Here is a 44,912-nt window from a genome sequence, read left to right as displayed (position 1 = left end):
TTACCGTGTTGTCTGATGGCGCGGAGATTATGAAGCGGCTACCTCGCAATTTGCCGCGTCCGACCAGGAATATCGTTGATTGGTTCCACATCGCTATGAAAATCCAGCCCCTATAGCAAGTCGCCGATCATATCGTTCGCTGGCGCGACGAATGGACAAATGAAACCGTCGTTCTCGATGAGGAGATCCGCGCCTTGAAGTGGAAGCTGTGGCATGGACAGGTCGATCGAGCGATAGAACACCTCGGGGAAATCATCGCAGACATGTCGATGTTACGCGAGCAAGGCGACCTGGGCGCCGCCCGCATATGGCAATTGGCGCAACCGCTTCTGACTTACATCCGTCAAAACAAGTCTGCGATCGTCGATTACGGAGCTCGATATCGGTCGGGACGACGGATCGCCACTGCGCTGGCCGAATCCGCAGTGAATTCGCTGACCGCACGCCGCATGGTCAAAAAACAACAGATGCGATGGTCAAAGCGCGGCGCTCATCTGATGCTGCAGGTGCGCGCCGCGGTCATGAACGGAAACTTGCATGAGCAGTTGTCCTACGAACCGCCAGTCTTCAAATCGCGTTTGAACTGGCTGTTTCAGCCGACGCCGCCACTCCTCAGAGCAGCGTAGCACCCCAGTTAATTTAACGGTCCCGCCGCCGTTCAAATCGAATCCCTCTTCGTGCGAAATGTTGCCTACGCACAAGCATTCGCGGACAGACTCGATTCTCAACTTCGGTGAAGCTCGCTTCGAGGATCAGCATCCATTTCGTACTAGGCAATCGACGACAGCCTGTTGCGCCGCCAGTACTTGTTCGTAGAGACGCGCTAGCTGGAATTGCTGCTGTTTAATCGCATCGGGGTCGTTATCGTTGGCGGGCATGCTGTCCAGCAAGTCATTGATTTGTTGCTGCAAATCCTTCAAGCTGTTTATCTCGTCCGCACACAACTCCGCGCACTGCGTGCCACCCAAAAGGTCTTCGATTGTGTCAATAATGTCCTGAACGGCATCTCGAATCTTTTGCGACAGCAGTCGTGAGCGGTCCTTGAGGCCTTGCACCATCTGCTTGGCGGCCCGCTGCCATAGAGGGCTGGACGTGATGATGATGAGCAGCGCCAGAATCATCAGGAAGATGATGACTACGGGTATCACTTGCACCGCCCCTAGGAGTGGGCCGCCGGCGTTGACAGCACCGAGCTGGGCATTGAAGCTCGGAATTGGAGTCGGGAACTGGTCGGCGCCACCAACTGGCTCGTTCGGTGAAATAGAGGAAAAGTCGCTCCGAATGTCCTCGAGCTGGGAAACTAAGGAATCCGGCGCCCCGAGAGGCGTCGGCTCCGTCAAAACTGGTGAACCCTGTTCCTGTGCAATGGCAGCGTAGAGATCGGCGCAGACTTCATCAAGACGGATGAACGTCGATCCTTCGGGGTCCATCGTGCCGTCGGCCGGTAGGTCAGGGTTTTGTTGCTGAAAATCGAGGATCGCATTTACGGTGTCGGCACTAACGACCCCGTCGACATCGGCAGGAGCGGTTCCTGCTGCGATCTGGAGATCGCCGAGAAGGCGCTGTACTGCTTTGACGTCATCCGGAAGGTTTGATCCGTCTTGTCCAACACTTGCGCTTAGCATGTCACCTACAAGAAAAGTGGCTAATACACAATCTCACCTACACAATCTCACCACGGAAGAGAGGCCTTGGCAAGGATCGCCAATTTTGTTCCCCAAAGTTTTGAACTCAAGAGGAGACCGGAAAGAAGTTGGGGGTCGATAGGAAATTGCCTGAGGGAGTTCTCGATGAAATGGACCGTGATGTTGGAGCGCATTGAGAGTCGGACTCAAAATTAACATCTTGATTGTGGTGTTCTAGCGATGCGTCGGGAGAGCTGCCTGATGGAGGCGATGAGCAACCATGTTTCGGATGAGGCGATAGAGGCTTCCCGATCCTTGGCGAGCCGTCTGCAGCGATTGAGCCAGGCGAGTGTTCGTTCGACGACCCAACGCCGTGCGACGAGGACGAAGCCCTTTGCGCCGTCCGGGCATTTGACGATTTTGACGACGGGGCCGTTCATCTTCGCCAGAGCGGCTACGAGTTTCTCGCCGGCGTAGCCGCTGTCGGCGAAGACATGCGTGACGGTCGGGAAACTTTCGCAGGCGAAGCTGATGACGCGCGGCGCGCCGTCCCTGTCCTGAATGCTCGCTTCATGTACGATCCCGGTGAGCATATGGCCTTGCGTGTCCGTCACGATGTGGCGCTTGCGGCCCTTGATCTTCTTGCCGGCGTCGAAGCCGCGCAGGCCGCCGGCCTCCGTGGTCTTGACGCTTTGGCTATCGAAAGCGGCTGGAGGACGGCGAGTTCCGCTGGCCGAAGATCGAAGATGGCGTGATGCGTTTGTCGGCGGCGCAATTGTCGGCGCTGCTCGAAGAACTCGATTGGCGGCGCGTGCGCGCGGCGAAAGACACGTCGGCGCCTGCGTTGCCAGGATGAGCTGCGACACAGTGAATCAAGGCCTCGAAGAGCGTCGAAAGACGGCAGAAAATATGGTGTTCTGCGGCTATGACGCAGGGCCACGAGGTTACCAACCGGTGAAAAGCACGAACACTGAGGCAGACCCAATCAAGGGGATATTGCGAGGCATGGTGGCTTCGGTTAATTCATTGATTTTTTTTTGACAGCGCATTGTCGGGCCAAAATGGCTCCCGACACCGGATGGCTACTGTTAAGGGGTCTGCTGAGAGGCCGTCAGCCGTCGTAGCCTGCCTTGCGCAGTAGATTGATCAGCGCGGGTTGGCTATGCACGCCGGTCTTCTGGAAGATATGCACCAGATGCGTGCGCGCCGTGGCGAAGCTCGCGCCCGATCGCGCTGCCGCCGACTTAAGTGGCAGCCCGCTCAGCAACGCCGCTGCCAGACCCGCTTCCGCCCTTGTCAGCTCAAACTGCGCGCCCAAGAGACTGAGATCGGGTGGACGAATAGTCCGCCGGACTGGATCGTTGACGAAGATGACCGCGAGTTGGTCTTTCCCCTTGAAACGTGCGCCAGCGAGCGGCGCGACGAGGAGAGTTAAGGGTGCCTTGCCGTCGCGCGAAGCGATGAGCATTCCGCCCGCGTCGACGGTTTCTCGCAACGCAGCTGAGTGTACGAGGACACGAAGCGCCGCCGTCTGTTCGGGCCGGCGGATGGCGAGCGGGCCGTTGGGCGAGGCGATAAGCTCGCCGTCGCGAAATAATGTATCGGCTAAACTATTGGCATAGAGGATGTTGGCGCTGCGGTCGACGAGAATCGTCGGCTTGTCGAGGACATCCATGAGCGCCTGAATGTCAAACGGCCCGCGCGTCCCGCGAGGCATTTGATCCCGCAACTGCACTGCGCGCTGGAGGTGCGGCAGCAGCGCGCGAAAGCGGGCAATCTCGTGACCGTCAAATTCCGGCCGCGAGGCGGGCCGATAGATCGTCAGCACCGTGCTTCGCGTGCCGTCCATGATCAGATTCGCGCCGAGCGCGATGTCCATTCCTTGGGGGCCAAACCATTCGTTGTACAGCGCCGATCTATAAAACTTATCGCGCGGGCCGGCGACATCGAAGGAGAAGAGCTGGCCGACCGGTAATGACGCGCTCGCCCGCCACAGGAAATTTCTCGCCGCCCAATATTCAAAGTACGAGCGCGTGAAAACGGGATCAATCGGCAGATTCAGCGTTTCGTGGAAGTTCTTGGCGGCGTCGAATGTCCCAACAGCGAGATCCTTCACCTGAAGAAAATTCGCTAATGCTTTCAGCGCATCCGGCCATACCTCGTCGTCGATCGCGCTGTCGTAGATCAGCGTAATGATGTTCGAAATATCGGACATCTCGGACAAGCGTTCGCTCCCACGACGGCTGAGATCTCATTTCAGCAATGATTTCAGACCCTGAGTTCGCATCGAAGATTAGTCTGCCGCCTACATCATATGAGGGATGTCTGACTACGCGGGCGGGCTCAAACTGCCATTGAACCAATCAGCGGGCAAGTCGCGACCCGGGTGGCGCTCTCGCAAAACGCCAACATCATCGGGGGCTACAATTTCGCTACTACTGGCGAACTCTCGCTTACAAATCCTTTTGCTAAAGCCTTTAGCCCAAGCACCTGCCGCCCTTGGTTCTGGTAAAAATAGATTCAACATCGTTGTCTCCTTGACTCGGCCTTGCTTTGATCAGGGCGGTCATTCCAACGCGCGAACCGTTGGGCATTAGGTCAGCTATCTTAACTGTCATTAGTCAAACAGCAACCGAAAGGGGATAAGCTTATGAGTCAGACCATATTAGTCCCATTTAATGATCAACAAATTGGTCAAGGGTTCAACTTCGACTCGCGAGAAAGCGTTGGATCTGGACTGTCCGTTGAGAAGATCTCTGACGATCCAAACGCTAATGGGCAAATCGTTCGCACTTCGTTTAAAAGTGTTTCTACGCAAGATAGTCTCATGGAATCGTTAGGTATTTCTGTTTCTGCGGATGCGAGATATGGTTTGTTCTCGGGCGGAGCGAAGTTCGATTTCGCTCAAAGCCATGCCGTAAATTCCTTTTCGTCATTCATAGTTGGCCGGTGTGAGGTACACAATGCCACGCAACATGGGAATGGATTTCAATTGACCCCGACTGCGCAGGAGTTGGTGGCTGCCGGCAACACCAAAGATTTCAAAACAGCGTTCGGGGACATGTTCGTTCGATCATTGAAAACCGGTGGAGAGTTTTGCGTTGTCGCCCAAATTACTTCGGTCAGTGAAGCACATCAAAGCAAGATGGCAGCGAGCCTCCACGCTGAATGTAACGGATTAGTCGCAAGCGGATCCCTTAAGGCTTCGTTCGATACCGCAATGGCAGAAACGAGCGGCCGCTCGGAAATTACCGTCTTCATGAGCCAGGCCGGGGGCGTCGGTGGGCAGGTGTCCTTCACCGGTCCTGACGCTACGAAAATACTCGAACGGCTCAGCATGTTTCCACAATCGGCCCACGATCACCCGGTCGGCTACGAAGTCGAACTGGCGACATACGATACGATACCGATCACAGTGGCCTCTCCAGAAGAGCGAGAAGACCGGAATATTGTTTTGACCGACTGCCTTACGCAAAAAAATAAACTGCTCCAAGCTCTGGCTGATCTGAATTTACTTACTAGCCCTAATGCCGATCTGTTTTTTGATAACCTTCCGCCCTCTACAGACCTTGCTAAACTCGTGGAACAATATCGCTCTACGTTAAACGCTCTAATGGCGCATGCTATTAAAGTAGCAAAAGGGAAGATAGACCCTCCGCAGCTCTTCGTGCCGGCCGCCCTTCCCCCTTTGAATTTCAAGAAAAGGTCCGTCACAGCCGACGAGAAAGTGAATTTTGGAAACGCTGGAGCGGCAATAATCCGGACCGATCCACTAGCGGCGGCGTTTCGAAGCCTCCAGGGGAATGAATTGCGCCGGATGGGGTTTGATATTGGGATAGGAGCTACAAGCGGACAGACATCATGGGGATCCGGAAAGCAAAATTTGTTGGAATCGCTCGATTTCGAACAACAGATAGGCTTTCGGCAGGCCTCAACTTTTGCAATGATCCGAAACAATGAACCTGTTCTTGCTTCGAAAGGCGCGGATATTGCGCAGGCTGACCCACAAATTGAAATTGCTCGAAAAAGTCGAGCGTCCGGACTGTTTTGGCTTGGGTTTGATATCGCCACTGGATTGTACGGCGATCCGACGTTGGCCGGATTGGGGCAAACCGCTAAGGGGCCGGGCAAAAATAAGATTCGATTTAAGCTCGATGAGTTGGAGCATATTCTCCTTCCGAGTAGTGAAGCATCGAGAGGCTTCGTTACATCGGAAGAGTTCCATTTGGGGCGCAAGAAACAGCTATAAGCTGGACGCCTGGGGTCGATAGCGCGCCACGCGCGGACCGACGTCTTGGGTATGTCCCGTTCGCTGTTAGCGCAAAGCGGCCGTTGCGTGACGAATCTTATGTGGCCTCGGCGGTGTGAATGCCGTCGATCTGGATCGCCAGCAGATCGAGATCATCAAGCCTGCTTTCCATCGACGCTTTCATGCGCGAAGCCAACAGCGCGACGAAACGACGTCGCCGACGGGGGTAAGAGAAAGCTGGGGGTCATCCGGGTCGTGTAAGCTCGATTTTTTTTGAGCGAGGAGGCAGGCCTGTGACGGGAATTATCGAGATGAAGATATTTGCCGAGTTTGTTGGGACCGACGGCGTCTTGGCACGGCGCGAAGTTTTCGTTGTCCGACGCAACGTGGACCAGCCTCATCTCAAAGATTTCGGCCTAACCCTGGAAGAAGGCAAGGCCATATTGCAGCGGGTGCAAGCCGAACAAACGCAATTTCAGGTCGAGCAATGCGGCATGCGTGACCGGGAATGCACAGGCTGCGAGCGGCGGCGTGCCATCCATGATTATAGGAAACGTTCCATTCACACATTGTTTGGGGCCTGTCAGGTTCGCGCGCCTCGATTTCGACCCTGTAGCTGTTTGGCGCCGCACGATACGGTGCCTGCAAGGCGATTGATGGCGTTGATGGCGGGGCGAACAACCCCCGAGCTTGAGCGCGTACAAGCGGAATTGGGCGCACGGCTTTCATTTCGCGAAGCGAGCCGGGTTCTTGATCTTTTCGTGCCCGCCGCCCGCCCTCACAATCACAAAAGCGTTCGAAATCGCCTCGCGCGGGTTGCAGATCAGATCGAGACGAAAGACCTGTCGAGTCCACATCGCATGAGCCGCGTCGGACCAGGCCCGATGTCCGTTTTCATTGATGGCGCCTACATACGCGCCGTTCCGGGATTTCAGACTCGACATTTCGAGATCATCATGGGACGCGTCGATACCGATGGACGCGTGGCGCGCCTTTTTGCATCCGCGCCAAATATTTCGACGAGCAAGGTCGATACTATTCGAGCTGCGTTACGCGCCCAGGGTAGGATTTCCCGTAGAGACATCACAGTCTTCAGCGACGGCGATCCCGCGCTCAGAGGCGCTGTCGTCAGCGCGGCAAGACAGCAAGTCACGCATATTCTCGACTGGTTCGCGTACGTCACATTGAGCAGGCTTTCGAAGGCATCTTTCAGTTCGAGCCAGAATTGAAGTCTTGGCTCCTGACATCGGCCTATTGCGACGTGCCGCGCCTACGTCATCTCCTATGGAGAGGCTGCGTTGACGAGACCCGCGACGCGCTCAGGTTGATGAGCTATTCGGTTCGCAGCGCCGAGATGCACTGGTCGCCGCGTGGCGCGCAGCGCGTGGTTCAAGCAAGAGCGGTTGTGATCGATGGCCGGCGGAAGACTGGCGCGCTCAATCTTGCGTCATGACTCTCAGGTTTTTCCCACTCCCGCTGACTGCTGGACGGATACAAAAAAGGCTTTACATTTTCTATACTCCGAGGAGTCCACTACGATGAATATTACGGTGACGCAAAAAAACCCGCTATCCTTGACGCTGCCTCACGCTGTCACGAACCTTGTGATCAAGCCCGTAATGCAAGGCATACTCCTGGAGGAAATGCCGCTGACAACGACGATTCACGAACTGCTGTTCAAGGTCATCAAGGACGGCACTGTGTTCTGGGTCGGTGCCGCAGTGCCGTTCGGGACGACCGATTTCACGAGGATTCAGGTATTCTTCCATCCGACAGTCGTCCAGGCCGGTGTCATTCACGCCAGTGATGCTGACTATTCCGCATTCATTGGTGGCTGGTCCAGCTCTTTGCAGCGGTACATCGCCCTTGAAGGTGGGCAATTGGCAGCCTCCCGGGTTCTGCCCATGCTGGTCCCTTTCACCACCATGGCCGCACTTCAGCGCGGTGCAGACAACATGTTCACTGCCGATCCGGTTACAACCCTCAGCCACATCACCTACGCGATACAGACCACGTTCATTCCTGTTGGCCTCCCACCACCGCAGCTTACGGCGGTGGGCGTGGCCAGCTTCAGCTCCGGGATCACTGCAATGAGGATGTTCATCAACGCGATGAAACCTTCCGGACTGGTGCGAGAGGTTATCGACTTCGACAGCCCCTTCATCGTCAGTGAACCTGCCGCACTTACGCTCTCTCCCGGAGCGGTATCGAGCTGCTACACACAAAAATTCCTCGCCAATCCACCGCAAGGATACAAAATCCTGCCGGCTAGCAGCTTCGCGAACTTGACGAGCTACAACCACGATCCGCACTCCTGCATCGGCTGGATGATGTATCACACGGCAATGATCACCAGCGTCATCGTGTAACGGTAGAAGTTGCGTTCGGGCGCGAAGCGGCTGATCGAGCACGCGGTGGAGGCAGGCGCTTGGCAAGGAAATGCGGGACGAGCAAAAAGGAAAAGCCGCGAAGCGAAAGCAAGCGGCGCGCGCGAGGAACCCAGGGTCGAAGTCCCAGCAGAGGCGCCGCGCGCGCAGACGCTGGGGCGCGACCAGAGCGGCGTATATGTCAACGCGCCGGCGACAAACTCCGCTTTTTCGCCAAGCTTCGTCATGCGCGGCTTTCCGGCGGGGGTGACGCTTTTCGACGGCGCGTCGCATGGCTTCACCGCCCAGGACGTCGATCTCTCCACCGTCGATCACGTGGAATTCTTCAAAGGACCGGGCGCTATGCTGTTCGGCAAGGCGCTCGGGGGCTATGGCGGCGCGGCGAACTACATCAGAAAGGCCCCGACGGAGGAAACCTTCGCGCGCACCGTTTCGACTCTTGGCAGCTTCGCCGTGCGGCGCCTCACCGTCGACGTCAATACGCCGCTCAACGACGAAAAAAGCCTCTTATTGCGTTTGACCGGCTCGGCGCAGAGCCTGGGCAGCTTCGTCGATTTCGTGGGCTCGCGCAGTTTCGACGTCGCGCCGATGATCGCCTTCACCGCCGACAATGGCGATCGCGCCAGCTTACGCGCCGAGCATAACGGCCGACGGCTCGTCTGGCGCGACGGCATTCCGGCCGATCCGATCTTCCAGCATATTCCGTGCGAATTCTATGCTGGCCTTCCCGCCAATGAGCATGAGACGCCCTTTTTCGACGATCTCACCTTCACCTATGAGCACGCCTTCAACAAGGATTGGAAGCTTACGACGGTTGTCGATTATTTTCTTTCCGCCAGCCGCTGGGGCTGGTTCACCGGCTGGGGCTATGACGGCCTCCAATCCATCGTCTTCGGCAATCCCGTGCGGACCCGCGCCGCCGATCGTAGTTTCGACGCGCAATTGCGCCTCAACGGTCGCTTCGAGACCGGCTTTCTCTCCCATACGGTTTTTCTTGGCCTCGAGCACTGGGACTATTTTTTCGGCTACAACAACGACATCGCGCCCTATGTCGCGGCGCCGCTCAATATTTTCTTCCCCGTCTATTCGCCCGGCGTCAATTACGCCGGCGCCTATTGGTCGAACGGCGTGGCGCGTGCCTTGAGTCGGTCGGTCTATGGCCAGGACCTCATTGATCTGAACGAGAACTGGCGCATTCTGATCGGCGGGCGTTACGATCTCCTCTCTCAGCGCGAGCGCGTCTTCGATCCCCTTGGCGCGCTGGCGGGAGAGCCGACATCGAGTCTCAGCAAAGGTATCAAGGGCTATTTTTCGCCGCGCGCCGGCATACTCTATCGGCCGAACGAAGAGACGCAGCTCTTCGCCGCTTACGGCAAATCGCTCGTCCCCAATACCGGCGTGCGGATTCAAAGCGGCGAAGCGCCGCCGCCACGGCAGGACACCCAATATGAGATCGGCTTCCGGCGCGAGTTTCTCGACCGCAAGATGAGCTTCGAAGTCGGTCTCTTCGACATCACCCGCGACAATGTGGCCATTCCCAATCCGGCCAATCCCAGCGGCTTCTATTCGGTCGTGACCGGCCAGCAGCACAGCCATGGCATCGAGGTCAATCTCGGCGGCGAGATCCTGCCGAACCTCAAAATCAACGCCGTCGCCACCTTCCTGCACGCGCTGGTCTCGAAAGACGACAACATCCCCTCGCAGGAGGGCAGCGATCTTCTGGGCGCACCAAGGCGCGTCTATAGTTTCAACGCCAGCTACACGTTCGACACAGGCGACCTCAAAGGCCTCGAACTCGGCGCAAGCTACTATTACGCCAGCCGCCTCGAGGCGACGCTGCCCAACACTTACGGCTTTACGCTGGCACCCCAGCAGATGCTCGGCGCCTCGCTCGCCTATAGCTTCAACGACAATCTCAAGCTCGAACTCAATGCAGCAAATCTGACAAACCAATCCAACTGGACATCAAACGGCGCCCTCTACCACGGAGAGCCAACGACCGTCGCCGCCAGCCTTACTTACAAATATTGACGCGACGCCATGGCTCGACATTCGAATCGCCCACGGCGCATCCGCCAACCGAATGAAACATCGGGACGATCGACACGAGAGAACAAGGCCGTGGATTTCGTTTCGATTTCGCAAGCGCTTCTCGTCGCCGACCATGCAAGTGTCAGTCACGCCGCCCGGGCGCTCGGGGTGCGCCAATCCGCCGTTAGCCGCCGCGTTCAGGCGCTCGAAAACGAGCTGGGCGTATCTCTGTTCGAACGACAATTAAGCGGCGTCAGACCTACGGTCGCCGGCAAACGTTTCTTCGATCGGACGCGGGCCGCATTCGCCGAAATCGACCATGCGGTGGCGAACGCTAAGGCTGCAGGACGCGGCGTGGAAGGCGTGATCCGCATCGGAATCCTCCCTTCCATTATCAACGGTTGCCTGAGCGAGCTGCTGTACGATCATCGGGCGGCGCATCCCGCCGTCGCCATGGAATTCTACGAAGGTCCGGCTCCGGATCAGATCGCGCGAATTATGGAGCGTCGTCTCGACGTCGCTTTTCTGGTCGATGGAACGCCAGCGCCTGGCTGCGATCTCGAAAGATATTGGAATGCCGGCGTCTGCGTCGCCTTGCCTGACCAACATCCGCTCGCCGGTTGCGACATCGTCGATTGGGACTTGCTGAAGGACGAGCATTTTATTCTGGGCCGCGAGGCGATTGACGCGGGGCTCGACAGAGTTGCTGCCGATCACATTGCGGGGTTCGGCGACCGAATGTCGCTCGAAACCCATGACATTTCACAAGAGGCCGTGATGAAACTCGTTGTGCTGGGATTTGGCCTCGGCCTTATGAACGATTCAAATGTTTCGATTTGCTATCCCGGCGTCTCTTTTCGACAGCTCCCGCGCGACGATAGCCATCTCGGCTTTTGCGCCGTTTGGCTGCCGGGCAACGACAATCCGGCGTTGCGTCGCTTTCTCAGCCTTGCGCGGACGATGGCGAAGAAAGGCTGAAGGGCGATTTTGACGGCGTCGGCGCGGCGGGCTTCTTTGTGGAATTGCGGGATTGCGCAAAGCCTCGATCGCTCGCGATAAATTTTTCAACCATCGGCGCGATGAGTTTGGCTGGTTCGACGGACTTGCCCGTTTCGTTCGCGAGAATCTCCGCATAGGCGACCAGATTTCGGTGAAGCGCGGCTGACAGTGTGACGGTGAGCTTCACCGGTTTGTCGTCATCGATCCCGGCGAGTTTCAGTTTGGTCATGGATCATCCCGCTGCGCAGCGATGGTTGCTCTCTCTCGGTATGGCGCGAGCACAAGATCGCGCGTGACGATGACGCGCACGGGAAAACCCGGCCTGATGGTCAGCGTCGGCTGAATATTGAGATTGCGTCCGACGATTTGTTGGCCGGTTTGATTGAGGCTCTGGGCGCCGCCGCGGCGCAGCGCCTGGATGAGCGCATTCTCCTCGCCTGTCGTCCCAAGCTGCGTGCCGACGCCGAGAATGGTGGAGAGCGCGGCAGCTCCCGCCAGTCGTAGCCAGTGATGATCGACCTCATCTTCGAGCCCTGAAAAACCGGCAGCGTCGGCGCCGGGCAGGCGCTCCAGCACGATGGATTGGCCGTCCGGAAGGATGAGCCGATTCCACACGAGCAGCACGCGGGACTGGCCGAAGGCTATTCCCGAGTCATAGACGCCGATCAGCTTCGCGCCCTGCGGAATAAGGAGGAAGCGGCCGGTTGGGCTGTCATAGATGTTCTCGGTGACCTGCGCGGTGATCTGGCCGGGAAGGTCGGAACGAATGCCAGTGACGAGCGCCGCCGGAATAACGGCGCCTGCCTGCAACACGTAACGAGAAGCGGGCTGCGTGAGACGATCGGAACTCACAGTGCGGCGATCGGCGGGCGCGTTGACGAAAGCGAGTTTGCGATCCTGCATATTTTGAATGGCGCCAGGATCGATCGGCGGCGGTTCTCCGAATTCGACGCCCGGCGATGTAGAGGCGTTTGCCGACAGTGGCGACGTAGGCGCAATAGGGGCGTTCGTTAGACGCTCATGTACATTCGTCGATGCGAAGAGCTTCGCGGTGCGCGCCGCTTCGCGCTCCTGACCGATGCGTTGTTGTTCTGGATCGACACTTGTTTGCGGCGCTTGTCCTTGCGCGGCGAGGATCGGACGGCCGAGATCGCCAGGTAGGGGCGGGCCGAGTTTCGGCACATTTTTGGGAAGGCCCGTATAGTCCCGCGGCAGCGCCGTGAGGCCGTCGGCGGTCGTCTTCGCTTCCGTATTGTAGAGCTCCGGCGCGGCGCCGGAGCGCCCACGCTGCTGCAAGGCGAAGACGGTCAGCCCCAGAATGGCGGCGGCGGAGACGCCGGAAAGCGCGATGAGCACGCGCCGCGAGAGCCGCGTCACCGGCGGACGCTCGGGTCGAAGCCGCAATTCCTCAGTGAGCCTCTTCTCGTTCTCCGGCGCGCTCATATCGCCGGCCTCCCGTCGCTGCGCACGATGCGCACGACTTGCTGCGAGTCGGCGCCAAAGCGCAGTTCCGCGGCGGCGAACAGCCGATCGATGATCATGTGATTGCCGCGCACGCGGTAATTGACGAGCTGACTGTCGCCCGCGGCGCCGATGATAAAGAGCGGCGGCATCTCGCCCTGCGAGATCCCGCGCGGAAATTCCACATAGACCTTACGGCCATCGTCGAAGGCGCGCAGCGGGCGCCAGGGCGCGGCGTCGCCCTCGATCGCGTAGCGAAAATTGAGTCTTGAGAGGTCGAGACCGACGTCGATGGGCGCGGCAGCCTCGGCGGCGACATTCTGACGGCGCAGCGCGATGAGTTCGTCCTGCGGATATTGCCAGGACACGGAGGCCATATAGGTTTTTTCGGTCGAGCGCAGTTCGAGATGATAGGTGCGCCGATCCGTGTTGATGACAAGATTGGTCATGAGATCGGCGCGCGTCGGCTTGACCATGATGTGGGTTTTTCGCGCGCTCCCTGCGCCGCTTTCGGTATCGCCGATGATCCAGCGCACCGTGTCGCCGGCGGCGACGGGACCGGAGCCGACAAGCTGCTCGCCGTCCTGCAGGGCGATGTCGGTGATCTCACCCGGGGAAGCATAGACTTGATAGAGCGCGCCGTCGGAAAACGGATAAACCTGGACGGCGTTGATATAGCCGGCGCGCCTTGGTTGGATCCGCGCGGCGGCGTTGGCCTGTTCGACTCGTATCTTCGGATCGCTCGGCTCATCAGGTTCGCTCTTGCCGCGCGGCAAGATTTTGAGCTGGCCCGGCAGCGGCAGAAGTTTGGGGATTTCGACGATTCTCACCGGGTTCGGCGGCTCGCTCTGCAAAGTGGCGGGAGCGGGAAGATCGTCATAGGCGATCTCCGGCGGCTTGAAGGTCGAGCAACCGGCAAGCGCCGTGGATCCGAGAAGCAGAACGATCGAAGCACGAAGCGAAAGCAGCGTCATTGTCCGAGTTCCTTCGACCAGTTGACGGCGTGGATGAAAACGCCAAGCGGATTTTTGCGCAGGCGCTCGGCGTCGCGCGGCGGCTGAACGATAATGGTGAGGATGGCGGTCCAGCGCTCGGTCGATGCGAGACTGGCGTTCTCATAACGGCGCTCGGTCCAGGCGACGCGAAAGGAATCATCCGAGGCGCGAATGACGCTGGCGACCTCGATCGCGATCTGAACCTGTCCGATCTTGGCGAAGGGATCGTTGACGCGGGCGTAATCGTTTAAGGCCAGCGCGCCCTTGTCGGTGACGAAATCATACGCCTTCAGCCAGTTCTGGCGGACGATGATGGGGTCGGATGGGATCGCGCGCACATTCTCGACGAAGCGCGCGAGATGCCAGGCGATCTGCGGGTCGGTTGGCTTGTAGTCGGCGATTGCCGGCGCGATCGCCTGTGCTTCGCCGATCTTGTCGATCTGCACCACCCAGGGAACGATCGATCCACGCGCGCCCTGCCAGACGAGCGCGGCGGCGAGGCCGCCGGCAAGAAAGAGATTGCCAAAGGCGATAAGTCGCCAGTTCTTCGCCTGGACGCGCGCCGAGCCGATGCGCTCGTCCCAGACCTGCGCCGCTCTCTGGTAAGGCGTTTCGGGTTCGGGCGTGCGCCCGTAGCGAACGGAAGAGCGTTTGAACATCAGCGCGCCTCGGAGAGAGTGATGGAAGCGCCGGCGCCATGGGCGTCGCCGGCGCGAATGGAATGAGCGGCGAGAGAGAGAGGCCGTGACTGACGGTCTGGGCGCGCTTCAAGCGTTTTGCCCAAGCGGGTTCGCCGCCGCCAGGAGCCGCTGAGGCGTTTGGCGTCACCGAAGGATCGGCGCCGCCGCTTGCGGCTGACGCTGCGCCGCTTGTTGAAGCGGCGGACTGCCCGCGCGCCGCGCCTATTCCTCCTCCCGGCCCGCCAGCTGGCCCGGAAGGAGGCGGGGCGCCCATTGACGGCGGCGCGCTCGGCGATCCCGGTCCGCTCCCCGGCGGGATCATCGTCGCGGCAGCGGTGTCGCGGTTACCGCCAAGCGAAGCGATGGCGGCGCCGGCGTATCGCGCCGCGCCATAGCCAGCGGCCGCGCCGCCAGCGACAATGAGACCGGTTCCAACGGCAGCGCCGGCGCCAAGCTGTGGGCCGCCGGAGACAATGCCATTGGCGATGCCGGAACCAAACACGCCAAGGCCGAGAAGCGTCAGCGCCGCGAGCACCAATGTCATGGCGTCGTCGATCGTGGGCTGCGCGCCGCCGGCTCCTTGCGTGAATTGTGCAAACAGCGTCGAGCCGATGCCGATGATGACGGCGAGAACCAGCACTTTGACGCCGGAGGAGACGACATTGCCGAGCACGCGTTCGGTAAGAAAAGCGGTCTTGCCGAAGAGACCGAAGGGGATGAGGACGAAACCGGCGAGCGTCGTCAGCTTGAACTCGATTAGCGTGACGAAGAGCTGGATGGCGAGGATGAAGAAGCTGAGGAGAACGATCAGCCAGGCGAAGAGCAGGACGGCGATCTGGATGAAGTTCTCAAAAAACGAGACATAGCGCATGAGGCCGGAGATTGCCTCAAGGATCGGCCGGCCGGCGTCGATGCCGACCTGCGCGACGCGACCGGGACGCAGAAAATCGGCTGCAGCCAGATTGCTTCCGGCGGCTTTGAGGCCAAGGCCGGAAAAGCTCTCGAAGACGATGCGGGCGAGATGGTTCCAGTTGCCGATGAGATAGGCGAAGACGCCGACGAACAGCGTTTTCTTGACGAGACGGGCGATGATTTCTTCGTCCGGCGCGAGGCTCCAGAACAGCGCGGCGAGAACGATGTCGATGACGACCAGCGTCGACGCCAGAAAGCCGACCTCGCCGCCGAGGAGACCGAAGCCGGAATCGATATAGGAGGTGAAGACCTCGAGAAAGCGATCGATGACGCCGGTCCCGCCCATGACGTCACTCGCTCTTGGGCATTCGCGAAGGCTTTGGCGCGGGCGAAGCTTTGGGCGCAATCGTCGGCGCGGGCTTTTCGAGCGCGCGCGGCGCCGAGGGGAACATGTCGAGCGGCTTTGCGGCTTCTTCGGCGGGCTCGGCTGGCGGCCCGAAGAATTTTCGCCGCTGCTCGGCCCAAAGCGCGCGGCATTTGGGATCATCGGCCTGTTCGATCGGGAGCGTCGCGCAGCGTAGCAGCTCTTCGTCGATCCGAGGCGCTCCGACTGGCTGGCCCGTAAGCAAATTCGACGACGATTGCGCTCTCGCCGCCACGTCGGCGTCGCAGGCCGCCTCGACGCCGACAAGAGCGATGGCGCCGATCACGACGCCGAGCGCGATGAGGCCGATATTTTCGGGAGCGATCCAATCTTCGATTTTCATCTCGACGCGCCTCAATCAACGGAACATGGATACATTGCCAGGCTGATAGCCCTGTCCGGGCGCGATGAAGCGGCGCATCTGTTCGCGCGCCTGTTCCTGCGCTTCGGCGCTGCGGGCCATCTCCAGAGACTGAGCGCGGCCTTGGGACGCGAGCAGAGCCGTGACGTCGGCGAGCTGCTTGCTTTGCAGCGCCAGGAGCTGATTGCCGGCCTGCGAGGCCTGCAGTGCGCCGACGGCCGATTGGCTGGAAGAGATCAGCGCGCTTGCTTCGGAGCGGGCAGTCTCGATGCCCTGCACGATGCCGGCCTGAACGCGCAGCGCGTCCTGGAATCCGGAAAGAGAGTTCTGCCAGCGCTGCCGGGCGCCATCGATGAGCGATGCGCTGCTCACCGAAACGTTCGCCGCGCCATAATGCGTCGAGAAAGCCTGATCGATCTGCTGGACGTCATAAGCGATGCGCTGAGCCTGATGCAGAAGCTGCTGCGTTTGCGCGATCGATTGCTGGATGGTCTGCAGCGACGAGTAAGGAAGATTTGCGAGGTTGCGCGCCTGATTCACGATCATCCGCGCCTCGTTCTGGAGGCTGGTGATCTGATTGTTGATCTGCTGCAGCGTATTCGCCGCCGTCATGACGTTCTGCGCGTAATTGGTGGGGTCGAACACGATCTGCGCATCGCTCGCGTCAAGCGGCGCCAAGGACAGCGCCAGAACGAGGGCAAGGCTGCTTACCGAGATTGGGAAACGACTGCGATTCATGACGCGGCCTCCAGTTCGTTCTGCTGGGAGAGAAGATCGGCGGCCCAGACGAGGCCGCGACTGACGAGCCAGGCGCGCGCAAAGCCGTCCCGGCCATATTCGGCGACGAGCCCGGAGATGAGTTTTTGATCGGTCTTCGAGGACGCCGCGCAGAGCGACAGCGCCAGCGGACCAAGGCCAAGTTCGAACAGCCGGTTGCCGCGGCGCGACTGGCAGTAATAGTCGCGCTTTGGCGTCGCCCGTGCGACGATCTCGATCTGGCGGTCGTTCAAGCCAAAGCGGCGATAGATGGCGGCGATCTGCGGCTCGAAGGCGCGTTCATTGAGCAGGAACAGCCGCGTTGGGCAGCTCTCGACGATCGCCGGCGCAATCGGGCTCGTTTCGATATCGGCGAGCGACTGGGTGGCGAAGACGACGGAGGCGTTCTTCTTGCGCAGCGTTTTTAGCCATTCGCGCAATTGGCCGGCAAAACCCTTGTCGTCGAGGGCGAGCCAGCCTTCGTCGATAATGATGAGGCTGGGCGAGCCATCGAGTTGGCCTTCGATACGATGAAAGAGGTAGGCAAGAACGGCGGGCGCTGCCGATGAGCCGATCAGGCCTTCGGTTTCAAAAGTCTGGATGTCGGCGGAACCAAGAAATTCGGCCTCTGCATCAAGAAGCCGTCCATGCGGTCCGCCAAGGCAGAAAGGTTTTAGCGCGCGCTTGAGGGCGTTCGACTGTAACAGGACCGAAAGGCCGGTGAGCGTGCGCTCAGGGGCCGGCGCCGACGCAAGCGAGCCGAGCGCCGTCCAGAGATGTTCTCTGACCTCCGGGGTGACGCTGACATTTTCACGGGCGAGGATTGCGGCGATCCATTCGGCCGCCCAGGCGCGTTCCGCGACCTCATCGATCCGCGCGAGCGGCTGCAGGGAGACGGGATCGATGGCGTCGTCGTTGAGCGCGCCGCCAAGATCGTTCCAGTCGCCGCCCATGGCGAGCGTCGCGGCCCGCGCCGATCCGCCGAAATCGAAGATGAAAATTTGAGAATCTGCGTAACGGCGAAACTGTAGCGCCATCAGCGCCAGCAGCACGCTCTTGCCAGCGCCGGTCGGACCGACAATCAGCGTATGGCCGACATCGCCGACATGGAGCGAGAAGCGAAACGGCGTCGATCCTTCCGTGCGTGCGAAGAACAGCGGCGGCGCGTGAAGATGCGCATCCTGCAGCGGACCCGCCCAGACCGCCGAGAGCGGAATCATATGGGCAAGGTTCAGCGTCGAGACCGGCGGCTGGCGGACATTGGCGTAAACTTGTCCGGGAAGCGAGCCAAGCCATGCCTCGATGGCGTTGACAGTCTCGCCCATGCAGGTGAAGTCGCGGCCCTGGATCACCTTCTCGGCGAGACGAAGCTTTTCGTCGGCGAGGCGCGGATCATCGTCCCAGACGGTCAGCGTCGCCGTCACATAGGCTTCGCCGATCAGATCGGAGCCGAGATCCTGCAGGGCTGCGTCGGCATCTAACGCCTTGTTATGGGCGTCGGTGTCGAGCAGCACCGGGGCTTCATTGGTCATCACTTCCTTGAGGATCGATAGAATCGATTTGCGCTTGGCGAACCATTGCCGGCGGATGCGGGTCAGAACTTTCGTGGCGTCGCTTTTGTCGAGGGTGAGCGCCCGCGTCGACCAGCGATAGGGAAAGGCGAGCCGATTGAGTTCGTCGAGGACGCCGGGATAGGTCGCCGAGGGAAAGCCCATGATGGTGAGGGTGCGCAGATGCGCACTTCCGAGCCGCGGCTCCAACCCGCCGGTCAGCGGCTCGTCGACGAGGATCGCGTCGAGATGCATCGGCGTCTCGGGAACGCGCACATTGTGACGTTTGGTCGAGACGCAGGAATGAAGATAGGTCAGGGTCTCGGCGTCGGAGAGCCATTTGGATTCCGGCGCGAAGCCTTCGATCAGCTGCAACAGGCGATCGGTGCGGTCGACAAAACTGGCGAGCGTCGCGCGTGACGAGTCGCCAGAGGCGCGCCCTTCATAGAGCCAGCTCTCGGCGCCCGCCGCGTCGTCCTCGGCCGGCAGATAGACAAGCGTGAGAAAATAGCCGCTCTCGAAATGCGCGCCTTCCTCTTCGAACTGCGCCTTGCGCTCTTCGTCGACCAGCGCCGAGACGGGATCGGGAAAGACACTCGCCGGATAATGCAGCGCGGGATTGCGCTGCGCCTCGACGAAGATCGCCCAGCCGGAGCCGAGGCGTCGCAGCGCGTTGTTCAAGCGCGCCGTCGCGCCGATGAGTTCCGCTTGCGTCGCGCTATCGAGGTCTGGTCCGCGAAAGCGCGCGGTCCGCTGGAACGAGCCGTCCTTATTCAAGACGACGCCCGGCGCGACCAAGGCCGCCCAGGGCAGGAAATCGGCGAGACTTTGCGGCTTCCTGCGATATTCGGCGAGGTTCAGCATCTACGCCTCTCCTCAAACGCCAAGATGCGCTGGGTAGCGAAGATGCCGGCGCACGACCTCGACGAAATCGGGATCGCGCTTTGCCGCCCAGACGGCGGCAAATTGCGCCACGACCCAGAAGGCGAGTCCGGCGATCCAGAGACGCAGACCGAGTCCGAGCGCCGCGGCGAGTGTGCCGTTGAGAATGGCGACGGCGCGCGGCGCGCCGCCGAGCAGGATCGGTTCGGTCAGTGCGCGGTGGACGGGAACGCGAAAGCCCGCGACCGAGCCGCCATTTTGAATGGATGCGTTCTCCATCAGATCAGCGCTCCGCCGCCGAAGGAGAAGAAGGAGAGGAAGAAGCTCGATGCGGCGAAGGCGATGGAAAGACCGAAGACGATCTGCACCAGCCGCCGAAATCCGCCCGAGGTGTCGCCGAAGGCGAGCGTCAGGCCCGTTGTGATGATGATGATCACCGCGACGATCTTGGCGACCGGGCCCTCGATCGATTGCAGGATCTGCTGGAGCGGCTGCTCCCAGGGCATGTTGGAGCCGGCGGCGAAGGCTGGCGTCGCGAGGACGGCGACGCCAATAATGAGAACAGCGGCGCCAAAGCGTTCGCGAACAAAAATCCTATTCATGATCGTCTCCGAATTTGAGATGCGTAAGGTCGGCGAGCGCGTAGTCGCCGGAGTCGGTCAGGCCCTGAACAGCGGCGAGTTCGATGAGCCGGCGGCTGTTGCCGCGACCCGCCAGCACAGCGATGATCTGGATCGTCTCGGCGATCATCGCGCGCGGCACAGTGACGACGGCTTCCTGGATGAGCTGTTCGAGCCGGCGAAGCGCGCCGAGCGCGGAACCGGCATGGATCGTGCCGACGCCGCCGGGATGTCCGGTTCCCCACGCCTTAAGGAGATCGAGGGCTTCGCTGCCGCGCACTTCGCCGATCGGAATGCGGTCGGGTCGCAGGCGCAGCGATGAGCGGACAAGCTCGGAGAGGGTCGCGACGCCTTCCTTGGTGCGCAGCGCCAAAAGGTTCGGCGCGGCGCATTGCAGCTCGCGCGTGTCCTCGATCAGAACAACGCGATCATTCGTCCTGGCGACTTCCGCGAGCAACGCGGTGACGAGCGTCGTCTTGCCGGTCGAGGTGCCGCCCGCGACCAGAATATTGCTTCGTTCGACAACAGCGGCGCGCAGGATCGCCGCCTGCCACGGCCCCATGACGCCGGCGGCGATGTAATCATCAAGTGCGAAAACAGCGACTGCCGGCTTGCGGATGGCGAAGGCCGGCGCCGCGACGACGGGCGGCAGCAATCCCTCGAAACGCTCGCCTGTCTCGGGCAGCTCCGCCTAGACGCGCGGCGCGCCTGCGTGAACCTCGGCGCCGACATGGTGCGCGACCAGCCGGATGATGCGCTCGCCGTCTTCGGGCGAGAGGCGCGCGCCCGCATCTTCCAATCCGCTCGTCAGCCGATCGAGCCAGAGTCTCCCGTCGGGATTGAGCATGATTTCGACGACGCTGTCGTCGTCGAGCCATTCGGCGATCTGGGCTCCCAGCGCCGTGCGCAACGTGCGCGCGCCACGCGAGAACGCTTCTGCGTGTTGAGTGTGTGCCGCCACTGCTGTCCCCGGTCCTCGTCGAATCGCGCGTCGGCGGCTCGAAACCGGGGTCGATTAAGAAAGGCCGAAGCCGAGCGAACGCAACAAGCCCGTCAGGGGCGTAGGGCTCTGGCGTGCAAAGACAGGGAAGAGGGATGGTCGGTGAAGTAGCTCGAAACAACCACGTAAACCACTCTCCATGCCGATAGGCTGGCGTTAGCCGTCGCCTCGGAGCGCCAAGCGAGTCGTCCGAGCGTTTGACCCTCCCATGGTGTCTATGACGACACTCGCTTGGCATGCATCATCGGCACGAGTTTGATAAAGTAAGACAGATCCCTGCGGGTTCGGCGCTACTCAGTTGAGCAAGCAGCGACAACATGAAACACTTGCTTGGCGGTGTCATTTTTGGCGCTTGTATCTATCGAAGGACCTGGATCTTTGTATAGTTAACCCGAATATTGGTGTTTCTCTTTTCGGAGGCAAACAGCATGTCTGGTGGTGGTGGTGGTGGAAGTTCGCGGCCGGACCCGGTAACGCCGATCATTCCACGCAAGGACCGCGACGGGACCGGCGGTGCTGGGAGCGGCGTTGATCCGTGTGTCTTAGTGGAGGAGACAACACTGAATTCGCCGGTGCCGGCCACGATCGGTAATTTGAAGGCGGGCGATGTTCTAAGCGTCAGTCTTGAACGAGGCCCACCGTTGCGGGTCGTGGTCCGGACGGCGTCAGGGCTTACGGCTGGTTCAATCACGGGAGCGAAGCTCCCGCAGATCATCGCATGTCTTGAAGCGGGCGTGAGTTACAAAGCCGAGGTCGTTGCGGTGAAGGCCGCAGCAGTCCGTGTCAGAGTGTCTAACGTATGAAAGCGCCGCTTCATATCGTAGGCGGCGTCTATCGTGAGCGCTGTCAGTGGCCGATGCCGGAGACAGATAATGTCTTTGGTTCAGCGGGACGCGCAGCCGCCGCGCTCCAGGGAACTGGCATTGAGCGAATTCTACACACCTACATTGGGCCCGACCTCCAAGACACCATCGATCTAATCCTTGGCGGATTTGAGTTTCAAATCGAAAAGCACTTGCGCCCAGTCGATCCCGTTTTTGAGTATGTCCATTGTCTGGCAGTGCCGACAATTTCCCCCGACCTGGTTACTGTTCCGAAAATGGCGCCTATTCACGTTAAAGGCGACATGGTGATACGTTTCGGTATGCTGGAAGGAGACGCTGTCGTCGACGCAGGAATGTGCGTCTACGACCCGCAATCAGCATACCAGCCAGTAGGGTTTCGAGCCAACGGCAGTCGAGCAAGAAGGTTGGCGCTGGTCGCAAATTCTGGCGAGGCGAAGGCGCTCACGAAAACAGCGGATTTGACGGTGGCTGCTGAAAGGCTGCTGACTTCTGAACATGCCGACGTTGTGGTCATAAAGTGCGGACTCGATGGCGCCATTGTTGCCTCCGCGGATGGCGTCGCACGGGTTCCCGCATTCGCGGTCGATGTCGCCCAGACGATCGGCTCGGGAGATGTTTTCGTGGCGGTATTCGCCAAGGGCTGGATGTATGACGGTCTTGCCCCTGTCGACGCGGCATTAGTCGCCTCCAAGGTGACGGCAAACTACATCGAGAGCTCAATCCTTCCGGTCGAACTGGATCAACGGAGCCGCAGTGAAATCAGGAGAGCAACCGGCAAAGTGTATCTGGCGGGGCCATTTTTTTCGATTGGGCAGCGCTGGCTCGTTGACGAGGTTCGCCGTGTATTGCTCGCGCTTGATGTAAAAGTGTTCTCCCCTGTTTACGAAGTTGGGCGCGGTAGCGCGAAGGATATCGCGCCAAAAGATATCTCCGCCATTCACGAATGCGATGCAATGTTTGCAATCATCGACGGCATTGACAGCGGGACCATTTTTGAAATCGGCTATGCGCGCGCGCTCGGTAAGCCAGTCTTCGGGTTGGCCCAGTCTGTGCCTGAAGAAGATCTCAAGATGATAGTTGGGTCTGGCTGTATCGTAAGTGCTGATTTTGCATCGTTGCTGTTGCAGGTGGCGCAGCGATCATGAAGACCGCCCTGCTTCTTTCGGGCGGAATGGACTCTGTGGCGATCGCTTGGTGGAAGCGGCCAGATATTGCGATCACGATCGACTACGGACATCAGCCCGCTTTAGCAGAGATACGCGCGGCAGGCGCGGTTGCCGCTGCGCTTGAAATCGAACATCATATCGTCCGTTGCGACCTCGCGGCGCTTGGCTCAGGCGACATGGCAGGGCGCACGCCATTAGTTATGGCGCCGGTTCCGGAATGGTGGCCATTTCGTAACCAGATGCTATTGACGGTGGCGGCCATGAAGGCGGTTTCGTTAGGCGTCGAGCGGCTTCTGATTGGATGCCTTTCCACTGACCGGCAGCATGGTGATGGCACAGAGGCGTTCATTTCGGCTATGAACAGCTTGTTCGCGGTCCAAGAAGGTGGGCTCATGGTGGAAGCGCCCGCGATTGCGCTGACCGCGGAAGAGTTGATCCAGCAATCCAGCATTCCGTTCGAAGTGCTCGCTTGGGCGCACTCTTGCCACCGGGCGAATGAAGCCTGCGGCAATTGCAGAGGCTGCCTAAAACACTATAGCACGATGCAAGCGCTCGGACATGACCCTTACTAAGGAGCCTCATCCGCGACGCGAACCGGCGCCTTGGCAGCCGATTGATTGGCCTGTTCGACGCACCGTCGCGCTCCGTTCGCTGCCGCCGACTCCCTCAGCACGTTTTTCCGAAGTGATGGCGTATCGCCGAAGCGAACGACGCATGACAGCGCTGCCTCTTGGGCAAGTGCTAGATGTCCTGCGGTTTTCTTCGGCACTGCGGAGCGGCTGGATCTATAAGGGTATCGATCGGCACAAAGCGCCGGCGATTTCGGGAGGTGGGTTGCATGGCATTCACCTTGTCATTGCCCCTTACGCAATGCACGCTCGACTCTTCCGTTACGACCGTGCCGGCGATCAGCTGGAGGCGCTAAATGTCGCGCGACCGGAGAGAATCATCAATTTGTTTGGTCAGGCATGTGCCTGCCTACCAGAAGCGAACGGAACAATCGTCGGTCTGATTGCCGACCACGCGAAGTATATTGCAGCGTATGAAGAAGGCGAGAGCCTAATTTGGCGCGACAGCGGTGCCTTGTTGCAGGTAATTGCGATGTCGGCTTTCGCATTCGGCTTCGCATGCTGTCCGTTGGGACTTCACGGTGTTGAGATCGTCGAATCGCTTAACGTTCGCGCAGATCGGCTACTGGCTTGCGGCCTTCTACAAATTGGGCGGTATGCAGGGGCCGAGGTCTGACAGGTCCGACCTGCAAGCCTAATTCACTTTGTATAATGAACCCGGCATTAGGTGCCCGATTGACCGCATCACCTGCCACATGGCTGAATCAAGATCAGCTGCCCGCACGCTAAGCGCCCGTGCGAGAGCGATGAAGCGTGTCTCCATCGCTTTATAGTGACGCGTCGGATTCATTGTCGGTGCGAAAAGCCCAATGTAGCGTCCGGCACGAATTATATGGACGTCGAGAACCGCGACGTGATTTGAATGGCGACGGTTTCGCACGATCCACGAAGCGGTCTTTAGGCCGATGCCCGGCAAAGTGGCAAGCTCGTCCCGGAAAGCGAGATCGCAGGCATGTTCCTGCAATCTCGGTAGTCGTTCCAGTGAGGCGGAGAGAAACCTCGCCTTCTGGTGCGGGAAACGATATCTCCGTCCCTTCAGTCGTCCACCGAACGGTGCCGACAGGGCCGCTTCGAGTATGTCGATGGGCACGCCTGGATATAGAAGTTCGCGCTCTTTGAGCCTGTCGAAGGCTGCAAGCCCCATTTCGGCTGGCATTCCATAGCCGCCCAATAAGCAAGCGGCAATTTCTTCTGCGAGATCCTCCCCGAGCCGGATATCGCCGAAATCTCCGCGCTCTGCAGCGCGGGCCATCTCGCGCCAGAATGCGGGACTGAAAACTTCGTCCGTGCGCCCAAGAGGAACACCGGGAACGATCTCAGACCACGGCATTTTATGGAGAGGCATATTATGTTTGCGCCTGATCGGGATTCGATGGACCAACGCAATACGGGTCGAAAGCAGCACTTGCGGTTACGATCAACCATCCGCAGTTTCGTGCTTGCATCGTTAACATTTGGTTGCCTTCCTCAGACCTGCTGCGCTGCTGGATGAAATATTGCCGTTCAGAGGTGCCTGCGGGATGACAAGCAACTTGACGTGATTGGTGTGAGTAGTCGCCGCGCTCAATAAGGGCCAAATGCACCGGTATTTTCATCGGTTACAGGAAGGTCTTTGGAGACCTCACGTTGGACTCGCTCGCCGTTGGCTAGTCGGCGCCCTAATACTTCTATAAAACTCTCATAACGCTCGCGCCCTTTGGCCTTTGCTGCGGCTTGTGCACCATCTGGCAGTGGCGGTGTCGCGGTTAGCCAGGCGCGGATATATAGCGCCAGCGCCTCGACCGAGAATTCGAGGTCGCGTTCCATGCGGTCGACCGAACGCGTTAGCCGATCGATCCGGCGTGTGACCGCAGCCTCCCAGCGATCGGCGTCGTCGGCAGTCAAGAATGAAATGATCGCCGCTTCCCCTATCGCCGATTTGGCGGTGTGCTCCTTGGCGGCGAGCTTTTCGAGCCGCGCCATCATCTCGGCGTCGAGATAGACGGAGAGGCGTTGCTTTACCGGCATGGGCGGCTCACAGGGCTATTCCGTCGTCGGGATCCATCGAAGCTTGGCGCGCGACGGTGCGGCTGCGGAACGCGCGGGCGCGGAGGGCCTCCTCGTCGTCGGGTTCTTCGAGCGGCGCATCGTCCAGCGACTGAGTGGAAGTCGCCGTCTCGGGGGCGATGGCCTCGTGTTCCGGAATCTCGGGTTCGCGACGAATTCCGCCATTAGCCGAACCCTTATCGTCCGATCGTTTCGTGACGAATTGTCCCGGATCTGCCGTCGCCTTGTTGGGTAGGGCCAGACTGCTCCAATCGTCTTTCAGATCAGGCGGTGATACTTCGTCCTTCAATCTGTTCCGTTCTGCTCGATCGATATCCGGCGGTGGCAGGATTCGGCCGGCCAGTCGTCGGTCGTCGAAATAGCGCGCCTTATTCGCTCGAATCGGCGCAAGCCCGGAGACGAGCACCAGTTCGTCCGAAGGTGGAAGTTGCATCACTTCGCCCGGCGTGAGCAGCGGTCGCGCCGTTTCTTGGCGCGACACCATGAGATGGCCGAGCCACGGCGACAGCCGATGGCCCGCATAGTTGCGCGCGTCGCGAATTTCCGTCGCGGTTCCCAGCGCGTCGGACACGCGCTTGGCTGTGCGTTCGTCATTGGTGGCGAATGAAACGCGCACATGACAATTGTCGAGGATCGCATTGTTCGGCCCATAGGCCTTCTCAATTTGATTGAGTGATTGCGCGATGAGAAAACTTCTCAACCCATAACCGGCCATGAAGGCGAGGGCCGACTCGAAAAAATCTAGTCGCCCGAGCGCCGGGAATTCGTCGAGCATCAAGAGGACGCGATGGCGCGGTGTTTTTGCATCCAGCTCCTCGGTCAGGCGGCGGCCGATTTGGTTCAGTACTAAACGCACCAGCGGCTTGGTGCGAGAAATATCCGAGGGCGGTACGACGAGGTAGAGCGTCGCTGCTCTCTTGGCCGATACGAGATCGTCGATCCGCCAGTCGCAGCGTCGCGTGACCTGCGCCACGACGGGATCGCGATAGAGGCCGAGGAACGACATGGCGGTGGAGAGCACGCCGGAGCGCTCGTTTTCGGACTTGTTCAAGAGCTCGCGGGCGGTCGAGGCGACCACGGGATGCGGTCCGGCCTCGCCCAGATGTGCTGTCGTCATCATGGCGCGCAGCGTCGTCTCGATCGGTCGCTTCGGGTCGGACAGGAAATTTGCGACGCCGGCGAGCGTCTTGTCGGCTTCCGCATAGAGGACATGCAAAATGGCGCCGACGAGCAGCGAGTGGCTGGTTTTCTCCCAGTGATTTCGCCTTTCCAACGCACCTTCGGGATCGACGAGAATATCGGCGACGTTTTGAACATCGCGCACCTCGGCTGCCCCACGCCGCACCTCCAGCAACGGATTGTAGGGGCATGAATTCTCATTGGTCGGATCGAACAGCAGGACGCGCCCGAAGCGCGCGCGCCAGCCGGCCGTCAAATTCCAGTTCTCGCCCTTGATGTCGTGAACGATCGCCGATCCCGGCCACGTGAGCAGGGTCGGGACGACAAGGCCTACGCCCTTGCCGGATCGGGTCGGCGCGAAGCACAAGACGTGCTCCGGTCCGTCATGACGCAAATAGTCGTCATCGAAGCGCCCAAGTACGACGCCATCTGGGCCGAGCAAGTTCGCGGCGCGCACCTCCTCCGGCTTCGCCCAACGCGCCGAACCATAGGTGACGACATTCTTAGCTTCGCGCGCTCGATGCACCGACATGCCGATGGCGACGGCGATCGAGGCGAACCCACCTGACGCGGCGATGACGGCCCCTTCGACAAAAATGGTCGGCGCGTAGGCGTCAAAATGATACCACCACCAGAAGAATGCAGGCGGCGGATACATCGGCCACGAAGCGAGGCGGAACCACACCGGACCCAATTCTGGTTGAAGCGCCAGCCGCCACGCCGTCCATTGTGTCGCGCCCCATGTGGTCGCGAGCACGATCGCGAAGACAACGAGGATCTGACCCCAGAGGATGCGGGTGGCGGACATGAGCGCCAACCTCGGAGACCAGCGCCCTGGCGCGCAAGAGGAATTGCGAGGTGGTCGAAAGCTGTCGCGCCATAGCGTGCAAAGACCGGGTGCGTTGGTACCCGCCCTGGCGATGCCCACAGGGTTGGCGGCCCGGATGCCCCTTGAATAGCCTGCCAATTGGCAGTATATAGTCTGTCATGTGACAAGAAACCTGTGAGGCCGTCATGAGCTTTGCAAGCGCCGCCGGCCCAGCCATGGATGGCGGGCTTCCCCCGACGCCGCCTAATCTTGCGGATGCGGCGACGCGTGAGCGTCTGACGCCTGCCGCCGTCGACGGCATTGTGCGCCTCTCGGAAATCTGGCGGCTGACTAGCGCGGAAATCTGTGCGCTGCTCGGCGGCGTATCCGAGCGGACATGGTTTCGCATGAAGAAGGGCGAATGGCCGGGAGCGCTGTCGCAGGACACGCTGACCAGGGTCAGCGCGCTCATTGGCGTCTTCAAGGGTCTGCGGTTGCTGTTCTCGGAGCCGCTCTCCGACGAATGGGTGCGACTGCCGAACAAGGGTCCGCTCTACGGCGGCCGTCGGCCGCTCGACGCGATGATCGAGGGCGGCATTCCCAAAATGTTGGAGGTTCGTCGTTACATCGACGCGTTGCGCGGCGGTCTGTAAGTGCCGCCGCCGCCGACGGTCGAACTTGCCCAGCGCGATACGGTGAGGTTGATTTCGACGGGTCGCCTCAAGCCGCCGGTCCTTTCGCCGCTCGCCGCCAATTTCGGCGCGCTCGAAGACCTCGCCGGCTTGGAGAGCGTGACGAACGGCCGATTGCAGGCGCAGGAGACGGGCCTTCCAGGTCTCGATCCGCGTGAGCTCGTCTTCGGTCGCCCCGGCTACACCTTCATCAACGCCGCCTTCACGCACACGCGACCTGGCGGCAATCGCTTCAACGGCGAGGATCGCGGGGCATGGTATTGCGCCTTCGAGGTCGAAGCGTCGCTTGGCGAAGTGTCCTACCATTTGACGCGCGAGCTCGAAGCGATTGGTCGGTTCGACAACGTCACCGACTACGCCGAGTTGCTCGCCGATTTCTTCGGGCCGTTTCACGATCTTCGCGGCGCCGACCCCGAAAGTGAGCCCGCCCTTCACGAAGACCCCGGAGCCGCCTATCCGGCTGGCCAAGCGCTCGCCCGGCGTCTGCGGACCGAGGCGGCGAGCAACGGCGTGGTCTACCCGTCGGTTCGCCTTGCGGGCGGCGTGTGCCTCGTCGCCTTCCGGCCTGATCTGGTTCAGAACCTGCGGCAAGGCGGCATCTGGCGGCTCGAATGGCAAGGCGCGCCGACGCCGGCGATGACAAGGCTGAGCTGATCGGCGTCACGACGCCGTGAGAATTTGAAAAATGGCACAGTCCAGGAATCGTCTAAGGCTGAAACGCGCTCCACAACTGGCGTGCAGCGGGTCGGACTGAATTTCCCGTTTGCGCCTCATTTGCGGTCACTCGGCCACGCCGACGAGTGGACGCTGGTGGCAAAAACTTGCGGTGAACCTTGATACGACCTTCGCTGGCTTTGTTACCCAACGTCATGCGTCTTAAGCGGCGAAAAGTAGGGCCGTCTCTTCCTTGAACGAGAACCGCTTCGAGATGCAAACGCTGTCCCTGCGTGGGCCGCGCGACAGCTCAAGGGTTAGCAGGCTGTCCTGCGGAAAGGCTGGGCTAAGCTCAAGTCTGAGATACTCGAACAGCTGGCGATCATGGACCGCAATCATCACCTGGCGGCTATGTTCTTTAGACAACGTCCTGAGCAGCGCCGCGAAATGGGCGATATGAACGTCGTCCATCGACTGCACCGGATCATCGAGGATCAACCAAGGTAGTTCCTTGGGCACCGAGAGATGCAGCGCGATGAACAAGGTCAGTGCCGCGGTATTGAGATTGCCGGCGCTCAGCATGGCGCCCGGCGTTCCGCCAGCGTCGCCACCGTCCCGATGCTCCGTGATAAGCTTGGGCTGGAGCCTCTGTGTAGACGATTCCGGGATCCGAAATGCGGGCACAAACGGCTCACCCGGCGCCAAGCGCACGAAAAGATCGCGCCACAGGCAATTGAGGCGGTCGTTAAACTCCCGGCGAATGATGGCAGAGCGAACCCTGTCGACGGCGCTCCGGATCGCGTTGCCCTGATCGCGCAAAGCCTGCGCGCGCTCGAGGGCCTGCTCGGCGCGCTGCCAGGACGCAAAGTCTGCCGAAATCCGTGCGTCGGCTTCCTGTCGACGCGTGACTGCCGCGCGGATCGTAGCGATATGGTCGGTGCCCTTACGCCGCATGGAAAGCCGCTCCTCGAAGCGGGTCGCCTGGGCCGCCAGAAGCGCATACAGCCGCGGCGCGGCTGCATCGAAGGACTCGCCCTCCTCGAGTGCAGGCGCTCCGATTGAAAGCGCAAATTCGCTCAAAGTGTCGCGCGCGGCGGCAAGCGACACATGACGTGACTGGGCTTCGCTTACTGCACGCCGCGCAGCGACGTCAGCCGCGCGCAATCGCCCGCCTTCGCGAAGCGCCTCGATCACGGCCTCGAGCTCGTTGATCAATGCCTCGATGGAGGCCAGCGATCGGTCGAGTTCGGCCAGCGCTTCCTCTTCGAGTCTGCGCGCGGCGATCGACTCGATCTCGCGGTCCAGCCGCTCGAGAGTGACCTGCACTTCGCTCCGGGTGCGTCCGAGGATCAGCAACCGCTCCGCTGATGCAGACAAGGTCCGCACCTTACCATGGACATGTTCGTGGAGCGGGACTTTGCTCACTTCAGTGAAATCTCGATCGCAGACTGGGCAAATTTCGTCGGTGATGAACGATGTCAGCTCCGCCAATGCCGACCCGAGACTGCCCGCAGTGCTAGACAAGCGGGCGACTTCTTGATCGATCGTGCCACGCTGGCGCTGCGCCACATCGCGCTCATCCTGCGCCACCGCGTGACGCGCGATATCGGCCCGCGCCTGTGACGCGCGGTCGGAAAACTGCTTCTGCTCGGTGCGGAGCCGCGTCAGAGCTGCTTCCGCGAACTGCTCAAGATCACTCGGCAGCGAGACATCGGGCAGCAGGCCTTCAACACGGCTGCGGAGCGCGCTGACGCGCTCTCCATATTCCGCTTCCCAGAGCGCAAACACCCTGCTGGGTTCGTCCGAGCCGGCCGGCGCGAGGCCGGCATTGGAAACCGCCGCGCTTCGCGCCGCGTCGATTTCACGCCGGATCGAGGCCAACCTCCGCTGCTGGTCCGTCAGCCGTGCGAAGGCTTCAGAGTCACTGCTCTCCGAAAGTGCTGCCGCGACTTCATCCAGCGTCTCCTCCCGCACCCCGACGGACGGCGCGAGCGCAGTGCAAAGCATCGCGAGTTCGCTGAGAGCGCTCCGAACCTGCTCATTCAAGGCGTCGCGCGTCTTGCGCTGGTCAGAGAGCCGCAAGTCGACGCGCGACTTCTCATTTTCGGCCGCCAGCCAGCCGTCCACATTCTTGCGGACGTTGCGCACATCCGCGAGGGGCTTCAGTCCAGCTTCAAGGGCGTCCAGCTGATCAAGCCCCAAGAGGTTGCCCACAAACTGTGCGAGGGGGGATGCCGCATCGTGCCCTGCATCCTGATAGATCTGGAGTAGCTGGCCGAGCAGAGATTGCGGTAAGAATGCCCGTTCCCGGAAGAAGGTGGCGCGGTGTTCGTCCAGCGCGGCGATCGACTGCGCACCGACTGCATTCAGCACCGCCTCAAAGCGTTGTTCCGATGTCCCGGCGAAGGCCTTCAGCAAAATGCTCCCCTCGGTCGCCGAGCGGTGCAGCAATTGCTTCTCATAGCCTGGGTCAGCGCGTTCCAACGACTGAACACGACCGGTAAGTGCCAGCTCGATGGCAGACAGCAAGCTCGTCTTTCCCGCGCCATTCTCGCCATGGACAATTACTACCTTGGCGTCGAGTGGCGCATAGACTTGGCCGCGGATGCTGCGGAAGTTCTTGATGTCGAGGCTCTTGAGGATGAGGTCGCTCACGACTACTCACCTCCCGGTTCGGACTGAAACGCACCATTGATCACCAGCGCCGCAGCATCCGTCACCGCCAGCTCTCCGGCACTTGATGCGGCAATCACCGCATTGACAAGGGACTTGTTCGTGCCAGCGGGAAGGGCGTGAACGAGCTGTTCAATGGCCGACCCGCTGCCGTCCTGAGCATCTGCGATCGGAACGGGAAGCCTGAGCGGCATTAGCACGCGGATACGATCGTCGAGCTGGCGTTCCGCCGTCTCGTCCGCCGGCTTGTCTTGGTCATCGAGCGCGATGCTTTCGACCAGCAACACGCGGCAGGTCTCGGACAGCGCTTCGACGCCTTCCGCCAGCACTGCGCCTGCGAGGATCACCGTCACGAGATAGCGTGAGCCGGTGACGTCTAGAGCGCGGCTCAACGCTTCCACCCGTTGTCGGACGCGCCCGCCGTCGCGATCGCCAAAGTCTCCCGTTGTGGTGTCGACCAGGAGAACGAGATCCAGCGCCCGCCCGTCGCGACCATGCATCGCCCCGGTGAACGCGAACTCGACGCCCGCCACCTTGAAAGGCGTCGGGAGGTCGCTGTAGCCGGCACCGCGGAGGCGGTCCTGGATCGCATGTACGAGGGGCGAACTCAAAGCATCATCTCCGTGACAAATTCCTTTTGAAGCGTCGCGGCATCGCTGCAACGCGAAAGCAAGTCGCCAAGACTGACATGCGTCTCGCCGACATGTCCGGTCCGCCCCGGCGCGGCGCGCACGCGCCGAGCGCTAGCGCCGCCTCCCGCCATCTGATGCCAAGTGTCGTCAGCATGGACGACGATCGCATTGTCATTGGCGAAGGCCCCGTTGCTTTTGAGGGCGATCGCGTCCGTGGCGGACTTGACGATGAAGAGCGGGCGATCCACCCCGTCCGGACGCGATGCGCGAGCGGTTATCGCCCCTGACGTCACGGCGTTCGCGATCGGTTGACGCAGCTCCCAGAGACCGGCTGTGCGTCCAAATTGGAGGAGCGACAAAGCGACCCCAAGGCGTCCGAGGCACATGGCTTGGGCGTTCTGGTCGGCCGCAATGAGGTGGGGCGTCGAGTTGCTCAACGTCTCATAGGCAGCCGGATTTCCGGGCAGGCTGCCGCTTCGGAACACCGAAAGCATCCGCGACCATAACGCGATGGCCTGGTTCACGAAGTCGGCCCGGTTCTGCGCCCCGAGAGTGGGGACCGCGAGATCCGATATGTCGTCCCTCAATGCCTTCAGCAAGGGTTCGAGCGCGTCGGCGATCGGTCGTTTCCCAACGGCAGTGAGACCAAGCTCCATCAACCGGGTGAGTTTGTCCGCAAGAAGCTTCAGGACGAGCGCGATCAGCACCTTCTCCCCCCAGGCGCGCAGCAGCGTGGCGTCATGAATGGCGGCGGGATTGTCATTGTATGCATCGCCATAGGAGAGGCGTAACACATCGCGCTGACCTTGCCGGATATTGTCCTCGCAGAAGATATGCGCCGGGGCAGCCGGCGTGCAGGGCCACGGCCAGGCATGCGTTGCCTTGGCGCGCGCGAAGAGCGTCTGGAGATTGTTGTCTTGGATCGACAGCCCAAGCACGAGCGTCTTCTGAGCCGTCGCAAGCCCGACGACCGCATTGCGCATCGCTGCGAACTCAGCCTTCTCCGGCCAGTCCATGATCTGAGTGTAGCTTCCGGTCAGGAATCGCCGAAAGACTAGCGGTTCGCGCGTGGCATGCACGATGCACCCATGGAACTTCAGCAACCGCGCCCTACCGGCGGGTCCCCGTAGCTGATCGGGATCGACAACGACCTGCAGGACGGCCGGCACGCCGTTGCTCAGCCGCTCAACGGCCGCTTCGATGAAGCCATCCCAATTTGCCGACGCAACGGACTGTATCGCGCCTTCGAGTATGAGGATCGCAATACATAGATGCTCCGCGGCGGGCGGCTCGGCATGTTCGAAGGCCTGCCTGATGTCGATCGCATCCCACAGAATGAAATCTGCGGCCGTTCCGGCGATACGGATGTCGAGGACGCGGGAGTATTTGGTCCACAGGCGGTCGATGATCGCGTCGTGCTCTGGCCAGACCGCGAAAGGCTGTCCATATTGTGCCTCGACACTTTCCGGTTCGACCTCTGCAAGCACGAGCGCTTCCTTGAGTGCTGGCATATAGGCAGCTGCCGTAATGGGATCGATTGCTCGCTCGCGGATATAGTCGACGGCCCGTTCGATGAGGTTGCCGAGATTGGGTGCCTGCCTTGAAATTCCCGAGCCGACCCAAAGAGCAAACTCGCCATTCTCGACCGCATCGGCAACAGGGGCGAACTCGGCTTCCAATTTCGCAAGCACCTCTCGCACTGTAATCTCATTGGCTGTGGGTGCCGGCGCCATGACTCTTTCCCCGCTCACGGCACCGTCAGGCGCCCTTCCGGCAACGACACTATTCCACCGCGCCAGCTTGTCTAGCTACAGGTTAATTAAGCTCATCCACGACAGATGATATGCTCCGATAGAAAAAGAAAAAATTGGCCTAAGCTAGCCTGCAACCTGCCGAAAAGCAGACCTTCCAAAGGACCAGCCTTGGATCACAAGCGGAAGTTCACACGGTCCCATTCGCGAAAGCCGCTCATTGACAGAAAAGACACCTATCGCCCGATTCCACGTTTGCGCCCAAAGCTCCAATCCACTCCGCCGCCCGGCGACATGACGCCAGAAACCTGCTTGCCGATTTCCTTCTCCAGCGACGGCGCCCAGGGCACGAGCTGGAAGCCGAGCCCGTCGTCAATCATAGCGAAGCGACCGGAGGCGAGCGTGAGGCGACTGCGATAGACGCCGGCGACGGTTTCTCCCTCAGCGACGGCGTGGCGCGGGAGGCCGGTTTCGGCAGCGATGCGCCCACCGGCTGCATCGAGTTCCCGGCTTCGCAGCGTATCGAGCAAGTCGCGGGCGAAGACGATGCGCTGACCTTGTCGGTTTGCGAGTCCTTCTGAGACAAGATGCTCTGTGCGAGCCTCCAGCGCGTCGCGCACGTCGCGGCCGAAACCGTTCTCGGAAAGTGGCATCGGCTCCCTGTCGAGCAGGCGCCGATCGAGCCATGTCGCGCCCGGCGCGTGAACTTGATCAGCGAGCGCGAGATCGGAGCGCACGGCGAGGTCGAGGCGCGACGATTCACCATCGCGCGACGCAATGCGCCTTGCCTCGACGATGGCGCCTAGAGCGGCGTCGCTGGTCGCGTCGAGATCTTTGAGCCGGACATGGTGGGTGCGGCCGTCCACGCCGTCGATGATCGCGAAGGCAGAACCCTTCAGCTCGTCGTCGAGGCCGCGAGACAGAAACCGGCCGATGATCGGATCGCCGCGAGTCTCGGCGTCGAGCACGAATTCTGCCGTGGCGCGATCGAGAACACGTTCGCTCAAACCGCGATGGATGCGCTTGATTATGTCACCGCGCTCGCCGAGCGCGCGCAACGTAGTCTCCGCGTTCTCGGCCATGACCCATTGTCCTGGGCCGGTCGGCGCCGCGAGGCCGAGTCTCTCTAGCTTGCGGGCGCGGGCGACAAGCACCGTTCGCTCGGCATCCTGAGCCCGGTTGCCAACAGGTCGCAGGTCGATCAACCCGTCATGGCAGGCACCCTCGCGCGCAAGGGCTTGATCGAGCGACGTCCAGCAATCGGCGTCGACCTGCCTGTCCAGAGCGCGGCGGATTTCCTGCTCGCTGCGAGGACCAAGCTCCAGCGTGACGAGCTGCTCGGCGCGGGCGCGGAAGCCGCGGCTGATATAGTCGCGATTGATCACCAGATCCCCGCCGTCGTCGGTTCGTCCGCGAACCAGGACATGGATGTGTGGATGCTCGGTGTTCCAATGATCGACCGCCACCCAATCGATCGTGGAGCCGAGATCGCGCGACATTTCTGCCATGAGATCGCGCGTGAAGGCGCGAAGGTCGGAGAGCTCGGCGGCGTCATCTGGGGAGACAATGAATCGAAAATGATGACGGTCACCCTGGCAGCGTTCGGCGAAAACGCGCGCATCCGCTTCGTCGCCGGCCGCGTCGAACATTCTGCCCGGCGCGCCATCGCGCGTGACGCCGTCGCGGCGAAGATAGGACAGGTGAGCGGAAAGCGGCGCCGATTTCTGGCTGTGCCGGGCGACCCGCGCCTTTACAACGACATGGCGGGATTTTGCGTTCAGACCGCGCAGCGCGCCGAGGCTCGCGGCGCGGCCGCGTCCAAAGGCACCGCGACTGCTTCCGCGCGCGCCAGAGCGATGCAGTCCGCCGGACTTCTGCGTCGCCGCGAGAACCCGCGCAACAAAGCTCTTCCCCTTTATCGGCGTCTTCGATCGGATGCGGCCAGGACGAATGTTGATTTCGTCGTCATGAGACATGGCAGAAATCCGCCGAGGTGAAATTTGATGAGTCTGTACAACGGCTTGTCAAAACGGACAGGCTTCTCCTCGAATACGCAGCCTATGCGAACATGTTGACGAGCAACGCCAAAACGACCGCCCGAGAGAGCCGCAGGCTGTCTCTTTTATCTTGCCATCCTTCGCTCGCTATCGCTCCCGCGGCGGTCCCCTCGCGCAAAGGCGCGAGAGACTTCGCTATCTTGCGATAGAGTGACCCAGCGGTCATCGGGCTGATTCCGAGACTGGGCGAGCGACAAAAAGGTAGGCCGTGCGCGGAGAAACGGCGCCCAACAGCGCCTTCGTAGCAGCGTCCGAGTGCGAATCGCGTGCAAGAAACTCGCCGTTCCGCTGCGCCTGAAAAAGTGGATGAGGAGCGGCCTTTTGGCTCCTCGAAGTGCTGTTGACGCCGCCGTCCGCGGTCGCTTCTCGCGCGAATTTCAGCGTCGTCAAAGTGATGAACACCGGCGAGCGGAGCGCGTCGAACAGCGCGGGAATTCGTGCGGCCGGATTGTCGGCGAAGCCCAACTCGGGCGCCAGTCGCGCGACATAATCCGTAGTCTCTACCGGCAAGGGCCGGCCACGTCGGAGAAGCTCTTCATAGCGCCGCGGACCGGCGTTATAGGCGGCGAGAAATCCCGTCTCGCCATAGTGTTCGATCATCTCGGCGAGATAGGCCGCACCGGCCAAAATGTTGTCGCGCGGATCGAAGGGATCGGGACCAAGACCGAGTTTGGTCTGTAGCTCAGCGTATGTCTTCGGCATGACCTGCATCAGGCCGATCGCGCCTTTTTCCGAGACGGATTTGTCGTCGCCATCGCTTTCGGCGCGCATGACGGCACCTATCCAATTCGCCGGGACGTGGAATCGTCGAGACGCTTCCTGGATGGCGTTTGCGACGACATTTGTCGACGATCGAGTGCTCGACGCCGCGCGAACGCCGACCGCTTGGGATTGGGCCGGCGATGCGGCCATAGCGCAAAGGAGTGCGCCAATCGCTGCTGCGCGACTTGCGGACTTACGACAGGCGTGATGCGCGTCGCGCGACAAAAAGGCGATCGGGGGAGCCATCATCAATCGTCCTCCCTCGTCCAGAGAGGCGCGGCGCGTCCGATGATCGCTTGGATCGGGAACGCGCCGAAATAGCGTCCGTCGAGCGACGCCGGCTCGTCCCAGTTGAGGAGAAAGACTTCGCCGGGAAGGAGAACAAAGCATCCGTGCCAGACGGGCAGCGGCCGACCGGCGTGATCCCGCTCGCGCGCCTCGGCCACGATAACGCCGTCGACGGTGACGGAGAGTCCGTCGCGGCAAATTTTTTGTCCCGGCAATCCCACCACCCGTTTGAGGAGCGGCGCACCCTTGGGGAGATAGCTGCGTTCCGCGAGCCAATCGGCGAGCGATTCTGGAGGACGGGCGACGACAAGATCGGTGACGGTCAGATTGCCGATCGGCCGCACAGCATAGAGCCCGACAGGGACACTGGCCGACGCGTTCCAGACGACGAGCGGCTCGCGGGGAACGAAGGACGTAAGTGCGAGCGCGCCGCAGGAAAGGAGCATGACTGTGAGAATTTTCATGATTGAACTTCGATCGTTGAGCGCAGCAGCCATGCGCGATGGCGCTCGCGCGAATAGGGGCGAGGCGACAATCCGGCGGCCAATCGGTTGTGAATGTGGCGCCAGTGATCGGGACAGATTTCCTGCGGCGCAAAGCCGAGCGCCTCGACGACGTCGATCGCTCTCAAGACCCGTTGAACCTTGTCCCAGCCGACGGCGCGCAGCAAAATTTCTGCGCCCGGTCTGACGCCAGGGACCGTCGAACAGACCTCGCCGGCGTTGCAGGCGCGTAAAATGTCGACGCGCGAAACAAGGGTCCCGTGGCCGTTCGAGGCCCAGCGCATGAACGCGAAAATTGCGCCCGCTTCGAAAGTCGCGATGCGCCGCCGTCGATCGAGCGTGCGCTCGGCGATCGGCTTGCCGAAGCGAATCCATCGTTCGATTTTGCCCTTCATGTAGAAGAGTTCGACTTCGGTCGGAGCGCTCATGACGCGTCTCCGTTGTGGCGAGTTTTGATTTGTCGGGAGCCGCGCTCGCTCGCGAAGAACGGCGCCGTTGCAACGGTATCCATGGCCGAAGAGCGAAGGGAAACTTCCTCTTTCCGGCTTCGCTTCATGAGGCAGGAACGTTTGGCCTTCGCCTTATCGACAGCCAAAACAAAAAAGTTAGATTCACTGTTAGAATAAGTTAGGCGCGCTGTTTCGCGCTCTAATAGAGAGAGTTGTGTGCGATTCTGGTTCCCGATAGCACGCGCCAAAGGTTCCTGATGGCACGTGGCGCGAGTTCCTGATAGCACGCGCGTTTTCACCGCTTATCCACAGGGTTATTCACAGGCTTGCGGCGAACGGATTTTGGACTGCGCGACTTCATGGTGGGCGCAAGGCGCATATCTATCTGCGCGCCACACTCCGCCGGCTTGAACACCAAACACTCGCGTCCGCGTGAATTGCGCTCGATCATCAACGCATAGCCGGGCAGCGGCTGGCGTCGAACGATGTCGCGCAGTTCGAATGCAAAGCGCTTGAACGGCGACAGGCTCGCGGATTTGAGGTGAAGATGATCGAGTTCGAACGACCAGCCGCCCTTCTGACGCCCGCCGTGCTTGCGCACGATGCGATAGAGCCAGCGCTCGAGGCCGCCGGTCAGCGCGAAATACGCCCGGTCGATCGACAACACGAGGTTCTTGTCGAGCACGGCGCGATAGAACCAATCGGTCAGAACGAGTTCGACGCCGAGAGGGCGGCCGTTCGCATCGGCTCGCTCCTTCCACTCGTTGATCCAGGAAAAGCGGCGCGTCCAACGTTCCGTCGGCTGGCGGATCGATGTTTCGATGGTGGTGGACTGCAGGCGATCGAGCGCGGCTCGAAATCGATCGTAATCCCGGGCCGATGTTCCGCGTTCGATGAAGGTGAGGATTTCGCGCGGGGTCGCCAGCATCAGGCGCGACGTGTCGCGACCGGCGTTGCGCGCCGCGATGATCTGAGAGGCGGCCCAGATCAAAATATCGGCGTCCCAGATCGTCGCCATGCCATATTCGGGCGTCGCGTCGACGCGAATGCTCAGCTCTCCCATGCGGAAGTCGATCGGGGTGACGCGTGGTGATTTGGCGAGGCTGAAGAACGGATAGGCCATGAGGTCCTGCACGTCGCGCGGCGCGATATCGGCCGGGACGCAGCGAAACGGGCTGAGCTTAACGAGTTCGCCGCTGGGGCGCCGTGTCGTGGACATGATCGATGTCCGTTCAACGGCGATCGGGAAGCGTGGCGGCGGCGCCGTTCGGCGCTTGGCGTCTCGCCGGCAGCACCGTTCCGACCCCCGGATCGGAGGTCGACGCTTTGGCGCCGCGCGCCGCCCAGGCCTGCAAATCCTCAAGTCGATAGACGACGCGGCCGCCAAGTTTCGAGTAGAGCGGCCCCGTGCCGTAAGTGCGGTGCTTTTCCAGAGTTCGGCCGGATAGCCCCAGAAAACGCGCGGCTTCGGGCGTGCGCAGAAAGCGTGGCGGCAGATCGGTCATGGCGGCGGACATCGGCGAGCCTTGGCGAGTCGAGGCGCGCCACCGAACATCGGCGGCTGTCGTCGATCACTTTGGCGAAGAAATTCCGGCAGGGGGGATGGCGAAGATTGGGAGGCGAATTTCGCCACCCCCGAATGCGCGAAGCGGCGCCGCAATTGAAGCCGACGGCTATTTGCGCAGGAATTTGCGATAGCCGCCGCGCATCAGCGCCACGCCATTGCGCACGAGTCGAATTGTCGCGTCGCGAACGGACGAGGATTTCCACGGCTCGGCGTCGACTCGCGCCGATCCGAACAGGCATTCGGCGATGACGCGGTAGGACGCGCCGCTCAAATGGCCGTCGAGCGCACGGAGCGTGTTGACGAGGCGGACGTCACGCAAGGCTGCAGCCGGTTTCGCATGGCCCCTCGTGAAGCGCCAGAAATGCATCGCCGCCTCGGCGCGATGCAGCGCCGTCTTGTCCTGCGGAACGACGGCCGCGAGCGGTTCTCCCTCGCGCGGCGGATCGGGTAGCCACAGTTGATATTGGTTGCGGCCTGTTCCGACGATGAGGTGTTCGCCGTCATTCACGCGCAGCCGCGTATGCAGGTCTGGCCAATCCGACGGCGAGAATCTCAACTCGCCGGCATTTGTTGGACTTGGCACAAGAATGACGGCGCTCGCGCGCGCTTCGGGAAGCCAGAAAATATCGGCTTCATTCGCGCCGAGCGTAGGGTCTACCGCGAAATCGCAACCCCCAGCGCCGCTGGGCGCCGGCGACGCCGGCGTCCATAGCGGCTCGAAATCGAGAGTTGGCGTAGTCGGCGTGATATTCTTTGTCGCGCCGTAAGCATTCCCAAGCGATGGAGGGCCAGTTCAAATTGTCCAAATAGTCATATGCGCCCGGAGAGCGCCAATCCGCATCGATCATGGATTTTCTCGCGAAAGAGTGGCCGAGCTTCAGTATCGAGAAAATCTTGTCGATAACCCGCGGCCCTGGATTTTTTGGCAGGCATAACGTCATGCCGGGTTCAGGCGCCCAATTGCCGCACATTGACGCAGAGAGAAATTTCGAAGATTGCCATCGGTCACGCCGTGGCGCTGAGTGTGGGGACAAGCAGCGGTGCGCGCCTTGAAGCGCTCCTGGCCCCAAAGGAGCGCTTCGGCTGAAACCTGTCAGGCGGGACCTGCCAGTAAATCCTTATATCCCTCGTTCGCCAGCCATCGCGCGCGAGCAAGATGCGTTTCATAAGCGTGTTTGGCTCGGACGGGTTCGCGAAGCGGGTCGATGCCGAGCAGAATGCTTGAGACTTCCTCCCATGCCGCCCCTTCCTTGGCTGCGTCGAGCATCCTCAAGTAAACTTTGAAATGAACACGGTCGTAGTCGGTGACATGCTCGTCGGAAGGAGCGGCGTCGGCAATCGGATGGGAATTTGCAGGGTCCACGGATTTAGCATTCCTCAAACGACTCGCCGCCACGTTGACATTCTATGCAGAAAGTTTGCCGTAAGTTAACAAATGCGGCCTGAATGCGTCGACGCACTGCCGAATTCGGCGTCCGAAATCCGTCCGGCTGTGCTCGCTCGTCGCCGAGCCATGTTCTTGACGCCGACGGAAAAATGAATCGAAGCGACTCGCCGCCGAGAACATAAGATTTCGGTCCTGTCGCCGATAGTTTGTAGAGAATACTCCGTGGTAGAATACTCGACAAGTCGTTCCTCTCGCGTTCATGGACATTCGGGAGGTTTTGGCGCTCAACCTGAGGAAATGTCGGCAGGCGCAACGCCTGTCACAGGAGGAACTCGCCCATAGGGCGGAAATCGATCGCACCTATATCAGCTCGATTGAACGACGCGTTTATGCAGCCAGCATCGACGTCGTCGATCGGCTGGCTCGGGAGCTCGGTCTCGAAGCTGCCGATCTGCTTCGCAAGCCGGCTCGAACCGCAAGAGTCGCTGGCGCGACCTCAGCCGCAAAAGGCGAAGGGGTCTTGGGCGACGGCGACAAGGTCGCGGATGGCGCAGGCGACAAGAAGCGTTCGGTCAAGTCGAACCAACGTGGCGCGGAGACTCCGTCGAAATCCCGAAAGCAGAAAATGCGTGGATTGTGAACGGCGCGCGCAGAACATTTTTTTTAATTTCTCTGGCCTTGCAATGTCATGCGAGCTGGAGCGCGTGAAAAGCGGGGCCAGGCAGCACGCAAACGAAAGCCCCGCCCGATGTCTCGGACGGGACTTTGGCGGCGGTTCGTTCAGTCGCCGTTGGCCTTGCGCCCGCGCGACCAAATGAGGGTGTAACATTCGCCGTCTTCGTCGTCGAAGAGGTTGGCGTAGATCGCAGCGTTGAAGCTCGGATCGTCGAGTTTGACCGAGAGATAATCGCGGCCTTCGGTCGAACGTTTCGACCACGCGGCTCCCACCTCGACTCGACCGATATACACGCGGTGGCTCGGCGCGTTGTCGTTGGTCCGGTTGGCTTCGGGGACGATGCGGACGCCTCTGGCTTGGACGCTGAGCGTCACGATCTCGCCCTGGAACTCGTTGCCGGACTTTTTGAATGAGCCGATGTTCGCCATGGTGGTTCTCCTCAAGATTTTCTGTCTTCGAGCCCGCGCCCATCGCGGCCTCGATGGCGATCAACAGGACGAAGGCGATCGGCGACGCACCCGCCCACGGGCCGAAGCAGAGCGGAGGACGGCGGAAAAGCGAGTTTCTTGTACCGCGAGGAATGACGCCGAAGGCGTCAGGGGAAGAAAGTCGCAGTTCCGCCGTTGCGTCTCAGGCGATCGAGGCGCAGCCGTCCTTCGGCCAGATCAAGCCAAAAGAGAGGCTGCAATGGTCGCATTGGTTCGGACAGCATCGTCAACAAGGAGAAGTGGCGCTGGCGCAAACACCTGCGCAAGAAGTCTGTCGCTCGAGGCGAAGGAAAAGAAGCAATCGGAAGCAAATGGCGGGGCGGCGAATCGCCGGGTTCCTGACGGACAACGACTCGAACGCCTGTCACGGCGCTCTTCGTGAGTCTCCGAAGGGGTCCGCCCGGTGAAAACGTCGCCGAGCGTCGCAAATCTTCGGCGTCGCATTCGCGGATGAGATTTCGCCGGGATCTGCGTTCAGGAGAAGAGTTGCGGCGAGCTTACCGATTCCTGATTGCCGGCATGCGGGGGACATGATCCAGGCTTGCCGCGAGCCGCTGTTCGAAGTTGGCAGTGGCGTAGAGGCTGATGCGCGCCCAAGCCGTTGCGCCAACAACGATCGCGCCGATGACGGCAAAGGTCAGTTGCCAAACGTGCGATGACGTTCCCAAGCGGCCGAGGCCAAGAGTTGCGTGATAGCCCGCGACGACAGCCGGCGCGGCGAAAAGCGTCGCGATTGCCGCGCGGATCAGCGGCGAGCGCGCCGTCGCGAACGCAATTTGACCAACAAAGAGGTTGACGACGCCACAGACCAGGGCGACCATAATCGCGCCCGCCGGACCCGCGCCGCCGTGAAATGCGGCAAGACCAATCGTGACGGCGACGAAGACCGGCAGCGCATGGGTTGCAAGCGCGAACAGCAGCCAACAGAAAAATCCGAGGCCGATACCGTTGAACACGATGCCGAAGATTAGCATGCGGATCTCCGTGACAAAAGTCGAACGGTCGCGCCTCCCACCACCGCCATAGTGGTGGCGAGTGGAATCCCAGCGACCTGGTAGCACCGCAAATCGTGCGCAGTGCATTGGATAGGGAACAAGGCGCAAGCCTTGGGAGGGCTTCGTATCAGCGGCCGCGGACTGTGACGCCTGAAACATTTCTCAAGGCGTCGCCGAGCGTCGTGGCTTGCTGATCGTCGATGACCTGTCGTGGAATGACTGTCACGCTCCCAGGAATTTCCATGATCGGATATTTCTTGCCGTCGACGCCGACCACATACGGGACGTAATGGCCGTTGTCGGCGGCTTGAGCCGGCGGCGGCGATGTATGCGTCCTCCTCGCCTTGACGCCTCGAATGAGAGGATCGGCGAACGCGCCGTTCGCCGCCATCAGTAGCGCGGCAGCGGCGAAGACGATCTTCAAGCTGGACATTTTAGGTCGATGCGTCGGTTTGAGCGAGCAAGTCGCTGGCTTGCAGGGCGGCGTTTCACGCGCCGCCGCCGCGCGTGCTGTTGACATCGGGGACCGCGATCGGTGTATTCTACGCCCCATGGGGAAGCGATCTCCCCACGAGGCGACATGCCCAAGAATCGCGTCCGGGGATTTTTCCACCAAGGGCGCATCATGTCGTCGATCAACACGATCTCTCCTGAAAAGCTCGCGCGTCTCATCGGCGTCGCCCACTGCCCCACGCTGATCGACGTTCGCGTCGACGACGAATGGAGAGCAGATCCGCGCTTCATTCCCGGCGCCGTTCGGTGCGCGGCGGATTCCGTCGGGCAATGGAGCGGCGCGTTCGCCGAGCGCGCTGTGGTCGTCATTGATCAGGATGGCGGCGCTCTCGGGGCTGGCGTCGCGGCATGGCTGAGATGCGCCCGCGCCTCGTCCGCCGATCTCCTGACCGGCGGCCATTTCGAATGGGCGCAGGCGAAGCGGCCGCTTGTCCCGGGGGCGAAACTGCCGCCCCGCGACGCGCGGGGACGAACGGTCTGGGTCACGCGTTCGCGTCCGAAGGTCGATCGCATCGCCTGTCCCTGGCTCATTCGACGCTTCGTCGATCCAAACGCCGTGTTTCTGTTCGTCTCGGCGGCGGACGTTCAAGGCGTGGCGGAACGCTTTTCCGCCACGCCCTTCGATATCGACGGCGCATTCTGGAGCCATCGCGGCGAGCGCTGCACCTTCGATACGATGCTCGACGAGTGGGACCTTGAAATTGAACCCCTGCGAAAGCTCGCCGTGATCGTTCGCGGCGCCGACACGGCGCGGCTCGATCTCGCCCCGGAAGCGGCGGGCCTGCTGGCCGCGTCGCTCGGCCTCTCTCGCACGTATACCGACGATCTCGAACAGCTCGAAGGCGGAATGCGCCTCTACGACGCCTTTTATCGTTGGCAACGCGACGCCACGGACGAGCCGCACAGCTGGCCCGCGACCAAGGCGGGGAAAGCGCCATGAACGCGCCGGTGAAAGTCCAAGACGCGGATCATGGCGTCTCTCCGCGCGAAGCCTTCGGTGTCTGGGCGCGGATCGCCTTGCTGAGTTTCGGCGGGCCCGCCGGACAAATCGCGCTGATGCACAAGGTTCTGGTCGAGGAAAGGCGCTGGCTGTCGGAAAGCCGATTTCTGCACGCGCTCAACTATTGCATGTTGCTGCCCGGCCCCGAGGCGCAACAGCTCGCGACCTATGTCGGCTGGCTAATGCATGGAACGTTCGGCGGCGTCATGGCCGGTGGGCT

Annotated in this window: 41 protein-coding genes and 6 pseudogenes (1 of these 47 cut by a window edge); 15 read left to right on the top strand and 32 right to left on the bottom strand. The window is 61.0% G+C overall.

Features of this window, described 5'->3' with window-relative positions; translation table 11 throughout:
• Nucleotides 1-626: pseudogene (locus tag IYY11_RS11895) on the top strand (ISKra4 family transposase); the annotation flags it as partial.
• Between the two features lie 126 nt (nucleotides 627-752).
• On the opposite strand, the gene IYY11_RS11890 reads toward IYY11_RS11895, so the two are convergent.
• Both IYY11_RS11890 and IYY11_RS11885 read right to left on the bottom strand, forming a co-directional pair.
• Nucleotides 753-1,625, bottom strand: a complete 873-nt coding sequence (locus IYY11_RS11890; protein ID WP_196404042.1) for a peptidoglycan-binding protein — start codon at nucleotides 1,623-1,625, stop codon at nucleotides 753-755.
• A 212-nt stretch (nucleotides 1,626-1,837) separates the two neighbouring features.
• A pseudogene (locus tag IYY11_RS11885) lies at nucleotides 1,838-2,353 on the bottom strand (transposase); the annotation flags it as partial.
• A gap of 26 nt (nucleotides 2,354-2,379) precedes the next feature.
• On the opposite strand from IYY11_RS11885, the gene IYY11_RS11880 reads away from it, so the two are divergent.
• Nucleotides 2,380-2,481 carry a hypothetical protein gene (locus IYY11_RS11880; protein WP_246719896.1) on the top strand — a complete coding sequence of 34 codons (102 nt, stop codon included), beginning with the start codon at nucleotides 2,380-2,382 and terminating at the stop codon, nucleotides 2,479-2,481.
• Between the two features lie 255 nt (nucleotides 2,482-2,736).
• On the opposite strand, the gene IYY11_RS11875 is transcribed toward IYY11_RS11880, so the two are convergent.
• Complete coding sequence (locus IYY11_RS11875) at nucleotides 2,737-3,849, bottom strand: hypothetical protein (RefSeq protein WP_196404041.1); 1,113 nt, start codon at nucleotides 3,847-3,849, stop codon at nucleotides 2,737-2,739.
• Between the two features lie 426 nt (nucleotides 3,850-4,275).
• Here IYY11_RS11875 and IYY11_RS11870 point away from each other — a divergent pair, with 426 nt between their 5' ends.
• The 5 genes and pseudogenes from IYY11_RS11870 (at nucleotide 4,276) to IYY11_RS11850 (ending at nucleotide 11,270) form a co-directional block, all read left to right on the top strand.
• Nucleotides 4,276-5,874, top strand: coding sequence for a hypothetical protein (locus IYY11_RS11870; RefSeq protein WP_196404040.1), 1,599 nt, complete (start codon nucleotides 4,276-4,278; stop codon nucleotides 5,872-5,874).
• A gap of 293 nt (nucleotides 5,875-6,167) precedes the next feature.
• Nucleotides 6,168-7,327, top strand: a pseudogene (locus tag IYY11_RS11865) (ISKra4 family transposase).
• A gap of 85 nt (nucleotides 7,328-7,412) precedes the next feature.
• Nucleotides 7,413-8,243, top strand: coding sequence for a hypothetical protein (locus IYY11_RS11860; protein ID WP_196404039.1), 831 nt, complete (start codon nucleotides 7,413-7,415; stop codon nucleotides 8,241-8,243).
• A 45-nt stretch (nucleotides 8,244-8,288) separates the two neighbouring features.
• The gene (locus IYY11_RS11855) at nucleotides 8,289-10,292 is read left to right on the top strand and encodes a TonB-dependent siderophore receptor (RefSeq protein ID WP_196404038.1); all 2,004 of its coding nucleotides are present in this window, start codon (nucleotides 8,289-8,291) and stop codon (nucleotides 10,290-10,292) included.
• Between the two features lie 90 nt (nucleotides 10,293-10,382).
• Nucleotides 10,383-11,270 carry a LysR family transcriptional regulator gene (locus IYY11_RS11850; protein ID WP_312029725.1) on the top strand — a complete coding sequence of 296 codons (888 nt, stop codon included), beginning with the start codon at nucleotides 10,383-10,385 and terminating at the stop codon, nucleotides 11,268-11,270.
• On the opposite strand, the gene IYY11_RS11845 is transcribed toward IYY11_RS11850, so the two are convergent.
• From IYY11_RS11845 to trbB, 11 genes and pseudogenes are all read right to left on the bottom strand, one after another.
• Complete coding sequence (locus IYY11_RS11845; RefSeq protein ID WP_196404036.1) at nucleotides 11,236-11,520, bottom strand: DUF2274 domain-containing protein; 285 nt, start codon at nucleotides 11,518-11,520, stop codon at nucleotides 11,236-11,238. The two genes, IYY11_RS11850 and IYY11_RS11845, sit on opposite strands and share 35 nt — an antisense overlap.
• Nucleotides 11,517-12,734: a TrbI/VirB10 family protein gene (locus IYY11_RS11840; RefSeq protein ID WP_196404035.1), complete on the bottom strand. Its 1,218-nt coding sequence runs from the start codon at nucleotides 12,732-12,734 to the stop codon at nucleotides 11,517-11,519. Before IYY11_RS11840 ends, IYY11_RS11845 begins: the two co-directional genes overlap by 4 nt.
• A complete protein-coding gene (trbG, locus tag IYY11_RS11835) occupies nucleotides 12,731-13,726 on the bottom strand; it encodes a P-type conjugative transfer protein TrbG (protein WP_196404034.1) in 996 nt (331 codons plus the stop codon). Before trbG ends, IYY11_RS11840 begins: the two co-directional genes overlap by 4 nt.
• Complete coding sequence (gene trbF, locus IYY11_RS22420) at nucleotides 13,723-14,406, bottom strand: conjugal transfer protein TrbF (RefSeq protein ID WP_210331318.1); 684 nt, start codon at nucleotides 14,404-14,406, stop codon at nucleotides 13,723-13,725. Before trbF ends, trbG begins: the two co-directional genes overlap by 4 nt.
• Nucleotides 14,406-15,685, bottom strand: a pseudogene (gene trbL, locus IYY11_RS11825) (P-type conjugative transfer protein TrbL). The gene trbF and the pseudogene trbL overlap by 1 nt, the downstream one beginning before the upstream one ends.
• A gap of 4 nt (nucleotides 15,686-15,689) precedes the next feature.
• Nucleotides 15,690-16,106 carry a putative entry exclusion protein TrbK-alt gene (gene trbK-alt, locus IYY11_RS11820; RefSeq protein WP_196404031.1) on the bottom strand — a complete coding sequence of 139 codons (417 nt, stop codon included), beginning with the start codon at nucleotides 16,104-16,106 and terminating at the stop codon, nucleotides 15,690-15,692.
• A gap of 15 nt (nucleotides 16,107-16,121) precedes the next feature.
• Nucleotides 16,122-16,862 carry a P-type conjugative transfer protein TrbJ gene (gene trbJ, locus IYY11_RS11815; protein WP_196404030.1) on the bottom strand — a complete coding sequence of 247 codons (741 nt, stop codon included), beginning with the start codon at nucleotides 16,860-16,862 and terminating at the stop codon, nucleotides 16,122-16,124.
• Complete coding sequence (trbE, locus tag IYY11_RS11810) at nucleotides 16,859-19,294, bottom strand: conjugal transfer protein TrbE (protein WP_196404029.1); 2,436 nt, start codon at nucleotides 19,292-19,294, stop codon at nucleotides 16,859-16,861. The genes trbJ and trbE overlap by 4 nt, the downstream gene beginning before the upstream one ends.
• Before the next feature lie 12 nt (nucleotides 19,295-19,306).
• Nucleotides 19,307-19,591 (bottom strand): VirB3 family type IV secretion system protein, encoded by a 285-nt coding sequence (locus tag IYY11_RS11805; RefSeq protein WP_196404028.1) that lies wholly within the window; start codon nucleotides 19,589-19,591, stop codon nucleotides 19,307-19,309.
• The gene (locus IYY11_RS11800; protein ID WP_196404027.1) at nucleotides 19,591-19,914 is read right to left on the bottom strand and encodes a TrbC/VirB2 family protein; all 324 of its coding nucleotides are present in this window, start codon (nucleotides 19,912-19,914) and stop codon (nucleotides 19,591-19,593) included. Before IYY11_RS11800 ends, IYY11_RS11805 begins: the two co-directional genes overlap by 1 nt.
• Nucleotides 19,907-20,893, bottom strand: a pseudogene (gene trbB, locus IYY11_RS11795) (P-type conjugative transfer ATPase TrbB). Before trbB ends, IYY11_RS11800 begins: the two are co-directional and overlap by 8 nt.
• A gap of 838 nt (nucleotides 20,894-21,731) precedes the next feature.
• On the opposite strand from trbB, the gene IYY11_RS11790 reads away from it, so the two are divergent.
• From IYY11_RS11790 to IYY11_RS11780, 3 genes are all read left to right on the top strand, one after another.
• The gene (locus tag IYY11_RS11790; protein WP_196404026.1) at nucleotides 21,732-22,922 is read left to right on the top strand and encodes a PfkB family carbohydrate kinase; all 1,191 of its coding nucleotides are present in this window, start codon (nucleotides 21,732-21,734) and stop codon (nucleotides 22,920-22,922) included.
• Nucleotides 22,919-23,515 carry a 7-cyano-7-deazaguanine synthase gene (locus IYY11_RS11785; RefSeq protein ID WP_196404025.1) on the top strand — a complete coding sequence of 199 codons (597 nt, stop codon included), beginning with the start codon at nucleotides 22,919-22,921 and terminating at the stop codon, nucleotides 23,513-23,515. Before IYY11_RS11790 ends, IYY11_RS11785 begins: the two co-directional genes overlap by 4 nt.
• 142 nt (nucleotides 23,516-23,657) lie before the next feature.
• A complete protein-coding gene (locus IYY11_RS11780; RefSeq protein ID WP_196404024.1) occupies nucleotides 23,658-24,188 on the top strand; it encodes a hypothetical protein in 531 nt (176 codons plus the stop codon).
• Nucleotides 24,189-24,206: 18 nt separating this feature from the next.
• Here the strand turns inward: IYY11_RS11780 and IYY11_RS11775 are convergent, their stop codons facing one another.
• The 3 genes from IYY11_RS11775 to IYY11_RS11765 all read right to left on the bottom strand — a co-directional run bounded on the left by IYY11_RS11775 (nucleotide 24,207) and on the right by IYY11_RS11765 (nucleotide 27,605).
• Nucleotides 24,207-24,917: a hypothetical protein gene (locus IYY11_RS11775; RefSeq protein WP_196404023.1), complete on the bottom strand. Its 711-nt coding sequence runs from the start codon at nucleotides 24,915-24,917 to the stop codon at nucleotides 24,207-24,209.
• Nucleotides 24,918-25,135: 218 nt separating this feature from the next.
• Nucleotides 25,136-25,579 carry a ribbon-helix-helix domain-containing protein gene (locus tag IYY11_RS11770; RefSeq protein ID WP_196404022.1) on the bottom strand — a complete coding sequence of 148 codons (444 nt, stop codon included), beginning with the start codon at nucleotides 25,577-25,579 and terminating at the stop codon, nucleotides 25,136-25,138.
• 7 nt (nucleotides 25,580-25,586) lie between these two features.
• The gene (locus IYY11_RS11765; protein ID WP_196404021.1) at nucleotides 25,587-27,605 is read right to left on the bottom strand and encodes a conjugal transfer protein TraG; all 2,019 of its coding nucleotides are present in this window, start codon (nucleotides 27,603-27,605) and stop codon (nucleotides 25,587-25,589) included.
• A gap of 206 nt (nucleotides 27,606-27,811) precedes the next feature.
• On the opposite strand from IYY11_RS11765, the gene IYY11_RS11760 reads away from it, so the two are divergent.
• The gene (locus IYY11_RS11760; RefSeq protein ID WP_246719878.1) at nucleotides 27,812-28,258 is read left to right on the top strand and encodes an antitoxin Xre-like helix-turn-helix domain-containing protein; all 447 of its coding nucleotides are present in this window, start codon (nucleotides 27,812-27,814) and stop codon (nucleotides 28,256-28,258) included.
• Complete coding sequence (locus IYY11_RS11755; protein ID WP_196404020.1) at nucleotides 28,259-28,951, top strand: RES family NAD+ phosphorylase; 693 nt, start codon at nucleotides 28,259-28,261, stop codon at nucleotides 28,949-28,951.
• A 222-nt stretch (nucleotides 28,952-29,173) separates the two neighbouring features.
• On the opposite strand, the gene IYY11_RS11750 is transcribed toward IYY11_RS11755, so the two are convergent.
• The 12 genes from IYY11_RS11750 to IYY11_RS11700 form a co-directional block, all read right to left on the bottom strand.
• Nucleotides 29,174-31,606, bottom strand: coding sequence for an AAA family ATPase (locus tag IYY11_RS11750; protein ID WP_196404019.1), 2,433 nt, complete (start codon nucleotides 31,604-31,606; stop codon nucleotides 29,174-29,176).
• Between the two features lie 2 nt (nucleotides 31,607-31,608).
• On the bottom strand, nucleotides 31,609-32,235 hold the full coding sequence (locus tag IYY11_RS11745) for a hypothetical protein (protein ID WP_196404018.1): 627 nt from the start codon (nucleotides 32,233-32,235) through the stop codon (nucleotides 31,609-31,611).
• Nucleotides 32,232-33,989, bottom strand: coding sequence for an SIR2 family protein (locus tag IYY11_RS11740; protein ID WP_196404017.1), 1,758 nt, complete (start codon nucleotides 33,987-33,989; stop codon nucleotides 32,232-32,234). The genes IYY11_RS11745 and IYY11_RS11740 overlap by 4 nt, the downstream gene beginning before the upstream one ends.
• A 254-nt stretch (nucleotides 33,990-34,243) precedes the next feature.
• Nucleotides 34,244-35,983 carry a VirD2 family relaxase/mobilization nuclease gene (locus IYY11_RS11735; RefSeq protein ID WP_196404016.1) on the bottom strand — a complete coding sequence of 580 codons (1,740 nt, stop codon included), beginning with the start codon at nucleotides 35,981-35,983 and terminating at the stop codon, nucleotides 34,244-34,246.
• Nucleotides 35,984-36,226: 243 nt separating this feature from the next.
• Nucleotides 36,227-36,976, bottom strand: coding sequence for a lytic transglycosylase domain-containing protein (locus IYY11_RS11730; RefSeq protein ID WP_312029727.1), 750 nt, complete (start codon nucleotides 36,974-36,976; stop codon nucleotides 36,227-36,229).
• Nucleotides 36,977-37,074: 98 nt separating this feature from the next.
• A complete protein-coding gene (locus IYY11_RS11725; RefSeq protein ID WP_196404014.1) occupies nucleotides 37,075-37,578 on the bottom strand; it encodes a S26 family signal peptidase in 504 nt (167 codons plus the stop codon).
• A complete protein-coding gene (locus IYY11_RS11720) occupies nucleotides 37,575-38,045 on the bottom strand; it encodes a DUF2840 domain-containing protein (protein ID WP_196404013.1) in 471 nt (156 codons plus the stop codon). The genes IYY11_RS11725 and IYY11_RS11720 overlap by 4 nt, the downstream gene beginning before the upstream one ends.
• A gap of 316 nt (nucleotides 38,046-38,361) precedes the next feature.
• Nucleotides 38,362-39,285 (bottom strand): replication initiator protein A, encoded by a 924-nt coding sequence (locus IYY11_RS11715; protein WP_196404012.1) that lies wholly within the window; start codon nucleotides 39,283-39,285, stop codon nucleotides 38,362-38,364.
• Nucleotides 39,286-39,298: 13 nt separating this feature from the next.
• Nucleotides 39,299-39,583, bottom strand: coding sequence for a helix-turn-helix transcriptional regulator (locus IYY11_RS11710; RefSeq protein ID WP_014891325.1), 285 nt, complete (start codon nucleotides 39,581-39,583; stop codon nucleotides 39,299-39,301).
• Nucleotides 39,584-39,739: 156 nt separating this feature from the next.
• Entirely contained in the window at nucleotides 39,740-40,141 is a 402-nt protein-coding gene (locus tag IYY11_RS11705; RefSeq protein ID WP_312029724.1) for a DUF2285 domain-containing protein, read from the bottom strand.
• Between the two features lie 124 nt (nucleotides 40,142-40,265).
• Nucleotides 40,266-40,481: a transcriptional regulator domain-containing protein gene (locus tag IYY11_RS23835; RefSeq protein WP_409455247.1), complete on the bottom strand. Its 216-nt coding sequence runs from the start codon at nucleotides 40,479-40,481 to the stop codon at nucleotides 40,266-40,268.
• 245 nt (nucleotides 40,482-40,726) lie between these two features.
• Nucleotides 40,727-41,029 (bottom strand): DNA -binding domain-containing protein, encoded by a 303-nt coding sequence (locus tag IYY11_RS11700; protein WP_312029723.1) that lies wholly within the window; start codon nucleotides 41,027-41,029, stop codon nucleotides 40,727-40,729.
• Nucleotides 41,030-41,279: 250 nt separating this feature from the next.
• On the opposite strand from IYY11_RS11700, the gene IYY11_RS23470 reads away from it, so the two are divergent.
• Complete coding sequence (locus IYY11_RS23470) at nucleotides 41,280-41,660, top strand: helix-turn-helix domain-containing protein (RefSeq protein WP_196404010.1); 381 nt, start codon at nucleotides 41,280-41,282, stop codon at nucleotides 41,658-41,660.
• A 140-nt stretch (nucleotides 41,661-41,800) separates the two neighbouring features.
• Here the strand turns inward: IYY11_RS23470 and IYY11_RS11690 are convergent, their stop codons facing one another.
• The 3 genes from IYY11_RS11690 to IYY11_RS11680 form a co-directional block, all read right to left on the bottom strand.
• A complete protein-coding gene (locus IYY11_RS11690) occupies nucleotides 41,801-42,124 on the bottom strand; it encodes a DUF736 domain-containing protein (RefSeq protein ID WP_196404009.1) in 324 nt (107 codons plus the stop codon).
• A gap of 557 nt (nucleotides 42,125-42,681) precedes the next feature.
• On the bottom strand, nucleotides 42,682-43,338 hold the full coding sequence (locus tag IYY11_RS11685) for a hypothetical protein (protein ID WP_196404008.1): 657 nt from the start codon (nucleotides 43,336-43,338) through the stop codon (nucleotides 42,682-42,684).
• Complete coding sequence (locus tag IYY11_RS11680; protein ID WP_196404007.1) at nucleotides 43,307-43,612, bottom strand: TonB-dependent receptor plug domain-containing protein; 306 nt, start codon at nucleotides 43,610-43,612, stop codon at nucleotides 43,307-43,309. Before IYY11_RS11680 ends, IYY11_RS11685 begins: the two co-directional genes overlap by 32 nt.
• 192 nt (nucleotides 43,613-43,804) lie before the next feature.
• Here IYY11_RS11680 and IYY11_RS11675 point away from each other — a divergent pair, with 192 nt between their 5' ends.
• Both IYY11_RS11675 and chrA read left to right on the top strand, forming a co-directional pair.
• Nucleotides 43,805-44,632 carry a sulfurtransferase/chromate resistance protein gene (locus IYY11_RS11675; protein ID WP_196404054.1) on the top strand — a complete coding sequence of 276 codons (828 nt, stop codon included), beginning with the start codon at nucleotides 43,805-43,807 and terminating at the stop codon, nucleotides 44,630-44,632.
• A pseudogene (chrA, locus tag IYY11_RS11670) lies at nucleotides 44,629-44,912 on the top strand (chromate efflux transporter) (its annotated part continues 1,087 nt past the right edge of the window); the annotation flags it as partial. The gene IYY11_RS11675 and the pseudogene chrA, both read left to right, overlap by 4 nt.

Source organism: Methylocystis sp. H62, assembly GCF_015709515.1.
Taxonomy (GTDB): domain Bacteria; phylum Pseudomonadota; class Alphaproteobacteria; order Rhizobiales; family Beijerinckiaceae; genus Methylocystis.
The sequence above is the reverse complement of the archived record's forward strand: the minus strand, read 5'-3'. Positions and strand labels throughout refer to the sequence as shown.

What these genes read in the sequence shown, in the direction of transcription:
- trbE (WP_196404029.1), bottom strand. Translation starts at nt 19,294, where the DNA reads ATGCTGAACCTCGCCGAATATCGCAGGAAGCCGCAAAGTCTCGCCGAT.
- trbG (WP_196404034.1), bottom strand. Translation starts at nt 13,726, where the DNA reads ATGACGCTGCTTTCGCTTCGTGCTTCGATCGTTCTGCTTCTCGGATCC.
- IYY11_RS11730 (WP_312029727.1), bottom strand. Translation starts at nt 36,976, where the DNA reads ATGGCCGCATCGCCGGCCCAATCCCAAGCGGTCGGCGTTCGCGCGGCG.
- IYY11_RS11715 (WP_196404012.1), bottom strand. Translation starts at nt 39,285, where the DNA reads ATGTCCACGACACGGCGCCCCAGCGGCGAACTCGTTAAGCTCAGCCCG.
- IYY11_RS11720 (WP_196404013.1), bottom strand. Translation starts at nt 38,045, where the DNA reads ATGAGCGCTCCGACCGAAGTCGAACTCTTCTACATGAAGGGCAAAATC.
- IYY11_RS11790 (WP_196404026.1), top strand. Translation starts at nt 21,732, where the DNA reads ATGAAAGCGCCGCTTCATATCGTAGGCGGCGTCTATCGTGAGCGCTGT.
- IYY11_RS11800 (WP_196404027.1), bottom strand. Translation starts at nt 19,914, where the DNA reads ATGAATAGGATTTTTGTTCGCGAACGCTTTGGCGCCGCTGTTCTCATT.
- IYY11_RS23835 (WP_409455247.1), bottom strand. Translation starts at nt 40,481, where the DNA reads ATGATCGATGCGGATTGGCGCTCTCCGGGCGCATATGACTATTTGGAC.
- IYY11_RS11735 (WP_196404016.1), bottom strand. Translation starts at nt 35,983, where the DNA reads ATGTCTCATGACGACGAAATCAACATTCGTCCTGGCCGCATCCGATCG.
- IYY11_RS11690 (WP_196404009.1), bottom strand. Translation starts at nt 42,124, where the DNA reads ATGGCGAACATCGGCTCATTCAAAAAGTCCGGCAACGAGTTCCAGGGC.
- IYY11_RS11685 (WP_196404008.1), bottom strand. Translation starts at nt 43,338, where the DNA reads ATGTTTCAGGCGTCACAGTCCGCGGCCGCTGATACGAAGCCCTCCCAA.
- trbF (WP_210331318.1), bottom strand. Translation starts at nt 14,406, where the DNA reads ATGTTCAAACGCTCTTCCGTTCGCTACGGGCGCACGCCCGAACCCGAA.
- IYY11_RS11780 (WP_196404024.1), top strand. Translation starts at nt 23,658, where the DNA reads ATGACAGCGCTGCCTCTTGGGCAAGTGCTAGATGTCCTGCGGTTTTCT.
- IYY11_RS11785 (WP_196404025.1), top strand. Translation starts at nt 22,919, where the DNA reads ATGAAGACCGCCCTGCTTCTTTCGGGCGGAATGGACTCTGTGGCGATC.
- IYY11_RS11890 (WP_196404042.1), bottom strand. Translation starts at nt 1,625, where the DNA reads ATGCTAAGCGCAAGTGTTGGACAAGACGGATCAAACCTTCCGGATGAC.
- IYY11_RS11845 (WP_196404036.1), bottom strand. Translation starts at nt 11,520, where the DNA reads ATGACCAAACTGAAACTCGCCGGGATCGATGACGACAAACCGGTGAAG.
- IYY11_RS11775 (WP_196404023.1), bottom strand. Translation starts at nt 24,917, where the DNA reads ATGCCTCTCCATAAAATGCCGTGGTCTGAGATCGTTCCCGGTGTTCCT.
- IYY11_RS11805 (WP_196404028.1), bottom strand. Translation starts at nt 19,591, where the DNA reads ATGGAGAACGCATCCATTCAAAATGGCGGCTCGGTCGCGGGCTTTCGC.
- IYY11_RS11725 (WP_196404014.1), bottom strand. Translation starts at nt 37,578, where the DNA reads ATGAAAATTCTCACAGTCATGCTCCTTTCCTGCGGCGCGCTCGCACTT.
- IYY11_RS11765 (WP_196404021.1), bottom strand. Translation starts at nt 27,605, where the DNA reads ATGTCCGCCACCCGCATCCTCTGGGGTCAGATCCTCGTTGTCTTCGCG.
- IYY11_RS11880 (WP_246719896.1), top strand. Translation starts at nt 2,380, where the DNA reads ATGCGTTTGTCGGCGGCGCAATTGTCGGCGCTGCTCGAAGAACTCGAT.
- IYY11_RS11740 (WP_196404017.1), bottom strand. Translation starts at nt 33,989, where the DNA reads ATGGCGCCGGCACCCACAGCCAATGAGATTACAGTGCGAGAGGTGCTT.
- trbJ (WP_196404030.1), bottom strand. Translation starts at nt 16,862, where the DNA reads ATGAATCGCAGTCGTTTCCCAATCTCGGTAAGCAGCCTTGCCCTCGTT.
- IYY11_RS11680 (WP_196404007.1), bottom strand. Translation starts at nt 43,612, where the DNA reads ATGTCCAGCTTGAAGATCGTCTTCGCCGCTGCCGCGCTACTGATGGCG.
- IYY11_RS11760 (WP_246719878.1), top strand. Translation starts at nt 27,812, where the DNA reads ATGAGCTTTGCAAGCGCCGCCGGCCCAGCCATGGATGGCGGGCTTCCC.
- IYY11_RS11710 (WP_014891325.1), bottom strand. Translation starts at nt 39,583, where the DNA reads ATGTCCGCCGCCATGACCGATCTGCCGCCACGCTTTCTGCGCACGCCC.
- trbK-alt (WP_196404031.1), bottom strand. Translation starts at nt 16,106, where the DNA reads ATGAAAATCGAAGATTGGATCGCTCCCGAAAATATCGGCCTCATCGCG.
- IYY11_RS11770 (WP_196404022.1), bottom strand. Translation starts at nt 25,579, where the DNA reads ATGCCGGTAAAGCAACGCCTCTCCGTCTATCTCGACGCCGAGATGATG.
- IYY11_RS11860 (WP_196404039.1), top strand. Translation starts at nt 7,413, where the DNA reads ATGAATATTACGGTGACGCAAAAAAACCCGCTATCCTTGACGCTGCCT.
- IYY11_RS11840 (WP_196404035.1), bottom strand. Translation starts at nt 12,734, where the DNA reads ATGAGCGCGCCGGAGAACGAGAAGAGGCTCACTGAGGAATTGCGGCTT.
- IYY11_RS23470 (WP_196404010.1), top strand. Translation starts at nt 41,280, where the DNA reads ATGGACATTCGGGAGGTTTTGGCGCTCAACCTGAGGAAATGTCGGCAG.
- IYY11_RS11675 (WP_196404054.1), top strand. Translation starts at nt 43,805, where the DNA reads ATGTCGTCGATCAACACGATCTCTCCTGAAAAGCTCGCGCGTCTCATC.
- IYY11_RS11870 (WP_196404040.1), top strand. Translation starts at nt 4,276, where the DNA reads ATGAGTCAGACCATATTAGTCCCATTTAATGATCAACAAATTGGTCAA.